At 69.4% G+C, this 54,153-nt stretch carries 61 protein-coding genes, 3 tRNA genes and 1 pseudogene; 54 read left to right on the top strand and 11 right to left on the bottom strand.

The features are described from left to right. Positions 1 to 325: 325 nt before the first annotated feature. Together ACIP9H_RS28285 and ACIP9H_RS28280 are read right to left on the bottom strand one after the other, a co-directional pair. Positions 326 to 1,315 carry an ABC transporter permease gene (locus tag ACIP9H_RS28285; RefSeq protein WP_401596824.1) on the bottom strand — a complete coding sequence of 330 codons (990 nt, stop codon included), beginning with the start codon at positions 1,313 to 1,315 and terminating at the stop codon, positions 326 to 328. A 151-nt stretch (positions 1,316 to 1,466) separates the two neighbouring features. Further along, a complete protein-coding gene (locus ACIP9H_RS28280) occupies positions 1,467 to 2,363 on the bottom strand; it encodes a helix-turn-helix transcriptional regulator (protein WP_401596827.1) in 897 nt (298 codons plus the stop codon). Between the two features lie 146 nt (positions 2,364 to 2,509). Here ACIP9H_RS28280 and ACIP9H_RS28275 point away from each other — a divergent pair, with 146 nt between their 5' ends. Beyond that, complete coding sequence (locus ACIP9H_RS28275) at positions 2,510 to 3,418, top strand: aldo/keto reductase (protein WP_401596830.1); 909 nt, start codon at positions 2,510 to 2,512, stop codon at positions 3,416 to 3,418. 467 nt (positions 3,419 to 3,885) lie between these two features. Here ACIP9H_RS28275 and ACIP9H_RS28270 read toward each other — a convergent pair. The 5 genes and pseudogenes from ACIP9H_RS28270 to ACIP9H_RS28250 all read right to left on the bottom strand — a co-directional run. Further along, positions 3,886 to 4,311, bottom strand: a pseudogene (locus tag ACIP9H_RS28270) (MarR family winged helix-turn-helix transcriptional regulator); the annotation flags it as partial. A gap of 122 nt (positions 4,312 to 4,433) precedes the next feature. Then, positions 4,434 to 5,828, bottom strand: a complete 1,395-nt coding sequence (locus ACIP9H_RS28265) for a Kelch repeat-containing protein (protein ID WP_401596833.1) — start codon at positions 5,826 to 5,828, stop codon at positions 4,434 to 4,436. Positions 5,829 to 5,943: 115 nt separating this feature from the next. Then, complete coding sequence (locus ACIP9H_RS28260; protein WP_401596836.1) at positions 5,944 to 7,152, bottom strand: Kelch repeat-containing protein; 1,209 nt, start codon at positions 7,150 to 7,152, stop codon at positions 5,944 to 5,946. 122 nt (positions 7,153 to 7,274) lie between these two features. Beyond that, a complete protein-coding gene (locus tag ACIP9H_RS28255; RefSeq protein WP_401596839.1) occupies positions 7,275 to 7,937 on the bottom strand; it encodes an NAD(P)H-binding protein in 663 nt (220 codons plus the stop codon). A 28-nt stretch (positions 7,938 to 7,965) separates the two neighbouring features. Then, the gene (locus ACIP9H_RS28250; protein ID WP_401596842.1) at positions 7,966 to 9,219 is read right to left on the bottom strand and encodes an amidohydrolase family protein; all 1,254 of its coding nucleotides are present in this window, start codon (positions 9,217 to 9,219) and stop codon (positions 7,966 to 7,968) included. A gap of 215 nt (positions 9,220 to 9,434) precedes the next feature. Here ACIP9H_RS28250 and ACIP9H_RS28245 point away from each other — a divergent pair. The 7 genes from ACIP9H_RS28245 to ACIP9H_RS28215 all read left to right on the top strand — a co-directional run bounded on the left by ACIP9H_RS28245 (position 9,435) and on the right by ACIP9H_RS28215 (position 13,111). Beyond that, a tRNA-Thr gene (locus tag ACIP9H_RS28245) sits at positions 9,435 to 9,507 on the top strand. A 46-nt stretch (positions 9,508 to 9,553) separates the two neighbouring features. Next, positions 9,554 to 9,626: transfer RNA gene (locus ACIP9H_RS28240), tRNA-Met, on the top strand. An 89-nt stretch (positions 9,627 to 9,715) separates the two neighbouring features. Then, positions 9,716 to 9,880 (top strand): 50S ribosomal protein L33, encoded by a 165-nt coding sequence (rpmG, locus tag ACIP9H_RS28235; protein ID WP_004571794.1) that lies wholly within the window; start codon positions 9,716 to 9,718, stop codon positions 9,878 to 9,880. 98 nt (positions 9,881 to 9,978) lie between these two features. Further along, positions 9,979 to 10,431 (top strand): MaoC family dehydratase N-terminal domain-containing protein, encoded by a 453-nt coding sequence (locus ACIP9H_RS28230; RefSeq protein WP_360902584.1) that lies wholly within the window; start codon positions 9,979 to 9,981, stop codon positions 10,429 to 10,431. 4 nt (positions 10,432 to 10,435) lie between these two features. Beyond that, positions 10,436 to 10,870 carry a MaoC family dehydratase gene (locus ACIP9H_RS28225; protein WP_401596846.1) on the top strand — a complete coding sequence of 145 codons (435 nt, stop codon included), beginning with the start codon at positions 10,436 to 10,438 and terminating at the stop codon, positions 10,868 to 10,870. A 90-nt stretch (positions 10,871 to 10,960) separates the two neighbouring features. Next, positions 10,961 to 11,539: a TetR/AcrR family transcriptional regulator gene (locus ACIP9H_RS28220; protein WP_401596849.1), complete on the top strand. Its 579-nt coding sequence runs from the start codon at positions 10,961 to 10,963 to the stop codon at positions 11,537 to 11,539. 102 nt (positions 11,540 to 11,641) lie between these two features. Further along, positions 11,642 to 13,111: a DHA2 family efflux MFS transporter permease subunit gene (locus ACIP9H_RS28215; RefSeq protein WP_401596852.1), complete on the top strand. Its 1,470-nt coding sequence runs from the start codon at positions 11,642 to 11,644 to the stop codon at positions 13,109 to 13,111. Positions 13,112 to 13,184: 73 nt separating this feature from the next. Here the strand turns inward: ACIP9H_RS28215 and ACIP9H_RS28210 are convergent, their stop codons facing one another. Continuing rightward, positions 13,185 to 13,658: a winged helix-turn-helix transcriptional regulator gene (locus tag ACIP9H_RS28210; RefSeq protein WP_401596855.1), complete on the bottom strand. Its 474-nt coding sequence runs from the start codon at positions 13,656 to 13,658 to the stop codon at positions 13,185 to 13,187. A 122-nt stretch (positions 13,659 to 13,780) separates the two neighbouring features. On the opposite strand from ACIP9H_RS28210, the gene ACIP9H_RS28205 reads away from it, so the two are divergent. Together ACIP9H_RS28205 and ACIP9H_RS28200 are read left to right on the top strand one after the other, a co-directional pair. Then, on the top strand, positions 13,781 to 14,950 hold the full coding sequence (locus tag ACIP9H_RS28205) for a thiolase family protein (RefSeq protein ID WP_401596858.1): 1,170 nt from the start codon (positions 13,781 to 13,783) through the stop codon (positions 14,948 to 14,950). Between the two features lie 68 nt (positions 14,951 to 15,018). Further along, positions 15,019 to 16,074 (top strand): UDP-N-acetylmuramate dehydrogenase, encoded by a 1,056-nt coding sequence (locus tag ACIP9H_RS28200; protein WP_401596861.1) that lies wholly within the window; start codon positions 15,019 to 15,021, stop codon positions 16,072 to 16,074. Between the two features lie 21 nt (positions 16,075 to 16,095). Here the strand turns inward: ACIP9H_RS28200 and ACIP9H_RS28195 are convergent, their stop codons facing one another. The 3 genes from ACIP9H_RS28195 to ACIP9H_RS28185 form a co-directional block, all read right to left on the bottom strand. After that, complete coding sequence (locus ACIP9H_RS28195; protein WP_401596864.1) at positions 16,096 to 16,569, bottom strand: GNAT family N-acetyltransferase; 474 nt, start codon at positions 16,567 to 16,569, stop codon at positions 16,096 to 16,098. A gap of 135 nt (positions 16,570 to 16,704) precedes the next feature. Then, positions 16,705 to 17,718, bottom strand: coding sequence for an adenosine deaminase (locus tag ACIP9H_RS28190; protein WP_401596867.1), 1,014 nt, complete (start codon positions 17,716 to 17,718; stop codon positions 16,705 to 16,707). 155 nt (positions 17,719 to 17,873) lie between these two features. After that, positions 17,874 to 19,091 (bottom strand): pyridoxal phosphate-dependent aminotransferase, encoded by a 1,218-nt coding sequence (locus ACIP9H_RS28185; protein WP_401596870.1) that lies wholly within the window; start codon positions 19,089 to 19,091, stop codon positions 17,874 to 17,876. A gap of 203 nt (positions 19,092 to 19,294) precedes the next feature. On the opposite strand from ACIP9H_RS28185, the gene ACIP9H_RS28180 reads away from it, so the two are divergent. The 44 genes from ACIP9H_RS28180 (at position 19,295) to rpsK (ending at position 54,002) form a co-directional block, all read left to right on the top strand. Next, positions 19,295 to 19,367, top strand: a tRNA-Trp gene (locus tag ACIP9H_RS28180). Positions 19,368 to 19,445: 78 nt separating this feature from the next. Continuing rightward, on the top strand, positions 19,446 to 19,745 hold the full coding sequence (secE, locus tag ACIP9H_RS28175; protein WP_319658468.1) for a preprotein translocase subunit SecE: 300 nt from the start codon (positions 19,446 to 19,448) through the stop codon (positions 19,743 to 19,745). Positions 19,746 to 19,814: 69 nt separating this feature from the next. After that, positions 19,815 to 20,651, top strand: a complete 837-nt coding sequence (nusG, locus tag ACIP9H_RS28170) for a transcription termination/antitermination protein NusG (protein WP_401596874.1) — start codon at positions 19,815 to 19,817, stop codon at positions 20,649 to 20,651. 236 nt (positions 20,652 to 20,887) lie between these two features. After that, positions 20,888 to 21,322 carry a 50S ribosomal protein L11 gene (gene rplK / locus ACIP9H_RS28165; RefSeq protein ID WP_360902549.1) on the top strand — a complete coding sequence of 145 codons (435 nt, stop codon included), beginning with the start codon at positions 20,888 to 20,890 and terminating at the stop codon, positions 21,320 to 21,322. 92 nt (positions 21,323 to 21,414) lie between these two features. After that, positions 21,415 to 22,140 (top strand): 50S ribosomal protein L1, encoded by a 726-nt coding sequence (gene rplA, locus ACIP9H_RS28160; protein ID WP_401596879.1) that lies wholly within the window; start codon positions 21,415 to 21,417, stop codon positions 22,138 to 22,140. Between the two features lie 149 nt (positions 22,141 to 22,289). Next, positions 22,290 to 23,204: a hypothetical protein gene (locus ACIP9H_RS28155; protein WP_401961448.1), complete on the top strand. Its 915-nt coding sequence runs from the start codon at positions 22,290 to 22,292 to the stop codon at positions 23,202 to 23,204. A 276-nt stretch (positions 23,205 to 23,480) separates the two neighbouring features. After that, a complete protein-coding gene (rplJ, locus tag ACIP9H_RS28150; protein WP_401596885.1) occupies positions 23,481 to 24,038 on the top strand; it encodes a 50S ribosomal protein L10 in 558 nt (185 codons plus the stop codon). An 84-nt stretch (positions 24,039 to 24,122) separates the two neighbouring features. Next, complete coding sequence (gene rplL / locus ACIP9H_RS28145; protein ID WP_401596888.1) at positions 24,123 to 24,506, top strand: 50S ribosomal protein L7/L12; 384 nt, start codon at positions 24,123 to 24,125, stop codon at positions 24,504 to 24,506. 575 nt (positions 24,507 to 25,081) lie between these two features. Further along, positions 25,082 to 28,570, top strand: a complete 3,489-nt coding sequence (gene rpoB, locus ACIP9H_RS28140) for a DNA-directed RNA polymerase subunit beta (protein WP_401961444.1) — start codon at positions 25,082 to 25,084, stop codon at positions 28,568 to 28,570. Positions 28,571 to 28,668: 98 nt separating this feature from the next. Beyond that, positions 28,669 to 32,568: a DNA-directed RNA polymerase subunit beta' gene (locus ACIP9H_RS28135; protein ID WP_401596894.1), complete on the top strand. Its 3,900-nt coding sequence runs from the start codon at positions 28,669 to 28,671 to the stop codon at positions 32,566 to 32,568. 118 nt (positions 32,569 to 32,686) lie between these two features. After that, on the top strand, positions 32,687 to 33,130 hold the full coding sequence (locus ACIP9H_RS28130; protein ID WP_401961441.1) for a DUF1707 and DUF4190 domain-containing protein: 444 nt from the start codon (positions 32,687 to 32,689) through the stop codon (positions 33,128 to 33,130). 279 nt (positions 33,131 to 33,409) lie between these two features. Next, positions 33,410 to 33,781, top strand: a complete 372-nt coding sequence (rpsL, locus tag ACIP9H_RS28125; protein WP_014144289.1) for a 30S ribosomal protein S12 — start codon at positions 33,410 to 33,412, stop codon at positions 33,779 to 33,781. Between the two features lie 2 nt (positions 33,782 to 33,783). After that, positions 33,784 to 34,254 (top strand): 30S ribosomal protein S7, encoded by a 471-nt coding sequence (gene rpsG, locus ACIP9H_RS28120; protein WP_018558864.1) that lies wholly within the window; start codon positions 33,784 to 33,786, stop codon positions 34,252 to 34,254. 39 nt (positions 34,255 to 34,293) lie between these two features. Further along, on the top strand, positions 34,294 to 36,420 hold the full coding sequence (fusA, locus tag ACIP9H_RS28115; protein ID WP_401596898.1) for an elongation factor G: 2,127 nt from the start codon (positions 34,294 to 34,296) through the stop codon (positions 36,418 to 36,420). A 171-nt stretch (positions 36,421 to 36,591) separates the two neighbouring features. Continuing rightward, positions 36,592 to 37,785, top strand: coding sequence for an elongation factor Tu (gene tuf / locus ACIP9H_RS28110; protein ID WP_319658478.1), 1,194 nt, complete (start codon positions 36,592 to 36,594; stop codon positions 37,783 to 37,785). A gap of 210 nt (positions 37,786 to 37,995) precedes the next feature. Beyond that, entirely contained in the window at positions 37,996 to 39,180 is a 1,185-nt protein-coding gene (locus tag ACIP9H_RS28105; RefSeq protein ID WP_401961438.1) for a S8 family peptidase, read from the top strand. Between the two features lie 402 nt (positions 39,181 to 39,582). Beyond that, on the top strand, positions 39,583 to 39,891 hold the full coding sequence (gene rpsJ / locus ACIP9H_RS28100) for a 30S ribosomal protein S10 (RefSeq protein ID WP_014144312.1): 309 nt from the start codon (positions 39,583 to 39,585) through the stop codon (positions 39,889 to 39,891). Between the two features lie 14 nt (positions 39,892 to 39,905). Next, the gene (gene rplC, locus ACIP9H_RS28095; RefSeq protein ID WP_401596904.1) at positions 39,906 to 40,550 is read left to right on the top strand and encodes a 50S ribosomal protein L3; all 645 of its coding nucleotides are present in this window, start codon (positions 39,906 to 39,908) and stop codon (positions 40,548 to 40,550) included. A 4-nt stretch (positions 40,551 to 40,554) separates the two neighbouring features. Beyond that, positions 40,555 to 41,205 carry a 50S ribosomal protein L4 gene (rplD, locus tag ACIP9H_RS28090; protein ID WP_401596906.1) on the top strand — a complete coding sequence of 217 codons (651 nt, stop codon included), beginning with the start codon at positions 40,555 to 40,557 and terminating at the stop codon, positions 41,203 to 41,205. After that, positions 41,205 to 41,531, top strand: a complete 327-nt coding sequence (rplW, locus tag ACIP9H_RS28085; protein WP_319139009.1) for a 50S ribosomal protein L23 — start codon at positions 41,205 to 41,207, stop codon at positions 41,529 to 41,531. Before rplD ends, rplW begins: the two co-directional genes overlap by 1 nt. A 47-nt stretch (positions 41,532 to 41,578) precedes the next feature. Continuing rightward, on the top strand, positions 41,579 to 42,415 hold the full coding sequence (rplB, locus tag ACIP9H_RS28080; protein WP_360902510.1) for a 50S ribosomal protein L2: 837 nt from the start codon (positions 41,579 to 41,581) through the stop codon (positions 42,413 to 42,415). A 12-nt stretch (positions 42,416 to 42,427) separates the two neighbouring features. Beyond that, positions 42,428 to 42,709 (top strand): 30S ribosomal protein S19, encoded by a 282-nt coding sequence (gene rpsS, locus ACIP9H_RS28075; RefSeq protein WP_018558873.1) that lies wholly within the window; start codon positions 42,428 to 42,430, stop codon positions 42,707 to 42,709. Positions 42,710 to 42,758: 49 nt separating this feature from the next. Further along, positions 42,759 to 43,106: a 50S ribosomal protein L22 gene (rplV, locus tag ACIP9H_RS28070; protein WP_018558874.1), complete on the top strand. Its 348-nt coding sequence runs from the start codon at positions 42,759 to 42,761 to the stop codon at positions 43,104 to 43,106. Continuing rightward, a complete protein-coding gene (rpsC, locus tag ACIP9H_RS28065; RefSeq protein ID WP_401596912.1) occupies positions 43,106 to 43,945 on the top strand; it encodes a 30S ribosomal protein S3 in 840 nt (279 codons plus the stop codon). The genes rplV and rpsC overlap by 1 nt, the downstream gene beginning before the upstream one ends. 5 nt (positions 43,946 to 43,950) lie before the next feature. Next, positions 43,951 to 44,370, top strand: a complete 420-nt coding sequence (gene rplP, locus ACIP9H_RS28060) for a 50S ribosomal protein L16 (protein ID WP_360902502.1) — start codon at positions 43,951 to 43,953, stop codon at positions 44,368 to 44,370. Then, positions 44,370 to 44,594, top strand: coding sequence for a 50S ribosomal protein L29 (gene rpmC, locus ACIP9H_RS28055; RefSeq protein ID WP_319658486.1), 225 nt, complete (start codon positions 44,370 to 44,372; stop codon positions 44,592 to 44,594). Before rplP ends, rpmC begins: the two co-directional genes overlap by 1 nt. After that, entirely contained in the window at positions 44,594 to 44,878 is a 285-nt protein-coding gene (rpsQ, locus tag ACIP9H_RS28050; RefSeq protein WP_401596917.1) for a 30S ribosomal protein S17, read from the top strand. The genes rpmC and rpsQ overlap by 1 nt, the downstream gene beginning before the upstream one ends. Positions 44,879 to 45,035: 157 nt before the next feature. Then, on the top strand, positions 45,036 to 45,404 hold the full coding sequence (rplN, locus tag ACIP9H_RS28045) for a 50S ribosomal protein L14 (protein WP_360902498.1): 369 nt from the start codon (positions 45,036 to 45,038) through the stop codon (positions 45,402 to 45,404). 3 nt (positions 45,405 to 45,407) lie between these two features. After that, on the top strand, positions 45,408 to 45,731 hold the full coding sequence (rplX, locus tag ACIP9H_RS28040) for a 50S ribosomal protein L24 (protein WP_360902495.1): 324 nt from the start codon (positions 45,408 to 45,410) through the stop codon (positions 45,729 to 45,731). Further along, positions 45,731 to 46,300: a 50S ribosomal protein L5 gene (rplE, locus tag ACIP9H_RS28035; protein ID WP_360902492.1), complete on the top strand. Its 570-nt coding sequence runs from the start codon at positions 45,731 to 45,733 to the stop codon at positions 46,298 to 46,300. Before rplX ends, rplE begins: the two co-directional genes overlap by 1 nt. A 3-nt stretch (positions 46,301 to 46,303) precedes the next feature. Continuing rightward, positions 46,304 to 46,489, top strand: a complete 186-nt coding sequence (locus ACIP9H_RS28030; RefSeq protein WP_003948630.1) for a type Z 30S ribosomal protein S14 — start codon at positions 46,304 to 46,306, stop codon at positions 46,487 to 46,489. Positions 46,490 to 46,701: 212 nt separating this feature from the next. Next, the gene (gene rpsH, locus ACIP9H_RS28025; RefSeq protein ID WP_401596922.1) at positions 46,702 to 47,100 is read left to right on the top strand and encodes a 30S ribosomal protein S8; all 399 of its coding nucleotides are present in this window, start codon (positions 46,702 to 46,704) and stop codon (positions 47,098 to 47,100) included. Between the two features lie 21 nt (positions 47,101 to 47,121). Then, positions 47,122 to 47,661, top strand: a complete 540-nt coding sequence (gene rplF, locus ACIP9H_RS28020; protein WP_401596924.1) for a 50S ribosomal protein L6 — start codon at positions 47,122 to 47,124, stop codon at positions 47,659 to 47,661. Between the two features lie 3 nt (positions 47,662 to 47,664). Continuing rightward, positions 47,665 to 48,048 carry a 50S ribosomal protein L18 gene (gene rplR, locus ACIP9H_RS28015; protein ID WP_401596926.1) on the top strand — a complete coding sequence of 128 codons (384 nt, stop codon included), beginning with the start codon at positions 47,665 to 47,667 and terminating at the stop codon, positions 48,046 to 48,048. Positions 48,049 to 48,088: 40 nt separating this feature from the next. Then, on the top strand, positions 48,089 to 48,694 hold the full coding sequence (gene rpsE, locus ACIP9H_RS28010; RefSeq protein ID WP_319658494.1) for a 30S ribosomal protein S5: 606 nt from the start codon (positions 48,089 to 48,091) through the stop codon (positions 48,692 to 48,694). Next, the gene (rpmD, locus tag ACIP9H_RS28005) at positions 48,694 to 48,876 is read left to right on the top strand and encodes a 50S ribosomal protein L30 (protein ID WP_018558884.1); all 183 of its coding nucleotides are present in this window, start codon (positions 48,694 to 48,696) and stop codon (positions 48,874 to 48,876) included. Before rpsE ends, rpmD begins: the two co-directional genes overlap by 1 nt. Before the next feature lies 1 nt (position 48,877). After that, positions 48,878 to 49,342, top strand: a complete 465-nt coding sequence (rplO, locus tag ACIP9H_RS28000; RefSeq protein WP_401596931.1) for a 50S ribosomal protein L15 — start codon at positions 48,878 to 48,880, stop codon at positions 49,340 to 49,342. Positions 49,343 to 49,552: 210 nt separating this feature from the next. Next, positions 49,553 to 50,866 (top strand): preprotein translocase subunit SecY, encoded by a 1,314-nt coding sequence (secY, locus tag ACIP9H_RS27995; RefSeq protein WP_360902476.1) that lies wholly within the window; start codon positions 49,553 to 49,555, stop codon positions 50,864 to 50,866. Next, complete coding sequence (locus tag ACIP9H_RS27990) at positions 50,866 to 51,540, top strand: adenylate kinase (RefSeq protein ID WP_401596933.1); 675 nt, start codon at positions 50,866 to 50,868, stop codon at positions 51,538 to 51,540. The genes secY and ACIP9H_RS27990 overlap by 1 nt, the downstream gene beginning before the upstream one ends. A gap of 91 nt (positions 51,541 to 51,631) precedes the next feature. After that, positions 51,632 to 52,471 carry a type I methionyl aminopeptidase gene (map, locus tag ACIP9H_RS27985; protein WP_401596936.1) on the top strand — a complete coding sequence of 280 codons (840 nt, stop codon included), beginning with the start codon at positions 51,632 to 51,634 and terminating at the stop codon, positions 52,469 to 52,471. A gap of 131 nt (positions 52,472 to 52,602) precedes the next feature. After that, a complete protein-coding gene (infA, locus tag ACIP9H_RS27980; RefSeq protein ID WP_003956442.1) occupies positions 52,603 to 52,824 on the top strand; it encodes a translation initiation factor IF-1 in 222 nt (73 codons plus the stop codon). Between the two features lie 29 nt (positions 52,825 to 52,853). Then, positions 52,854 to 52,967 (top strand): 50S ribosomal protein L36, encoded by a 114-nt coding sequence (gene rpmJ / locus ACIP9H_RS27975; RefSeq protein ID WP_003956441.1) that lies wholly within the window; start codon positions 52,854 to 52,856, stop codon positions 52,965 to 52,967. A gap of 184 nt (positions 52,968 to 53,151) precedes the next feature. After that, complete coding sequence (gene rpsM / locus ACIP9H_RS27970) at positions 53,152 to 53,532, top strand: 30S ribosomal protein S13 (protein WP_089226450.1); 381 nt, start codon at positions 53,152 to 53,154, stop codon at positions 53,530 to 53,532. Positions 53,533 to 53,597: 65 nt separating this feature from the next. Next, complete coding sequence (gene rpsK / locus ACIP9H_RS27965; protein WP_003956432.1) at positions 53,598 to 54,002, top strand: 30S ribosomal protein S11; 405 nt, start codon at positions 53,598 to 53,600, stop codon at positions 54,000 to 54,002. Positions 54,003 to 54,153 lie beyond the last annotated feature (151 nt).

Raw genomic sequence — 54,153 nt, 5'->3', positions numbered from 1 at the left:
CCGGAGGTGCCGACAGGACGTGGCTCACAGCCGCTCCTCGCCTCGCGCGGGCGGGGCGGCCGGGCCCGGACCCCGCATTCCCCTGCCGGTGCGGCATTCCGGGCATGTCGCCCGTACGGGAACCGCGTCCCGGGGCGTGCGTGGCGTGGCGAAGGTCACCGTGGCGGCACGTCCGCGCGCACGGCCCCACTGCCCCGGAACGGTGCCGGAATTCCGCGGGGCAGGACGTGGAAAGGCGCCTCGGCGAATGCGCGGGAGGGGATTTCCCGGTGGGGAGGAAATGCGCCGAAGGCAGGTCCCGGAATTCCGGGACGCGGCCTCGGCCTCAGGACGACGTCCTCGGGCGGCTGCGGTAGCGCCAGGTCCAGAAGACCACCACGGCCAGCAGCGCCCAGCCGATGAGCACCAGGAACGGGAAGGCGTACTGGTGGCCGTAGAAGTAGATCGCGTTGTGCTGGGCGTTGACCGACGCCCCCGGCGGCAGCCAGCGCCCGATGGCCCCCAGCGGCTGCGGCAGCAGCGGCCAGGACACCGCGCCGCCGGAGGAGGGATTGCCCAGCAGGACCATCAGCGCCCAGGTCGGCAGGATCGCCCAGCGGCCGCAGAGGATGTGGAACATCGTGAAGACCAGGGCCGAGGTCACCATCGTCAGCGTCAGGATGCCCCAGGACTCCCAGAAGGGCAGGCGCAGCACGTGCAGGCCCCAGTCCACGACGGCGCAGATCGCGAACCCGCCGAGCACCGAGAAGGCCACGATCGCGGCGATACGCTCCAGCGGCCTCAGCGCCGGTGCGTGCAGGCTGAGTTGGCCGGACCCGACGAAGCCGATGATGATGGCGGCCAGCGTGATGTAGAAGATCGCGAGGCCCTGCGGGTCGCCGGGCTGCAGCGGCTTGAGGCTGGTGACGGTGAGCGGTACGCCGGCCTGTGCGGCGGCGCCGGGTGCCGCGGCCGCCAGGACCCGGGCCACCGAGGCACCGGCGGCCGGTACGAGTTCGAGCGTGACGCCCCTGCCACCGGGCCCCGCCTGCAGCACGGCGAAGATGTGCTGCCGCTCCACGGCCGCGACGGCCGCGTCGCGCGTGGCGAAGCGGTGCTCCTCCAGTTGGGTGCTGAGCCCGGCGTCCAGGCGGGTCAGGAAGGTGTCCACGGCGGCCGCCTCGTCGACGACGCCGATCGGCACGCGGTGCGGTGTCGGATGCGCCATGGCGAAGCTGTACGAGCCGGCGAAGAGCCCGGCCATGGCGGCCAGGATCGGGATGAGGACGAACGCCGGCAGAAAACGCGAACGGGCCGGCTCGCGTTCCGCGTTCATACGCGCATCGCACCCTCCGCGATTCCGGCCGCTCCTTTTACGCCGCCCGGTCCGGGATGCCCTTCCCGTGAAAAGGGTGCGAAAGGCTGTCGTGAGTCAAATTACTGCCCGGGTTCCGCGGTCGCCACCGCGGCCGCGGGCCCCCGAATCCCTATGCCTGGCGTCTGGGGCCGCCCTGCGGGGACCGTTCCCCGGCGCGCCCGGACCACTGGAGGAGGAAGCGCAGCGCCTCGTACGACGGCGAGTCGGGCTGGGCGGTGTAGGCCACCAGGAGCTGGTCCGGGGCGGTCGCGACGGACAGCTGCTGGACGTCCAGGGTGAGCGGGCCGACCACCGGGTGGCGGTAGGTCTTGGTGAGCTGCCGGGGCCCGCGCACGCGGTGCGTGTCCCACCAGGTGCGGAAGTCCGGGTCGCGGGCGGTGAGTTCGCCCACCAGCGCGGCCAGGGCCGGGTCGTCGGGGTGCCGGCCGGCCTCCATGCGCAGGACCGCGACGCAGTCCCGGGCCGCGGCCGGCCAGTCGGTGTACAGGGCGCGGTAGGCCTCGTCGAGGAAGGTCATCCGGATCAGGTTGCGCTCGCCCGCCGGGATCGCGGCGAAGTCGGTGAGCAGGGCGGTCGCGGCGGCGTTCCAGGCCAGTACGTCCTGGCGGCGCCCGAGGACCAGCGCGGGCACGTCGCGCATGCCGTCGAGCACCTGGAGCAGTTGCGGGTCGACCGTCTGCGCGGCGGGCTGCCGTGCCGCGGCGGCCGGCGCGACGTCGGCGACGGCGAACAGGTACGCGCGCTCGTCGGGGGCGAGCCGGAGGGCGTCCGCGAGCGCGTCGAGGACGGGGCGGGACACCCGCCGGGTGCGGCCCTGCTCCAGCCGTACGACGTAGTCGATGCTCACGTGCGCGAGCTGGGCCAGCTCCTCCCGGCGCAGTCCCGGCACGCGGCGCAGCCGTCCGTCGTCCGGCAGTCCCGCCCGGCGCGGGTCGAGGGCGGCGCGCCGGGCGCGCAGGAAGTCGCCCAGTTCGTTCCCGCCGGAGGTGTCACCACGGTGCTCCATGGATCCAGTGTCCGGCTCCGCCCGGCCGCGTGCCTGGTACCGGTCTGCACAGGCACGGTCCTCCCTGGCACCGCGCCGCCGGCGGCACGACGGTGGGTTCCCGGAGGCCCCGCGACCGGCGCGGGGCCCGGCGGAAGGCGGACACCATGAGCACCACGGCACAGCGATCGACGCTCCTGCTCGGCGGCGACCTGCCCGTCGGCCGGATCGGCTACGGCGCGATGCGGCTGACCGGCCCTGAGCTGTGGGGGCCGTACCCCGACCACGAGGGCGGGGTCGCGCTGCTGCGGCAGGCCGTCGAGGCGGGCGTGACCCTGATCGACACGGCCGACGTCTACGGACCCCACACCAACGAGGAGCTGATCCGCGAGGCGCTGCACCCGTACCGCGACGGGCCGGCGATCGCCACCAAGGGCGGCTTCGTCCGCGGCGGACCCGACCTGTCGACGATCGGCGCGGTCGGCAACGCCAGTTATCTGCGGCAGTGCGTGCACACCAGCGCCCGGCGGCTCGGGGTGGAGCGGATCGACCTGTACTACCTGCACAGCGGCTGGGCGCGGGACGCGTCCTTCGAGGAGCAGGTCGGCACCCTCGCCGCGCTGCGCCAGGAGGGCCTGATCCGCCACATCGGGCTGTCGAACGTGACCCCCGCCCAGCTGGCCGCGGCGCGTGCGATCGCCCCGATCGCCGCTGTCACGGCGCACTTCAACGTGGCCGCCCGCGGCGAGGCCGCCCTGCTGGAGGCGACCGAGGCCGCCGGCGCGGTGTTCGTGCCGTGGCAGCCGGTCTCGCTCACGCCGCCCGGCGCGGCCACCGACACCGGCGGCCCGCAGGCGCTGCGCGCGGTGCTCGGGCCCGTCGCGGCCCGGCACGGGGCGACCGTCCCGCAGGTCGCCCTCGCCTGGCTGCTCGCCCGCTCGCCGGCGATGCTGCCGATTCCCGCCACCACGAGCATCGGCCACCTGCGGGAGAACCTGGCCGCGCGGGACCTCGTGCTGACGCCCGAGGAGATCCGGGCCGTCACCGCCCTGGTTCCCGAGGCCGCGGCGGGTTAGAGCGCGTCGTGGAGCTCGCGGGCCCGGGTCGAGATCCGGGCGAGGGTGCGCTGGGTGGTGGCCAGGTCGACGGGGTCCAGGTCGCCGTAGATGCGGTCGGTGATGTCGGCGAGTGCCTCGGTGATCGCGGTGTGGAGGGACTCGCCCTCGGGGGTGGGGGCGAGGGTGCCGGAGGCGTCGGCGGTGGCGAGCCCGGCGCCGGTGAGGCGGTTGGCGAGGGTGCCCAGGGCGTCGGGGGCGAAGGCGAGGCTGTCGGCCAGCACCCGTTCCAGCTCGGGGCGGCCGAGGGGCTCGCCGCGGGTGACGAGGGTGCGCAGCGCGACCCACTGGCCGAAGTCGAGCCCGTTCCGCTGGAGGAGGACGTCGAGCACGGCGCGGGTGGAGTAGTGGGCGCTGCCGATGTCCTGGCCGGTCAGCGGGGAGGGGGTACGGGTCATGGGAGTGCTCCTGTTCCGGTCGTCGGTGCCGAGAAGGGCGTGCAGGGCGTCCGTGAGTTCGGCGGTGGACGCGGAGCCCAGTCCGCCGAGGGGTGCGGTGAGCTCCTCGTGGAGCTCGCGGACGACGTCGACGGCCCGGACGGCCGCGTCGGCGCCCTCGTCGGTGAGGGCGAGCCGGACCGCGCGCGCGTCGTCGGGGTGGGGTTCGCGGCGTACGAGGCCGGCGGCCTCCAGGGTGCGGACGAGCTTCGACACGAAGATCGGCTCCAGCCCGGTGTGGTCGGCGAGCTCGCGCTGACTGGGCCGCAGTCCGCCGCGGGTCATGCCGTACAGCGACGCGAGCAGCGAGTACTGCGCGTGGGTGAGGCCGAGCGGGCCGACCGCGCGGTCGACGGCGGCACGCCACTTCATGGACAGGCGCCAGACCAGGTAGCCGGGCGTGTAGTCGGGCTTCATGGCAAATACTGTACACGGACATTGTTTCCATGGCTACTAATTCGCGGAGGCCGTGACCGCACGGACTTCGGGCCGGCACCGAGGGAGGGTGCCGGCCCGAAGGATGTCTCTTCCCGTTCCCGTCAGCCCGCGAGCGGCCCGGAGCGGCCGGTGCCGGCGTCGTCCAGATCGTTCACGCCCGCGTCCGCACGGCCGTTGTCCGGGCGGCTGTCCGACCGCTGGTCACGCGAGCCCTGCTGGGGACCGCCCGGGCGGCCGCCCTGCTCCCATCCGCCCTGCGCGGCGCCGGGCTTCCCGCCGCCACCGCCGTACGGACGCTCGCCCAAGGCCGGTCGGGCCGGCGCGAGTTCGTGCTTGATGTCGAGTGCCTCCGCAGAGTCCGTGAGGAGAAAGGGAGGACCGGCGGTGGTGAACCCGCCGAGGGGATAGAGGCAGACGCCCTTCGACGTCTTGGGGCACGCCGCGGACGCGACCGCGAGGAGATCGCGAGCGGTCCGCAGCGGAGGCAGGATCGACCAGGTGTCGGCATTGGGGCTGTACTCCTCGACGGAGTTGAGGAGGGTCACCGCCGTGTCCCTTCGTTCGCCGCCGAAGACGTAGAGGCACCGTCCACGCAGTCCGTCCGAGCAGGGCGCCGGCGCGACGGCGAAGCTGTCGCGGGCGACGGACATCGGCCGCAGGCTGATCCAGGCATTGGTGACGGGGCTGTAGACCTCGACCGTCGGCAGGCTGAACCCGGCGGCGTTCCGCCCGCCGAACGCGTACACGCACAGTCCGCGCAGCCCCGGCGCTTCAGGACACGGCGCGGAGGCGACGGCGAGCCGGGTGCGCGCCGTGCGCAGGTGGGGCAGTCTTGCCCAGGTGCCGGTTGCCGGACTGTAGGCCTCCACCGTGTCCACTGCCGGGTCCGCGTCCGTGCTTCCGCCGACGGCGTACACGCAGGCGCCGCGCAGACCGTACCCCTTGGGGCACTGCGCCGGGGCCGCGCCCAGATCCCTGCGGGGGGTGGGCATCGGGCGGACGGTGATCCAGGTGTTGGCGGCCGGGTTGTAGGCCTCCACGGTGGCTTGGGCAACGCGATCGACGGAGCCACCGATGGCGTACACGCAGGTCTTCTTCTTCACGGACTCCGGGCACGGAGCCGCCTTGCCCGCCAGCCCGGTGCGTGCGGTGGGCAGCGGGGCGAGGGAGACCCAGGCGTTGGTGGCGGGGCTGTACGCCTCGACGGTGTGGGTCAGCCCGTCCGGGGTGACGCCTCCGAAGGCGTACACGCAGGTCTGCCGCAGGCCCGGCGGGCAGGGAGCGGGTGCGGCGGCAAGACCCGCGCGCGGGGTCTGCAGCGGGGGAGTGTCGAGCCACACGCCGTCCGCGGTGGCGCCCGTGGGCGCCAGCGCGAGGAGCGGAGCCAGTACAAGGCCGGCGAGCCCGGCGAGCCGCCGGCGGCGCCTGGAATGGCCGGCCGGGGCGGTCGTGAACCGGGGTCCCGACCCGGACCCGGACCGTCGGATGCGCCTCATCGATTACCTCTTCCATGGCGGGGCGCGGCTACTGCCTTGCCCCCAAGGGGAGTTGTGGGGAGCGTGCTCAAAGAGAGGGAGTCAAAGGACGACGGGACGGGGGCGGTCGGCCCGCTCATCCGCGAGGTCCGCCGGGACCGCCAGGACCACCGGGCCCCCCGGGCCCGCCGGGCCCGCCCGGACGCTGCGGGTCGCGTTCGACGGCGAAGGCCTCGGCAGCCGTGCCGTCCGGGACCGCGATCGGAATGCCTCCGTCGGACGACCCGCCGACGACGTACACGCAGGGGCTCGTGGATTCCTTGGGGCAGGGCGCCACCGTGCCGGCCGTGCGCCGGTGGCCGGTGGGCGTCACGGGCAGGGTGATCCAGCCACCGGTGACGGGGCTGTAGGCGTGGACGGCCCGCGCTGCGGTACCCGCGCCGCCGACGACGTACACGCAGCCGCCGGGCAGTCCGCCCGGGCAGGGCGCCGCGACCACGGCCGGCCGGTCGGCGTGCGCGAGAGGAAGCGAGCGGAGCGTCATCCACGCGTTCGTGACCGGGCTGTAGAGCAGCAGCGAACCGGTGCTGTCGACGGCGTACACGCAGCCGCCGCGCAGGCCCATTCCGGGGGGACAGGGGGCGCCCACGGCGCCGATGTCGGTGCGGAGGCCGGGCAGCGGCGTCAGCGTGGCCCAGGTCTCGGTGGCCGGGCTGTACGCCTCCACCGTCGCGACGGGGCCGGTCGCGCCCTGGCCGCCGATCGCGTACACGCAGGTGCCGCGCAGGCCGAGCCCGGTGGGGCAGGGTGCCTTTGCCGCGGCGAGGTCGGCGCGCGGGGTGGGCAGCGGGGTGAGGGTGGCCCAGGCGCCGGTGGCCGGGCTGTACGCCTCCACCGTGGAGACCAGGCCGCTCGCGTTCCGGCCGCCGATCGCGTAAACGCATCCGTCCTGGGGCCGACCGGGGCAGGGTGCTCCGCGTCCCGCGAGTCCTTCGCGCGGCGTGGGCAGCGGAGTCAGGGTCGCCCAGGCATTGGTCGCCGGGCTGTAGGCCTCGAGCTCGGAACGGAAGGGGCCGCCGCCAGGAGGCTGCTGCCCACCGAACACGTACACGCACGCCTGCTGCAGCCCGCCCGGGCACGGTGCCGTCGCCGCCGCGTGGCCCGAACGGGCGGTGGGGATGGAGGGGAGGGTCAGCCACACGCCCTGGGCGGTCGCGCCGGTGGCGGACAGGGCCAGCAGGGGGGCGAGCGCCAGAACAGCGAGCCGCCGCCAGCGGTGGCGGCGGCGGGGGCGGGATATGCCGGGCGGAGTGTCGTCCTGGCCCGATCGTTCAATACGCCTCATCGGACACCTCTTTCGTGGCATGCCGCAGCGATGCGCTGCGACCGAAATGAGACTGATGAGGCCATTCAAGGGGCCGTCACGGATGGTCGCTCACTGTGACGGCCAAATGAATGAAGTGACCGTCAGTTGCCGGCGACGTCCTTGACCGCGACCGGCACCGGGGTGTGACCACCGATCAGTTCCAGCGTCAGACCGGCCGTCGAGGGGGTGTCGAGCAGTTCGGCCAGGACCGCGGCGACGTCGTCGCGGGTCACCGAGCCGTACCCGGTGGACGCGGCGAGCCGCACCCGGCCGGTGCCGGGGTCGTTGGTGAGCTGGCCGGGCCGCAGGACGGTCCAGTCGAGGGCGGTGCGGTGCCGCAGGGACGCGTCGGCGGCGCCCTTGGCCTTCAGGTAGGCGGCGAAGGTGTCGTCGGTGCCCGGCCGGGGATCGGAGTCGGCGCCCATCGACGAGACCATCAGATAGCGGCGTACGCCCGCGCGTTCGGCCGCGTCGGCGAGCAGCACGGCGGCGTCCCGGTCGACCGTCTCCTTGCGTGCGACGCCGCTGCCGGGTCCCGCGCCCGCGGCGAAGACCACCGCGCCGGCGTCCCGCAGGACGTCCGCGACCTCGGCGACCGAGGCCGACTCCAGGTCCAGGACGACCGGCTCCGCGCCGGCCTCTCTCAGCGCCGCGGCCTGTTCGGGCTTGCGGATGATGCCCGCCACCTCGTCACCGCGCCCGGCGAGCAGCCGCTCCAGCCGCAGCGCGATCTGTCCATGTCCACCAGCGATCACAGTGCGCATGCCACCGACCGTACGCCCGCCGGACGCCTCATGCCGGATCACGGCGGCTCCGGGACTGACGCGGCAGGTCGAGGGCGAGCGTGTCGGTGAACTCGCGGACAGCACTGGTGCGCGAGACCACCCTGCCCCGGTGGATCACGACCCGGCTGTACGCGAGCGACAACGCGTTCTCCAGGCGCTCGGCCCGCACCGCCAGCAGCTCCGCGGGGAAGCCCGCCTCGACCCGCACTTCGGGCAGCCCCATGACGGCCCGGGCCTCGCGGCTGATCGCGTCGTAGGCCTCCGCGGGGGAGCACTCGCCGTGCGACGCGAGCAGGAACGCGGCCTCCAGGGGGTCGCCCCGGCCCACCGGATTGGTCAGGTCGCGCAGCGCCCCGCTGCCCGCGGCGACGCGCACCCCGGCCGCGCGCAGTGTCCGCACCGGGGCGGTGGCGCCCCGGCGCACGGACTCCATGGCGCCGCAGCCGCCCTGCGGCAGGGCGGTCAGCGAGACCCCGGCGGCCGCGAGCTGCCCGGCGAGCCGGGTGACGGTGTCGGCGCCCTGCAGGGCCAGGCCCCCGCACGGCCCCAGGGTGACCCCGGGGCGCAGGCCGCCGGCCATGGCGGCGAGCCGGGAGAGCCGGGCGGGGTCGGCCGCGTCGGTGTGAAGGTCGACGGGGAGGCCGTACTCCGCGGCGACGCCGAGCACCGCCTCCGCGTACCCGGAGGGGTCGGGGTCCAGGTCGGGGCAGCCGCCCACGACGCCTGCCCCCATCTTCAGCGCGTCGTGGAGCATCGCGAGGCTGTCCGCGCCCGCCGCGCCGGTGAGCACCCGCGGTACGGCGACGGCCTGCACCTCGATCAGCCCGCGCAGGGCGCGCCGGGCCTGCAGCACGGCCTCGACGGCGCGCAGCCCCTGCACGTCGCCGATGCGCGCGTGGGCCCGCACCGCGGTCGCGCCGTGGCCGAGCTGGAGCAGGGCGGCCTCGGTGACCCGGCGCTGGACCTCCTCGCCGTCGTACGAGGGCGGACCGGCGCAGTCGGCGGTCAGGGCGGTGTCGAGGTGGGCGTGCGGCTCGGCGGGGGCGGGCAGCAGCAGGTAGCCGGCGAGGTCGACCCGGGGTGTCTGCCCGTCGCCGGCGAGGCTGCCCGCGGTGCCGACGGCCTCGATCCGCGGCCCGGCCAGGCGCACGTCGACCGTCCGGCCGTCGGCGAGGCGGCCCCCGCAGAGCAGGAGGGCGGGCGCCGGGGCGGATTCGCCGCGGAGCGGGTCGGCGGGCGGTTGCGGCTGGCTGTCGGTCATCGCGCTCCTCGGGGCCGGAGGCAAGATCACGCGGATCCGAGCCTAGGGGCCGGTGCCCGATCCGTCCGGGAAGAGCGAATAGTCGTACTGGTGCCGTCAAGTGTCGTACGGGACCGGGTGGGTGGCGCGCGGCCACCTCCTGGGTGACCCGCGCCGGCGCCCACTGGATACGGATTTCACCTTCGGCGGCGGACCGTGTAATGTCTTCCTCGCTCGCCCCAATAGCTCAGTCGGCAGAGCGTCTCCATGGTAAGGAGAAGGTCTACGGTTCGATTCCGTATTGGGGCTCTGATGATCAGGTGACCCGCCTCCGGGCGGGTGATCTCCTCATCGAAGCGGCGTAGCTCAGTCGGTAGAGCAAGCGGCTCATAATCGCTGTGTCACCGGTTCAAGTCCGGTCGCCGCTACCTTGCGTAGCCGATTGTGGGATCGGTCCTTCAATCGGCTACTCTTTCCATGTTCGAAACCTTATTACCGTTCGTCAAGGAGCACTCACGTGGCCGCCACCGACGTCCGCCCGAAGATCACGCTGGCCTGCGTGGAGTGCAAGGAGCGGAACTACATCACCAAGAAGAACCGGCGCAACGACCCGGACCGTCTTGAGATGAAGAAGCACTGTCCGCGCTGCAACGCGCACACCGCGCACCGCGAGACGCGCTGACACAGGCCGTAGTAAGTCCGACGAGGCCGTCCCTGTACTTCAGGGGCGGCCTTGCGGCGTTGTTGGACCAGGAATCACCACAGCTCCAGGAGGTGCCGATGGCGCTGGATCAGTCGTTCGTGGGACGGACGTATCCCCCCACCGCCCCGTACGAGGTCGGCCGGGAGAAGATCCGCGAGTTCGCCGAGGCGATCGGCGACCCGAACCCGGTCTACATCGATCCCGAGGCGGCCAAGGCGCTCGGGCACCCCGATGTGATCGCCCCGCCGACCTTCGCCTTCGTGATGACGTTCAAGGCTTCGATGCAGGTCATCCTCGACCCGGAGCTGGGACTGGACTACGACCGGGTCGTCCACGGCGACCAGCGGTTCGCCTACACCCGCCCGGTGCGGGCCGGCGACCGGTTGTCGGTGCGGGTCGCGATCGACGCGATCAAGTCGCTCGCGGGCAACGATGTCATCGACGTCCGCGGCGAGGCGTACGACGAGAGCGGCGAGCACGTGGTGACGGCGCTGACCAAGCTGGTGGCGCGCGCGCCGGAGGGTGAGTGAGCTGATGACGGCGAAGATCTCCTACGACGAGGTCGAGGTCGGCACCGAACTGCCGGCGCGGTCCTTCCCCGTGGACCGCGCGACGCTCGTGCGGTACGCGGGTGCCTCGGGTGACTTCAACCCGATCCACTGGAACGAGCGGTTCGCCAAGGAGGTGGGCCTGCCGGACGTCATCGCGCATGGCATGTTCACCATGGCCTCGGCGATCCGCGTGGTGACGGACTGGGCGGGCGACCCGGGAGCGGTCGTCGACTACGGGGTGCGCTTCACCAAGCCGGTCGTGGTGCCCGACGGCGACGAGGGCGCGCTCATCGAAGTGAGCGCCAAGGTCGCGGCCAAGCTCGACGACGACGACCGCACGGTGCGGGTCGATCTGACCGCCGTCAGCGCCGGGCAGAAGGTGCTGGGCATGTCCCGCGCGGTGGTCCGGCTGGCGTAGCCCGGTCGCGGACGCACAAGGGGGAGGCGGCGGGACATCCCGCCGCCTCCCCCTTGTGCAGCCTTGTTAGTGACTGATAACTTACTGAGCATGGCGAGCGACGGAATGCGGATGAGTGCGGACGAACGCCGCGAGGCGGCCGTGCGCGCCGCGATGACGGAGTTCGGCATGGGCGGCTACCACGGCACGTCCACCGCCGCCATCGCCACACGGATGGGAGTGTCGCAGCCCTACCTCTTCCGGCTCTTCCCGAACAAGAAGGCACTGTTCCTGGCCGTGGCCGAGCGGTGCGTCCGCACCATAGAGGCGCACTTCGAGAAGGCGGCGCAGGGACTGGCGGGGGCGGATGCCTTCCAGGCGATGTGCGGCTCGTACCAGGAGCTCATCTCGGGCGGCGACGTCCTGCGGATGCAACTCCAGATGTACGTGGCCGCCGTCGACGACGAGGAGATCCGCGACGCCTGCCGCGGCGGCTGGCTGGGGCTGTGGGAGTACGTCGCGGCGCGCACGGGAGTCAGCGAGCAGGAGGTCGCCGAGTTCTTCGGCACCGGGATGCTGGTGAACGTCCTGGTCGCGCTGGGTGTCCCGCCGAGCGCGCGCTGCTGGACGGGCATCGACGAGCTGTACGCCGACCGGTTCCCGGGGAAACCCCCGGCCGGTACGCACTGAGCACGCAGGGGAGGGCCGGCGGACCGCGCCGGCCGGACCCGGGCAGACGTCTGCCCGCAAAAGTAATTGATCGATTACTAATCAGCTTGGGGGAACGAGATCATGGAACCGGCACAGCAAGAACAGCGGAAGGACGCCGCCGCGGGACGCGGTGGCTTCGGATGGGCCCTGCTCATCACCAGCGTCGCCGGCTTCATGGCCGCGCTGGACAACCTCGTCGTCACCACCGCGCTGCCCTCCATCCGCAAGGACCTGGGCGGCGCCCTGGAGGAACTGGAGTGGACGGTGAGCGCCTACACACTCACCTTCGCCGTCCTCCTGATGTTCGGCGCGGCCCTCGGCGACCGCTTCGGGCGCCGCCGTATGTTCCTGGTCGGCCTCGGCGTCTTCTCCACCGCCTCCGCCGGCGCCGCGCTCGCGCCGGGCATGGGCGAGCTGATCGCGGCCCGCGCGGTCCAGGGCGTCGGCGCCGCCATCCTCATGCCGCTCACGCTCACCCTGCTGTCGGCCGCGGTGCCGCCGCAGCGGCGCGGCATGGTCTTCGGCATCTGGGGCGCGGTCAACGGCCTCGCGGTCGCGGCCGGACCGCTGATCGGCGGGTCCCTGACCGAGCACATCTCCTGGCAGTGGATCTTCTGGGTCAACGTCCCGATCGGCCTGCTGCTCATCCCGCTCGCCCGGCTGCGCCTGGCGGAGAGCCGCGGCCCCAACCCGCGGCTGGACCTGCCCGGCACGCTGCTCGCCAGCGCCGGCCTCTTCGGGATCGTCTACGCCCTGGTCCGCGGCAACGCCGACGGCTGGACCAGCGGACCGGTGCTCGGCGGCCTGATCGGTGGCGGCGTCCTGCTCGCCCTCTTCGTGCGGCACGGCATGCGGGCCCGCAACCCGATCCTGCCGATGCGGCTGTTCCGCAGCCGCGCCTTCGCCGCGATCAACGCGGCCAGCCTGCTGATGTTCCTCGGGATGTTCGGGTCGATCTTCCTGCTCAGCCAGTTCCTGCAGAACGCGGCGGGCTACTCCCCGACGGAGGCCGGGCTGCGGATGCTGCCCTGGACCGGCATGCCGATGATCGTGGCGCCGATCGCGGGCATCCTCTCCGACCGGATCGGCGGCCGCCCGGTCGTCGCGGCGGGACTCGCCCTCCAGGCGGTCGGCCTCGGGCTCTTCGCCCTGGTCGTCGAACCGGGCATGTCGTACGCGGCGCAGCTCCCGGCGCTCATCGTGAGCGGTGTCGGCATGGCGCTGTACTTCGCGCCCAGCGCCAACATCGTCATGAGCAGCGTCCGCCCGGAGGAGCAGGGCATCGCCTCCGGCGCCAACAACGCCCTGCGGGAGGTCGGCGGCGCGCTCGGCGTGGCCACGTTGGCGGCGGTCTTCTCCGCACAGGGCGGCTACGAGTCCGCCGCCCGCTTCGTGGACGGACTCACCCCCGCCCTCTGGGTGGGAGCGGCGGCGGTCGGCGCCGGCGCGGTCGCGGCACTCCTCGTACCGGGGCGGCGGTCCGCCGCGGCGGCCGCGGAGAAGACCGCTGCGGCCGGGGACGCGCGGCTCCTGGTGGGCGCCGAGCAGTGACACCGGCGCCGGTGCGGCCCCACCCCGTCGCGGGTGGGGCCGCACCGGCGCTTCCGGGCGTGCCCGGGGGCGCTCAGCCGACGGGGCCGCTGTGGTCCCAGTCCGGGGTGTTGAGGCGGAGCGAGAGGCTGCCCTCGCCCACCGTCTCGCCGCAGGTGCGGCACGTCTCGACGGGGTCGAACGGGTGGTCGTGGTGGTGGAAGGCGACCGGCGGCTCGTCGAGGATCCACGTGTCGCCCCACCGGACCAGGGCGCGCAGGACCTCGGCGAGGTCCCGGCCGGCGGCGGTGGGGTGGTACTCGTAGCGCGGCGGGCGCTCGCTGTACGCGCGGCGCTCGATGACGCCGGCCTCCTCCAGCGCGCGCAGCCGTGCCGTGAGCCGGTCGCGGGGGGCGCCGGTGTTGCGGGCGATGGCGTCGAAGCGGTGGTTGCCGTAGAGGATCTCGCGCATCGCGAGCAGCGCCCACTTCTCTCCGACGACCTGGAGCGCGGCGGCGGCGGAGCAGGGGCGCCCGGGAAGGGCGGGGCGGGGTGTGGTCGGGCTCACCGGTCCAGTCTCACATGGCAGGTTGTGAATTCAAATCGACTGGTCCTACTCTGGAGTAGGGAGTTAGTTGGATATTCAAATCAACCCCCTGAACCCCACCCTCACCCCAGGAGGCGACCCTCATGCGCGACGCCGTCATCGTCGAAGCCGTCCGCACTCCCATCGGCAAGGGCAAGCCCGGCGGGGCGCTCGCCGGCACGCACCCGGTGGAACTGCTCGCCCACACGCTCGCCGAGCTCGTCACCCGCAGCGGCATCGACCCCGCGCTCGTCGACGACGTCGTCGGCGGCACCGTCGGCCAGGTCGGCGAGCAGGCGATGAACACCACCCGCTGGGCGTGGCTGTCCGCCGGCTTCCCCGACTCCGTCCCGGCCACCACCGTCGACCGCCAGTGCGGGTCCTCGCAGCAGGCCGTGCACTTCGCCGCGCAGGGCGTCATCGCGGGCGCCTACGACATCGTCGTGGCCTGCGGAGTGGAGTCGATGAGCCGGGTGCCCATGGGGTCGAGCGTGCTCCCCGGCTCCGACCCGTTCGGGCCCGGTATCGCCGAGCGCTTCCCCGGAGGACTCGTCCCGCAGGGCATCAGCGCCGAACTGATCGCGGCCAAGCACTCGCTCAGCCGCGAGGCCATGGACGTCTTCGCCACCGAGTCGCATCGCAAGGCGGCCGCGGCCTGGGCGGCGGGCGCCTTCGACGCGGAGGTCGCCCCGCTCGCCGGACTGACCGCCGACGAGTCGGTGCGCCCCACCACCACCCCGGAGGTCCTTGCCGGGCTGCGCCCCGCCTTCGCCCACCCCGGCTACGCCGAGCGCTTCCCGCAGATCGACTGGTCGGTCACCGCCGGCAACAGCAGCCCGATCAACGACGGCGCCTCCGCCGTGCTGATCATGAGCAGCGAGACCGCCGAACGCCTCGGCCTGCGCCCGCTCGCCCGGCTGCACAGCTTCGCCGTCACCGGCTCCGACCCGCTGCTGATGCTGACCGGTGTCATCCCGGCCACCGAGCGCGTGCTGCGCCGCGCCGGGCTGAACCTGTCGGACATCGACCTGTTCGAGGTCAACGAGGCCTTCGCCGGCGTCGTCCTCGCCTGGCAGCAGGAGACCGGCGCCGACCCGGCCAAGGTCAACGTCAACGGCGGCGCCATCGCACTGGGCCACCCGCTCGGCGCCAGCGGCACCCGGCTGATGACCACCCTCGTCCACGCCCTGCGGGCGCGCGGCGCGCGCTACGGACTGCAGACCATGTGCGAGGCGGGCGGCCTGGCCAACGCGACGATCGTCGAGGCCCTGTAAGCCACCCCCCGGGAGTACGGGGCGGCCGGGCCCCGGGACGACGCGGCCCGCCCCGTACCCTGAATGCCGTGCACGTACTCCACGACGCCCCGCTCGCGCCCCTGACCACCTTCCGCCTCGGCGGCCCCGCCACCCGCCTGGTGACCGCGACCACCGACGCCGAGGTCGTCGAGGCCGTCCGGGAGGCGGACGCGTCCGGGACCCCGCTGCTGGTCATCGGCGGCGGCAGCAACCTGGTCATCGGCGACGAGGGCTTCGCGGGCACCGCGCTGCGCATCGCCACCCAGGGCTTCGCACTGCGCGGCACCGCGCTGGAGCTGGCCGCGGGCGAGGTCTGGACGGACGCCGTCGCCCGCACCGTCGAAGCGGGCCTGGCGGGCGTGGAGTGCCTGGCGGGCATCCCGGGCTCCGCCGGTGCCACGCCGATCCAGAACGTGGGCGCGTACGGCCAGGAAGTGGCGAGCACGATCACCGAGGTGACCGCCTACGACCGCGTCGCGGGGGAGACCGTCACCCTCTCCAACGCCGCCTGCGCCTTCTCGTACCGCCACAGCCGCTTCAAGGCGGACCCCGCGCGCTATGTCGTGCTGCGCGTCCGCTTCGAGCTGGAGGACGCGGGCGGCATGTCCGCCCCCGTCAAGTACGCCGAAGTGGCCCGCGCCCTGGGAGTCGGCGCCGGTGACCGGGTGGCGCTGGCCACGGCCCGCGAGACGGTGCTGAAGCTGCGCTCCGGCAAGGGCATGGTGCTGGACCCGGAGGACCACGACACCTGGTCGGCCGGCTCCTTCTTCACCAACCCGGTTCTCACCGAGGCCGGCTACGCGGACTTCCTCGCCCGCGTCCACGACCGCCTCGGCCCGGACGCCGAACCGCCCGCCTACCCCTCGGGCGACGGCCGCATCAAGACCTCCGCGGCCTGGCTGATCGACAAGGCGGGCTTCACCAAGGGCTACGGCACGGGCCCCGCCCGCATCTCCAGCAAGCACACCCTCGCCCTGACCAACCGCGGCTCCGCCACCACCGCCGACCTGCTCGCGCTCGCCCGCGAGGTCGTCGCCGGCGTCCACGAGGCCTTCGGCGTCACCCTGGTCAACGAGCCGGTGACGGTCGGCGTCAGCGTCTGACGGGGCCGGGCCGGGGCCCGGTCAGACGCCGAGTTCCAGCTCGCCCACCACCTGGTCCCCGCTGGTCTCCCCGGTCGGGCGGAAGCCGAGGCCCTCGTAGAACCGCTCGGGGCCGCCCGGGCCCGGCACCCATGTGCTGGTCATCCGGGTGCCGCCGCGACGGCGGATCTCGGCGGCGACCTCCGCGACGGCGAAGCGGCCGTAACCGCGGCCCTGCTCGTCCGCGTCCACGAGCAGCCGCCACAGGCCGGACCGCACGTCCCGGCCCGTGCCGTCGCCGGTCCAGTCGATGTCCAGGAACGCCATCACGAAGCCGACCGCCCGGCCGCCGTCGGTGATCAGCCGCGGCCAGGCGGTGTCCTGATGGACGTACGCCTCGGCGAGGGACTTCACGACCGGCGCGACCAGGTGCTCCTGTCCGGGCCGGACCCGCAGGCCGAGCGCGGCGTCGAGGTTGCCGGCGGTGATCGTTTCCAGGCGTGGTGCGCGTGTCATGCAGGGAACGATGCCGCAGTGCCCGGCGGGCGGGAAGTGACTTTCGGGGGCCCGCGCCGACGCCGACACGGACACGGCCGCCGCGCTGCCGGCCGCCGGCATCGCGCGGACCGTGCCGGCCGGGATCGCCCTGGATCAGTGAGCGAGCCAGTCGTCGACGCCGGCCAGCAGCTTGTTGCGGACCCCCTGCGGCGCCGCCGAGCCGCGTACGGACTGGCGGGCCAGTTCGGCGAGTTCGGCGTCGCCGAAGCCGTGGGCCTCCCGTGCCAGTTCGTACTGGGCGGCCAGCCGCGAGCCGAACAGCAGCGGGTCGTCGGCGCCCAGGGCCATCGGCACCCCGGCGTCGTAGAGGGTGCGCAGCGGCACCTGTCCGGGCTCCTCGTAGACGCCGAGGGCGACATTGGAGGAGGGGCAGACCTCGCAGGTCACGCCGCGCTCGGCGAGCTTCGCCATGAGCCGGGGGTCCTCCGCGGCCCGCACGCCGTGCCCGATCCGGCTCGCGTGCAGGTCGTCCAGGCAGTCGCGGACGCTGCTCGCCCCCGAGAGCTCGCCCCCGTGCGGGGCCGCCAGCAGGCCGCCCTCCCGGGCGATGGCGAAGGCGCGGTCGAAGTCCCTTGCCAGGCCGCGCCGTTCGTCGTTGGAGAGCCCGAAGCCGACGACGCCGTGGTCGGCGTAGCGGACCGCGAGGCGGGCCAGGGTGCGGGCATCGAGGGGGTGCTTGGTGCGGTTGGCGGCGACGACCACCGCCATGCCCACGCCGGTGTCGCGGGAGGCGCTCTCCACCGCGTCCAGGATGATCTCCATGGCCGGGATCAGCCCGCCCAGCCGGGGCGCGTACGAGGTCGGGTCGACCTGTATCTCCAGCCACCCCGAACCGTCCCTGGCGTCCTCCTCCGCGGCTTCCCGCACCAGCCGCCGGATGTCGTCGGGGGAGCGGAGCACCGAACGCGCGATGTCGTACAGGCGCTGGAAGCGGAACCAGCCGCGTTCGTCGGTCGCGCGGAGCCTCGGCGGCTCGCCGGAGGTCAGGGCCTCGGGGAGGTGCACCCCGTACTTGTCGGCCAGTTCCAGCAGGGTCGCCGGCCGCATCGAGCCGGTGAAGTGCAGGTGGAGGTGCGCCTTGGGGAGAAGGGAAACATCACGTGCCATTCAGAGATCCTGCCGCACCGCCCCGGGTTGTTGGTAGCGCTTTCCCCGAACGAGGGCTTGCCCGTACACGCGCGCGGGCCCCGGCCGAACCGGCCGGGGCCCGCGACAGCACCGATGCGTCAGGGCAGTCAGGGCAGTGAGGGCAGTCAGGCCAGTCAGGCCTTGGCCTCGCCCAGCAGCTTCTGGATCCGGGAGACGCCCTCGACGAGGTCCTCGTCGCCGAGCGCGTACGACAGCCGCAGATAGCCCGGGGTGCCGAAGGCCTCCCCCGGGACGACCGCGACCTCGGCGTCCTCCAGGATGAGCTCGGCGAGCTCCACGGAGCTCTGCGGCCGCTTGCCGCGGATGTCCTTGCCGAGCACGTCCTTGACCGACGGGTACACGTAGAACGCGCCCTCCGGCTCGGGGCACACCACGCCCGGGATCTCGTTGAGCATCCGCACGATGGTCTGCCGGCGCCGGTCGAAGGCCTCGCGCATCCGCGCCACGGCCTCCAGGTCGCCGGAGACGGCGGCCAGGGCGGCGGCCTGTGCGACGTTGCTCACATTCGAGGTGGCGTGCGACTGGAGGTTGGTCGCGGCCTTGACCACGTCCTTCGGCCCGATGACCCACCCGACGCGCCAGCCGGTCATGGCGTACGTCTTGGCGACGCCGTTGACCACGATGCACTTGTCGCGCAGCTCGGGCAGGAGCGCGGGCAGCGAGACCGAGGAGGCGCCGCCGTAGACCAGGTGCTCGTAGATCTCGTCGGTCAGCACCCACAGGCCGTGCTCGTGGGCCCAGCGGCCGATCGCCTCGGTCTCGGCCTCGCTGTAGACGGCGCCGGTCGGGTTGGACGGCGACACGAAGAGCACGACCTTGGTGTTCTCGGTGCGCGCGGCCTCCAACTGCTCCACGGAGACCCGGTAGCCGGTCGTCTCGTCGGCCACGACCGCGACCGGGACACCGCCGGCCAGCCGGATCGACTCGGGGTAGGTCGTCCAGTACGGGGCCGGGACGATCACCTCGTCGCCCGGGTCGAGGATGGCCGCGAAGGCCTCGTAGATGGCCTGCTTGCCGCCGTTGGTGACCAGCACCTGGGAGGCGTCGACCTCGTAGCCGGAGTCGCGCAGCGTCTTGGCGGCGATCGCGGCCTTCAGCTCCGGGAGGCCGCCGGCGGGGGTGTAGCGGTGGAACTTCGGATTGCGGCACGCCTCCACGGCCGCCTCGACGATGTAGTCGGGCGTGGGGAAGTCGGGCTCGCCGGCACCGAAGCCGATGACCGGTCGCCCGGCGGCCTTGAGCGCTTTGGCCTTGGCGTCCACGGCGAGCGTCGCGGACTCGGAGATCGACCCGATGCGGGCCGACACGCGTCGTTCATTTGCTGCGGTCATGTCTGCATCGTCGCAGACCGCGGGGGGCCCGGGCACACGAGTTCACGTTCCGGGCAGAACCGAGCCCAACCGCGCCGAACACGCAACGCATTCGACGGCCGGGCCAGGAACACGTACACTCATCCGTCGATGGCCCCCACGAGCCGATCAAGCCTGTGCACATCGTGCACTCGGCCGGATGCGGTACGTTGGGGGACACTCGAAGGGTCGTAGCTCAATTGGTAGAGCACTGGTCTCCAAAACCAGCGGTTGGGGGTTCGAGTCCCTCCGGCCCTGCTGTTCGCAGGCGCAAAGCTTCTTCAGTGTTTCGATGTATCGATGTATCGGCAATCAATCGGATTCAGGTGAGGACGAGTGACGGAAGCCCTGGGCTCGACCGCAACACCTGAAAGCGGTCGTCCTGACGACGGTTCCGCGGACGACGGCTCCAAGAAGGCCCGTCGCGGCGGCAAGCGCGGGAAGAAGGGCCCTCTGGCCCGCCTCGCGCTCTTCTACCGCCAGATCGTGGCGGAGCTCCGCAAGGTCGTCTGGCCGACGCGCAGTGAGCTCAGCACGTACACCAGCGTGGTGATTGTCTTCGTTGTGGTCATCATCGCGCTCGTGACCGTGATTGACTGGGGACTCAACAAGGGCGTCTCGTACATCTTCGGGTGATTCCCCTCGCGGAGGGCACCCGTGGTGCCCGACCGCCTGTTCCACATCTTGAAGGAAGAAGCAGCGACCGTGTCTGACCCGAACCTGTACGACGCCGACGAGACCGTCGAGGGCGACGACACCGCGCTCGACATCGTCGAGGCCGCCGACGGCGACATCGACCAGGCCGAGGCTGCTGACCAGGCCGCCGGCGAGCCGGCCGAGCAGGATGCCGTGCAGGTCGTCGACGAGGACGTGGACGAGGCGGCGGCCGGCGAGGGCGAGCACGAGGAGAGCGCGGAGGAGCAGGCCCCGGTGGACCCGGTGGCGGCCTTCCGTGACGAGCTGAAGGCCCTGCCCGGCGAGTGGTACGTCATCCACACCTACGCCGGCTACGAGAACCGCGTGAAGTCCAACCTGGAGCAGCGCGCCGTCTCCCTGAACGTCGAGGACTACATCTACCAGGCCGAAGTGCCCCAGGAAGAGGTCGTCCAGATCAAGAACGGCGACCGCCGCACCGTCCGCCAGAACAAGCTCCCCGGCTACGTGCTGGTGCGCATGGACCTGACGAACGAGTCCTGGGGCGTCGTCCGCAACACGCCGGGCGTCACCGGCTTCGTCGGCAACGCCTACGACCCGTACCCGCTGACGCTGGACGAGGTCACCAAGATGCTCGCTCCCGAGGTCGAGGAGCAGGCCGCCGCCGCCGAGGGCGGCGAGGGCGGCGCCACGAAGCGCAAGGTCGAGGTCCAGGTGCTGGACTTCGAGGTCGGCGACTCGGTCACGGTCACCGACGGCCCCTTCGCGACCCTCCAGGCCACGATCAACGAGATCAACCCGGACTCCAAGAAGGTCAAGGGACTCGTGGAGATCTTCGGCCGCGAGACCCCGGTCGAGCTCAGCTTCGACCAGATCCAGAAGAACTGACCGGACGGTCTTCGGACAGGGCCCCTGCCTCCAGCGTTCACCCGCTGGACAGGGGCCCTTCCGCGTGTCGGGGTTGTCGCGGGGCCGTCGGCCCAATGCCGCCCCCACGCCGCGCCAGGCGTCCTCGCCGGATGGTCTGACCTGCCGGTTTCAGGGTTTCGGCAGGCCACCGCTAAAATCGTGCGGTATGCCTGTTCGCAGGCAGGAACACTCTCACTAGGACCCGGAGAGAGCACATGCCTCCCAAGAAGAAGAAGGTCACGGGGCTTATCAAGCTCCAGATCAACGCAGGTGCGGCCAACCCGGCCCCGCCCGTCGGCCCGGCGCTCGGCCAGCATGGCGTCAACATCATGGAGTTCTGCAAGGCCTACAACGCGGCGACCGAGTCGCAGCGTGGCTGGGTGATCCCGGTGGAGATCACGGTCTACGAGGACCGTTCCTTCACCTTCATCACCAAGACGCCGCCGGCCTCCCGCATGATCCTCAAGGCCGCGGGTGTGGACAAGGGCTCCGGCGAGCCGCACAAGACCAAGGTCGCGAAGCTGACGCGCGACCAGGTCCGCGAGATCGCCACGACCAAGCTGCCCGACCTGAACGCGAACGACCTGGACGCCGCCGAGAAGATCATCGCCGGCACCGCGCGTTCCATGGGCATCACGGTCGAGGGCTGACACAGCCCCCGAGCACCTCTTCCCCACCCGCAAGAACGTGGCAGGGCCGGCTCGGCCCGCACCACGACTCCTCAGGACACACAGGAGCAGCAGTGAGCAAGCGCAGCAAGTCTCTCCGCGCTGCGGACAGCAAGATCGACCGGGAGCGTGTGTACGCCCCCCTCGAGGCGGTCCGTCTCGCCAAGGAGACCTCCACCACCAAGTTCGACAGCACCGTCGAGGTGGCCTTCCGTCTGGGCGTCGACCCGCGCAAGGCCGACCAGATGGTCCGTGGCACCGTGAACCTCCCGCACGGCACCGGCAAGACCGCCCGGGTCCTGGTCTTCGCGACCGGTGACCGTGCCGAGGCCGCGCGTGCCGCGGGCGCCGACATCGTCGGCGCCGACGAACTGATCGACGAGGTGGCGAAGGGCCGTCTGGACTTCGACGCCGTCGTCGCCACCCCGGACCTCATGGGCAAGGTCGGCCGCCTCGGCCGCGTCCTCGGCCCCCGTGGTCTGATGCCGAACCCGAAGACCGGCACCGTCACCCCCGACGTCGCCAAGGCCGTCACGGACATCAAGGGCGGCAAGATCGAGTTCCGCGTCGACAAGCACTCGAACCTGCACTTCATCATCGGCAAGACCTCGTTCGGTGAGCAGCAGCTGGTCGAGAACTACGGCGCCGCGCTGGACGAGATCATGCGTCTGAAGCCGTCCGCCGCCAAGGGCCGCTACATCAAGAAGGCCGCCATCAGCACCACGATGGGCCCCGGCATCCCGCTGGACTCCAACCGCACCCGCAACCTCCTCACCGAGGAGGACCCGGCCGCTCTCTGACCGGGTCGTGTGCTGTGAACCGGCCCCCGCGCCTCAAGGCGCGGGGGCCGGTTTTTTTCGTACGACGGTGTCCGCGCGGTGCGCTAGCGTGCCACCGGCCGCCGGGGAGGCCTCCGGGGCCGGCCGACGAGACACAGGGGTGGGAACTGATGAGCATGTCCGCAGGGAAGCGCGCGAGCGCCGGTCTGGCGGCCGCGGCCGTCGTGGTGGGCCTCGCCGGCTGCCAGAGCGGCGACACGGGCACCGGGGGGAAGGCAGGGGCCCTCCAGACGCGGAGCGAGGCGGTCCAGTTCATCCGTGCCGCCTTCACCAAGACCTCCGGGGCCAAGTCGGCCAAGGTCCGGATGACGGTCACGACGCCGCCCGGCATGCCGGGCGGCGGCACCGCGCAGCTCTCCGGCGTCCAGGGCTGGGACCCCGCGGTGATGGACATGGTGGCCAAGGGCTCCGCCCTCACGGGCGATGCCGCCGACGTCCCCTCCCAGGTGCACATGATGCTCGTGGACGGCGCCCTGTACACGAACCTGGGCCCCGGGCAGGCCGCCACCATGGGCGGCAAGCACTGGATGAAGCTGGACTTCAAGGCAGCCGCCGCGAGCGGCAACGCGGAGATGCAGAAGCAGATGGCGGCCGGCCTGGAGAACATGAACCAGGACCCGTCCGAGCAGCTGGCCCTGCTGCTGGAGTCGCCGAACCTCAAGCACCTCGGCTCGGAGAAGATCGGCGGCGTCCAGGCCGAGCACTACAAGGGCACGCTCACCTTCGAGGAGATGCTGGACGCCGGCAAGTCCGCCTCCGCCCTGTCCGGGAAGCAGCGCGCGGACGTGCTTGCAAGCACCAAGAAGATGGGGATCAAGGGCTACGACACCGAGTTCTGGGTCAACTCCGACCACTACCCGGTGCGGATGACCGTCGGGATGCGGATGGCCGGGGGCACGGTGAAGGTGCGCGCCGACTACTCCGACTACGGTGCCGCGGCCACCGTCAAGGCGCCGCCCGCCAAGGACACCGTGGACCTGTTCGGGATGCTGGGGAGCATGAAGCCCTCCGACGCGAACGGCTGACGCGAGGCCCCTGACGCCCGATTTGCTTGCCGCCGATCGGTTCGCGTACCCTTCCACGGAAGCCAAAGACCGCTGGTCGTTGCCGTGCCCCTACGGGGTGCGGCGGCCGAAGGATCCGTTTACTGCGGACGACCCGCGCAGGTGACTGTGGATGCACTCCTGGGAACGCTCACGCGCTCCCGGTCGAGTCACGCCCCGTGCGCCTGCGCCGGGGCGTTCGTTTTTCCCGGCCCCTTCCCGTGCGGTCCGAATCACCCGGAAGGAGGCCGAGGCTCTATGGCGAAGCCCGAGAAGGGCGCCGCGGTTGCCGAGCTGACGGACAAGTTCCGCAGCTCCAACGCCGCTGTGCTGACCGAGTACCGCGGTCTCACCGTGGCGCAGCTCAAGACGCTGCGCCGTTCGCTCGGTGAGAACGCCACGTACGCCGTGGTGAAGAACACGCTGACCAAGATCGCGGCCAACGAGGCCGGGATCAGCCAGCTGGACGACCTGTTCGCGGGTCCGACGGCTGTCGCCTTCGTCACCGGTGACCCGGTGGAGTCGGCGAAGGGTCTTCGTGACTTCGCCAAGGACAACCCGAACCTCATCATCAAGGGCGGTGTCCTTGACGGCAAGGCGCTGACCGCCGATGAGATCAAGAAGCTCGCGGACCTCGAGTCCCGCGAGGTGCTGCTCGCCAAGCTGGCGGGTGCCATGAAGGCCAAGCCCTCCCAGGCTGCCGCGGTCTTCCAGGCGCTGCCCTCGAAGCTCGTCCGCACCGTGGACGCGCTCCGTGCCAAGCAGGCCGAGCAGGGCGGTGCCGGCGAGCCGGCTCCCGCCGAGGACGCGGAGTAACCACTCCCGCTGTTCTCTAGCGGGCCCGTACGCCCGCCGCAATGTACATACGGCACCAGCCGAATTAGTGGAAGGACCGCCATCATGGCGAAGCTCAGCCAGGACGACCTGCTCGCCCAGTTCGAGGAGATGACCCTCATCGAGCTCTCCGAGTTCGTGAAGGCCTTCGAGGAGAAGTTCGACGTCACCGCCGCCGCCCCGGTCGCCGTGGCCGGCGTCGCGGGCCCGGGTGTCCCCGCCGAGGCCGAGGAGGAGAAGGACGAGTTCGACGTCATCCTCACCGGTGCCGGCGACAAGAAGATCCAGGTCATCAAGGTCGTGCGCGAGCTCACCTCCCTGGGCCTCAAGGAGGCCAAGGACCTCGTGGACGGCGCTCCGAAGCCGGTCCTCGAGAAGGTCAACAAGGAGGCCGCGGAGAAGGCCGCCGAGTCCCTCAAGGGCGCGGGCGCGTCTGTCGAGGTCAAGTGATCCATGCCCCTACCGGGGCTGATCAGCCGCAGGGCGGCCACCCTTTCGGGTGGCCGCCCTCGGTCGTTTGCGTGGGCCTTCACCCGGGCTGTCGGCATCCCCGGGTAAGGTGATCATCGTCGTTCCGCTGACGTCGCCGCTCGTCGCGTACCACCCCCTGTGACGATCTCCGCGGGGCGGGGGCCTTGACGAACCGCACGCAGCGCGCGATTCTCAGGACGCGTCGCCACATCGGCCATGTACCGAGGCATGGATCGAGGGCGATGCGGGAATGCCTAGCGTGGCAAGCGTGAACGAGGGGCATGACGGCTCACAACAAGGGGCTCCTACCGACCCCTACGGAGGACGAGATTGGTGCAGCACCGGTCTCCGAAACTCTGCACTGGACATCAGTGTGCCAAGTGGCTACACTGACCCTTTGCGCTGCCTGTTAGCTGTCGCCTGGCCCGTCACCAGGGACCAGCCCAAGCCTGAGCACACATGAGGAACCGTCCTGACCAGGACATCCTTGTCTGCGCCCGGGGGCGGAAGCCGGTACGCGCGTAGTGAGTCCGAGCCCTCGGAAGGACCCCCTCTTGGCCGCCTCGCGCAACGCCTCGACTGCCAATTCGAACAACGGCGCAAGCACCGCCCCGCTGCGCATTTCTTTCGCGAAGATCAAGGAGCCCCTCGAGGTCCCGAACCTCCTCGCGCTGCAGACCGAGAGCTTTGACTGGCTCCTCGGCAACGCCGCGTGGAAGGCTCGCGTCGAGGCGGCCCTGGACAGTGGTCAGGACGTCCCCACCAAGTCCGGTCTGGAGGAGATCTTCGAGGAGATCTCGCCGATCGAGGACTTCTCCGGGTCGATGTCGCTGACCTTCCGCGACCACCGTTTCGAACCGCCGAAGAACTCGATCGACGAGTGCAAGGAGCGCGACTTCACGTACGCGGCCCCGCTCTTCGTCACGGCCGAGTTCACCAACAACGAGACCGGTGAGATCAAGTCCCAGACCGTCTTCATGGGCGACTTCCCGCTCATGACGAACAAGGGCACCTTCGTCATCAACGGCACCGAGCGTGTCGTGGTGTCCCAGCTGGTCCGCTCGCCGGGTGTCTACTTCGACAGCCAGATCGACAAGACGTCCGACAAGGACATCTACTCCGCCAAGGTCATCCCCTCCCGCGGTGCCTGGCTGGAGATGGAGATCGACAAGCGCGACATGGTCGGTGTCCGCATCGACCGCAAGCGCAAGCAGTCCGTCACCGTCCTCCTGAAGGCGCTCGGCTGGACCACCGAGCAGATCCTCGAGGAGTTCGGCGAGTACGAGTCCATGCGCGCCACCCTGGAGAAGGACCACACCCAGGGCCAGGACGACGCGCTGCTCGACATCTACCGCAAGCTGCGCCCGGGCGAGCCGCCGACCCGTGAGGCCGCGCAGACGCTGCTGGAGAACCTCTACTTCAACCCCAAGCGCTACGACCTGGCCAAGGTCGGCCGCTACAAGATCAACAAGAAGCTGGGTGCCGACGCGCCGCTCGACGCCGGCGTGCTGACCGTCGAGGACGTCATCTCGGCGATCAAGTACCTGGTCAAGCTGCACGCGGGCGAGACCGAGACCACCGGCGACAACGGTTCCTCCGTGGTCGTCGAGGTCGACGACATCGACCACTTCGGCAACCGTCGTCTGCGCAACGTCGGCGAGCTCATCCAGAACCAGGTCCGCACGGGTCTGGCCCGTATGGAGCGCGTCGTCCGCGAGCGGATGACCACCCAGGACGTCGAGGCGATCACGCCGCAGACCCTGATCAACATCCGGCCGGTCGTCGCCTCCATCAAGGAGTTCTTCGGCACCAGCCAGCTGTCCCAGTTCATGGACCAGACGAACCCGCTGTCGGGCCTGACCCACAAGCGCCGTCTGTCCGCGCTGGGCCCCGGTGGTCTGTCCCGTGAGCGGGCCGGCTTCGAGGTCCGTGACGTGCACCCGTCCCACTACGGACGCATGTGCCCGATCGAGACCCCCGAAGGCCCGAACATCGGTCTGATCGGCTCGCTGGCCTCCTACGGCCGGGTCAACGCCTTCGGCTTCGTCGAGACCCCGTACCGCAAGGTCGACGAGACCGGTGTCGTGACCGACGAGGTCAACTTCCTCACCGCCGACGAGGAGGACCGCTTCGTCATCGCCCAGGCGAACGCGCCGCTGACGGAGGACAACCGCTTCGCGGAGTCCCGCGTCCTGGTGCGCCGCCGCGGCGGCGAGATCGACTACGTCCCCGGTGAGGACGTGGACTACATGGACGTCTCGCCGCGCCAGATGGTGTCGGTCGCGACCGCCATGATCCCGTTCCTCGAGCACGACGACGCCAACCGCGCGCTCATGGGCTCCAACATGATGCGCCAGGCCGTGCCGCTGCTGAAGGCGCAGGCCCCGCTGGTCGGCACCGGCATGGAGTACCGCTGCGCGGTCGACGCCGGTGACGTCATCAAGGCCGACAAGGACGGCGTGGTCCAGGAGGTCTCCGCGGACTACGTCACCGTCGCCAACGACGACGGCACGTACAACACCTACCGTGTCGCCAAGTTCTCCCGCTCGAACCAGGGCACGTCCTTCAACCAGAAGGTCGTCGTCGACGAGGGCGCCCGCGTGATCGCCGGCCAGGTGCTCGCGGACGGTCCGTCCACCGAGCAGGGCGAGATGGCGCTCGGCAAGAACCTGCTGGTCGCGTTCATGCCGTGGGAGGGCCACAACTACGAGGACGCGATCATCCTGTCGCAGCGCCTCGTGCAGGACGACGTCCTGTCCTCGATCCACATCGAGGAGCACGAGGTCGACGCCCGTGACACCAAGCTCGGCCCCGAGGAGATCACCCGGGACATCCCGAACGTCTCCGAGGAGGTCCTGGCGGACCTGGACGAGCGCGGCATCATCCGCATCGGTGCCGAGGTCGTCGCCGGCGACATCCTGGTCGGCAAGGTCACCCCGAAGGGCGAGACCGAGCTGACCCCGGAGGAGCGCCTGCTGCGCGCGATCTTCGGCGAGAAGGCCCGTGAGGTCCGCGACACCTCGCTGAAGGTGCCGCACGGCGAGACCGGCAAGGTCATCGGCGTGCGCGTCTTCGACCGCGAGGAGGGCGACGAGCTTCCCCCCGGTGTGAACCAGCTGGTGCGCGTCTACGTCGCGCAGAAGCGCAAGATCACCGACGGTGACAAGCTCGCCGGCCGCCACGGCAACAAGGGCGTCATCTCCAAGATCCTGCCGATCGAGGACATGCCGTTCCTGGAGGACGGCTCCCCGGTCGACATCATCCTCAACCCGCTGGGTGTCCCGTCCCGAATGAACCCGGGACAGGTCCTGGAGATCCACCTGGGCTGGCTCGCAGCACAGGGCTGGGACGTCTCCGGCCTCAGCGACGAATGGGCGCGCCGCCTCACGGCGATCGGCGCCGACCAGGTCGCCGCCGGCACCAACGTCGCCACCCCGGTGTTCGACGGTGCCCGCGAGGACGAGATCACCGGCCTCTTCGAGGCCACGATCCCGAACCGCGACGGCCAGCGCCTGGTGCTGCCCTCGGGTAAGGCCCGGCTCTTCGACGGCCGCTCCGGCGAGCCGTTCCCGGACCCGATCTCGATCGGCTACATGTACATCCTCAAGCTGCACCACCTGGTGGACGACAAGCTGCACGCCCGCTCCACCGGCCCGTACTCGATGATCACCCAGCAGCCGCTGGGTGGTAAGGCTCAGTTCGGTGGTCAGCGCTTCGGTGAGATGGAGGTGTGGGCCCTTGAGGCATACGGTGCGGCCTACGCGCTGCAGGAGCTCCTCACCATCAAGTCCGACGACGTCCTCGGCCGCGTGAAGGTCTACGAGGCCATCGTCAAGGGCGAGAACATCCCCGAGCCGGGCATTCCCGAGTCCTTCAAGGTGCTCATCAAGGAAATGCAGTCGCTCTGCCTCAACGTGGAGGTGCTGTCCTCGGACGGCATGTCGATCGAGATGCGCGACACCGACGAGGACGTCTTCCGCGCTGCGGAGGAGCTCGGAATCGACCTGTCCCGGCGCGAGCCGAGCAGCGTCGAAGAGGTCTGACGGGCCGGTAGGGGAGCCGCCCCGAGGCGGCTCCCCACCTCCCCCGGACCGTTCAGACATGTTTGACTTTCGACCCCGAAAGAGGGATTGACGACAAAGTGCTCGACGTCAACTTCTTCGACGAGCTGCGGATCGGCCTTGCGACCGCGGACGACATCAGGCAGTGGTCTCACGGCGAGGTCAAGAAGCCGGAGACCATCAACTACCGCACCCTGAAGCCGGAAAAGGACGGGCTCTTCTGCGAGAAGATCTTCGGCCCCACCCGGGACTGGGAGTGCTACTGCGGCAAGTACAAGCGTGTCCGCTTCAAGGGCATCATCTGCGAGCGCTGCGGCGTCGAGGTCACTCGCGCCAAGGTGCGTCGTGAGCGGATGGGCCACATCGAGCTGGCCGCTCCCGTGACCCACATCTGGTACTTCAAGGGCGTTCCGTCGCGGCTGGGCTACCTGCTCGACCTCGCCCCGAAGGACCTGGAGAAGGTCATCTACTTCGCCGCCTACATGATCACGTGGGTGGACGAGGAGCGGCGCACCCGCGACCTGCCCTCGCTGGAGGCCCAGGTCTCCGTCGAGCGCCAGCAGGTCGAGCAGCGCCGTGACGCGGACATCGAGTCCCGGCAGAAGAAGCTCGAGGCCGACCTCGGCGAGCTGGAGGCCGAGGGCGCCAAGTCCGACGTGCGCCGCAAGGTGCGCGAGGGCGCCGAGCGTGAGATGAAGCAGCTGCGCGACCGCGCCCAGCGCGAGCTGGACCGGCTCGACGAGGTGTGGTCCCGCTTCAAGAACCTCAAGGTCCAGGACCTGGAGGGTGACGAGCTGCTCTACCGCGAGCTGCGGGAGCGCTTCGGCACCTACTTCCAGGGTTCGATGGGTGCCGCGGCGCTGCAGAAGCGCCTGGAGTCCTTCGACCTGGACGAGGAGGCCGCCAAGCTCCGCGAGATCATCCGTACCGGCAAGGGCCAGAAGAAGACCCGTGCGCTCAAGCGTCTCAAGGTCGTCTCCGCCTTCCTGCAGACCACCAACAAGCCGCAGGGCATGGTGCTGGACTGCGTCCCGGTGATCCCGCCGGACCTGCGTCCGATGGTGCAGCTGGACGGTGGCCGCTTCGCGACCTCCGACCTGAACGACCTGTACCGCCGCGTCATCAACCGCAACAACCGCCTCAAGCGCCTCCTCGACCTCGGTGCCCCCGAGATCATCGTGAACAACGAGAAGCGCATGCTCCAGGAGGCCGTCGACGCGCTCTTCGACAACGGCCGCCGCGGCCGCCCGGTCACGGGCCCCGGCAACCGTCCGCTGAAGTCGCTGTCCGACATGCTCAAGGGCAAGCAGGGCCGGTTCCGTCAGAACCTGCTCGGCAAGCGCGTCGACTACTCGGCCCGTTCGGTCATCGTCGTCGGCCCGCAGCTCAAGCTGCACCAGTGCGGTCTGCCGAAGGCCATGGCGCTGGAGCTCTTCAAGCCGTTCGTGATGAAGCGCCTGGTGGACCTCAACCACGCGCAGAACATCAAGTCGGCCAAGCGCATGGTCGAGCGCGGCCGCACGGTCGTGTACGACGTGCTCGAAGAGGTCATCGCCGAGCACCCGGTGCTGCTGAACCGTGCGCCGACCCTGCACCGCCTGGGCATCCAGGCCTTCGAGCCGCAGCTGGTCGAGGGCAAGGCCATCCAGATCCACCCGCTCGTCTGCACCGCGTTCAACGCGGACTTCGACGGCGACCAGATGGCCGTGCACCTGCCGCTGTCCGCGGAGGCGCAGGCCGAGGCCCGCATCCTGATGCTGTCCTCGAACAACATCCTCAAGCCCGCCGACGGCCGTCCGGTGACGATGCCGACGCAGGACATGGTCCTGGGTCTGTTCTTCCTCACCACGGACGCGGAGGAGCGCGAGCTCAAGGGTGAGGGCCGGGCGTTCGGCTCGTCCGCCGAGGCGATCATGGCCTTCGACGCCCGCGAGCTGTCGCTGCAGTCGCGGATCGACATCCGCTTCCCGATCGGCACCGTCCCGCCGCGTGGCTGGACCCCGCCGGCGGACGTGGAGGGCGAGGAGCCCTGGCAGATCGGCGACTCCTTCCGGCTGAACACGACCCTGGGGCGTGCGCTCTTCAACGAGCTGCTGCCCGAGGACTACCCGTTCGTGGACTACCCGGTGGGCAAGAAGCAGCTCTCCGAGATCGTCAACGATCTCGCCGAGCGCTACCCGAAGGTCATCGTGGCGGCGACGCTCGACAACCTGAAGGCGGCGGGCTTCCACTGGGCGACCCGTTCCGGCGTCACCGTGGCCATCTCCGACATCGTCGTTCCCGAGGCGAAGAAGGGGATCATCGCCGGCTTCGAGGCGCAGGACGAGAAGGTCCAGAAGCAGTACGAGCGTGGTCTGATCACCAAGGACGAGCGCACGCAGGAGCTCATCGCGATCTGGACGAAGGCGACCAACGACGTCGCCGAGGCCATGCGCGAGAACTTCCCGAAGACCAACCCGATCTTCATGATGGTCGACTCGGGTGCCCGTGGAAACATGATGCAGATGCGTCAGATCGCGGGTATGCGTGGCCTGGTGTCCAACGCCAAGAACGAGACCATCCCGCGTCCCATCAAGGCCTCGTTCCGTGAGGGCCTGACCGTGCTGGAGTACTTCATCTCCACCCACGGTGCCCGTAAGGGTCTGGCCGACACCGCTCTGCGCACCGCCGACTCGGGTTACCTGACTCGTCGTCTGGTGGACGTCTCCCAGGACGTCATCATCCGCGAGGAGGACTGCGGCACCGACCGCGGCCTCAAGCTGGCGATCGCCGAGCGCTCCGAGGACGGCTCGCTGCGCAAGACGGACGACGTCGAGACCAGCGTGTACGCGCGCTGCCTCGCCGAGGACGTCGTGGTGGACGGGCGTGTCCTGGCCACCGCCGGCACCGACCTGGGCGACGTGCTCATCGAGCAGCTCATCCACAACGGTGTCTCCGAGGTCAAGACCCGCTCGGTCCTGACCTGCGAGTCCGCGGTGGGCACCTGCGCGATGTGCTACGGCCGTTCGCTCGCGACCGGCAAGCTGGTGGACATCGGCGAGGCGGTCGGCATCATCGCCGCCCAGTCCATCGGTGAGCCCGGCACCCAGCTGACGATGCGTACCTTCCACACCGGTGGTGTGGCCGGTGACGACATCACCCAGGGTCTGCCGCGTGTCGTCGAGCTCTTCGAGGCCCGTACGCCCAAGGGTGTCGCCCCGATCTCGGAGGCGGCCGGCCGCATCCGCATCGAGGAGACCGAGAAGACCAAGAAGATCGTCATCACCCCGGACGACGGCTCCGAGGAGATCGCCTACCCGATCTCCAAGCGTGCCCGTCTGATGGTCGGCGAGGGCGACCACGTCGAGGTCGGCGAGAAGCTGACCGTGGGTGCCACCAACCCGCACGACGTGCTGCGCATCCTGGGTCAGCGGGCCGTGCAGGTCCACCTGGTCGGGGAAGTCCAGAAGGTCTACAACTCGCAGGGTGTGTCGATCCACGACAAGCACATCGAGATCATCATCCGGCAGATGCTCCGCCGGGTGACGATCATCGAGTCCGGCGACGCGGAGCTGCTGCCGGGCGAGCTGGTCGAGCGCGGCCGCTTCGAGACCGAGAACCGTCGGGTCGTGGCGGAGGGTGGCCACCCGGCCTCCGGCCGTCCGCAGCTGATGGGTATCACCAAGGCCTCGCTGGCGACCGAGTCCTGGCTGTCGGCCGCCTCCTTCCAGGAGACGACCAGGGTTCTGACGGACGCGGCGATCCACGCCAAGTCCGACTCCCTGCTCGGCCTGAAGGAGAACGTCATCATCGGCAAGCTCATCCCGGCCGGTACGGGTCTGTCCCGTTACCGCAACATCCGGGTCGAGCCGACCGAGGAGGCCAAGGCCGCGATGTACTCGGCCGTCGGCTACGACGACATCGACTACAGCCCGTTCGGCACCGGCTCCGGCCAGGCCGTTCCGCTGGAGGACTACGACTACGGCCCGTACAACGGCTGACGTCCACGTCATCACGCCGAAGGGCGGTCACCCTCACGGGGGTGGCCGCCCTTCGGCCGTCCGCGCCCGTCTTCGGGCACTATGGGAGGACGGAGCGGATCGGGGAGGTGGTGCGACGGTGCTTGCCGGTGATGCCGCTCGCGAGCGGACGGTGGAAGTGCTCAAGGACGCGTACACCGAGGGACGGCTGACGCTCCAGGAGTACGAGGAGCGCATCGGGCGCGCGTACGAGTCGCGTACTTACGGTGAACTGGACGTCCTGGTGCTGGACATCCCGCGGCCGCGGCCGGTGCCGCCGCCCGGCGTCAACGCCAAGGCCCTCGCCGCGCTGATCTGCGGCATAGGCGGAGTGTTCCTGGGGCTCACCGCCCTGCCGGCGATCGTGCTGGGTCACCTGGCGCGCCGGGAGATCCGCCGTACGGGTGAGCAGGGAGACGGGCTGGCGCTGGGCGGCCTGGTGCTGGGCTATGTCGTGACGGCGCTGCTGCTGCTCGTGACGGTGCTCGTGGTGGTGCTCGTGTCCGTGGTGGCCAACGAGGTCACGTCACCCGGCGGCCCTTGACAGACGGGGACATACCGGGCGCGACGGAGCGAAATCCCATTTGTTTTGACCGGAGCGGGTGCGCTGGGTACGCTCTGACCTTGTGCCTGGGGTGTGCCCGGGTTCCTGCGCGTGCACTTGTCCGTGCGGGATTCCGAGGCCGAACGCCGCGACACGCCGACAATACGCACTTTCCGTTTCGGTGGGAAGCGTATGGGGCTCGCGACACACCCGACCGCGTGGGTCGGGGAAACCCCAGGTTAGAAGTATCGAGATCGGCACACAGAAACCGGAGAAACGGTGCCTACGATCCAGCAGCTGGTCCGAAAGGGCCGGCAGGACAAGGTCGAGAAGAACAAGACGCCCGCGCTGAAGGGTTCCCCGCAGCGCCGCGGCGTCTGCACGCGCGTCTACACGACCACCCCGAAGAAGCCGAACTCTGCCCTGCGCAAGGTCGCCCGTGTGCGACTGACCAGCGGCATCGAGGTCACCGCTTACATCCCGGGTGAGGGTCACAACCTGCAGGAGCACTCCATCGTGCTCGTGCGTGGTGGCCGTGTGAAGGACCTGCCGGGTGTTCGCTACAAGATCATCCGCGGTTCGCTTGACACCCAGGGTGTCAAGAACCGCAAGCAGGCCCGCAGCCGCTACGGCGCCAAGAAGGAGAAGTAAGAATGCCTCGTAAGGGCCCCGCCCCGAAGCGCCCGGTCATCATCGACCCGGTCTACGGTTCTCCTCTGGTGACGTCGCTCGTCAACAAGATCCTCCTGCACGGGAAGCGCTCCACCGCCGAGCGCATCGTGTACGGCGCCCTCGAGGGCCTGCGCGAGAAGACCGGCCAGGACCCGGTCATCACGCTCAAGCGCGCCCTGGAGAACGTCAAGCCCTCCCTGGAGGTCAAGTCCCGCCGTGTCGGTGGTGCGACCTACCAGGTCCCGATCGAGGTCCGCCCCGGTCGTGCCAACACCCTGGCGCTGCGCTGGCTCGTGGGTTACTCCCGCGCGCGCCGCGAGAAGACCATGACCGAGCGTCTGATGAACGAGCTGATGGACGCCAGCAACGGTCTGGGTGCCGCGGTCAAGCGCCGCGAGGACACCCACAAGATGGCCGAGTCCAACAAGGCCTTCGCGCACTACCGCTGGTAGTCGCTACCCCATCGAGAACCGAGAGAAGACTGAAGCCTTATGGCTACCACTTCACTTGACCTGGCCAGGGTCCGCAATATCGGGATCATGGCCCACATCGACGCGGGCAAGACGACGACCACCGAGCGGATCCTGTTCTACACCGGTGTCTCGTACAAGATCGGTGAGGTCCACGACGGCGCTGCCACGATGGACTGGATGGAGCAGGAGCAGGAGCGCGGCATCACGATCACGTCTGCCGCGACCACCTGTCACTGGCCGATGGACAACGTCGACCACACGATCAACATCATCGACACGCCGGGCCACGTCGACTTCACCGTCGAGGTGGAGCGTTCGCTGCGCGTGCTCGACGGTGCCGTGACGGTGTTCGACGGTGTCGCCGGTGTCGAGCCGCAGTCCGAGACCGTGTGGCGTCAGGCGGACCGCTACGGCGTGCCGCGTATCTGCTTCGTCAACAAGCTTGACCGTACCGGCGCGGAGTTCCACCGCTGCGTCGACATGATCAAGGACCGGCTGGGCGCGACGGCGATCGTCATGCAGCTGCCGATCGGTGCCGAGGCCGACTTCAAGGGCGTTGTGGACCTGGTCCGCATGAAGGCCCTGGTCTGGTCCGCGGAAGCGACCAAGGGCGAGATGTACGACGTCGTCGACATCCCGGCCACGCACACCGAGGCGGCCGACGAGTGGCGCGGCAAGATGCTCGAGGCCGTCGCCGAGAACGACGAAGAGATGATGGAGCTGTACCTGGAGGGCACTGAGCCCACCGAGGAGCAGCTGTACGCGGCCATCCGCCGCGTCACCATCAACTCCGGCAAGGGCGACGGCGTCACCGTCACCCCGGTCTTCTGCGGCACCGCCTTCAAGAACAAGGGCGTGCAGCCCCTGCTCGACGCGGTCGTGCGCTACCTCCCCTCCCCGCTGGACGTCGAGGCCATCGAGGGCCACGCGGTCGGCAACGCGGAGGAGGTCGTCAAGCGCAAGCCGTCCGACGAGGAGCCGCTGTCGGCGCTGGCGTTCAAGATCATGAGCGACCCGCACCTCGGCAAGCTCACCTTCGTCCGCGTGTACTCCGGCCGTCTGGAGTCCGGCACCGCCGTGCTGAACTCCGTGAAGGGCCGCAAGGAGCGCATCGGCAAGATCTACCGCATGCACGCGAACAAGCGTGAGGAGATCGAGTCGGTGGGCGCCGGCGACATCGTCGCCGTCATGGGCCTGAAGCAGACCACCACCGGTGAGACGCTGAGCGACGAGAAGCACCCGGTGATCCTGGAGTCCATGGACTTCCCGGCGCCGGTCATCCAGGTCGCGATCGAGCCCAAGTCCAAGGGCGACCAGGAGAAGCTGGGTGTCGCCATCCAGCGTCTCGCGGAGGAGGACCCCTCCTTCCAGGTCCACTCGGACGAGGAGACCGGCCAGACCATCATCGGCGGTATGGGCGAACTGCACCTCGAGGTGCTGGTCGACCGCATGCGCCGTGAGTTCAAGGTCGAGGCCAACGTCGGCAAGCCGCAGGTGGCGTACCGCGAGACCATTCGCAAGAAGGTCGAGCGGATCGACTACACCCACAAGAAGCAGACCGGTGGTACGGGCCAGTTCGCGAAGGTCCAGATCGCCATCGAGCCTCTCGAGGGTGGCGACGCCAACTACGAGTTCGTCAACCAGGTCACCGGTGGCCGCATCCCCCGCGAGTACATCCCGTCGGTGGACGCGGGTGCGCAGGAGGCCATGAAGTTCGGCATCCTGGCCGGCTACGAAATGGTGGGCGTCCGCATCATCCTTCTCGACGGTGCCTACCACGAGGTCGACTCCTCCGAGCTGGCGTTCAAGATCGCCGGTTCGCAGGCCTTCAAGGAGGGCGCGCGCAAGGCGAGCCCCGTGCTGCTCGAGCCGATGATGGCCGTCGAGGTCACCACGCCCGAGGAGTCCATGGGCGACGTCATCGGCGACATCAACTCCCGCCGTGGCCAGATCCAGGCCATGGAGGAGCGCGCCGGCGCCCGCGTCGTCAAGGCCCTGGTCCCGCTGTCGGAGATGTTCGGCTACGTCGGCGACCTCCGCAGCAAGACGTCGGGTCGCGCAAGCTACTCGATGCAGTTCGACTCCTACGCCGAGGTTCCCAAGAACGTCGCCGAGGAGATCATCGCGAAGGCCAAGGGCGAGTAACCGCAGTTCTTCACGCTGCGCACACGCCGTAGGCTTGACCGGGAGGCTTCGGGGTATTCCGCCGCAAACCGCAAGGGGAGCGTCGGGTACCCCGGCCGCCCGCAACCCAGCAAAGATCACCTGGCGCCGATGAAGTAAGGCGTACCAGAACCACTTCACAGGAGGACCCCAGTGGCGAAGGCGAAGTTCGAGCGGACTAAGCCGCACGTCAACATCGGCACCATCGGTCACATCGACCACGGTAAGACGACCCTCACGGCCGCCATTACCAAGGTGCTGCACGACGCGTACCCGGACCTGAACGAGGCCTCGGCCTTCGACCAGATCGACAAGGCTCCCGAGGAGCGCCAGCGCGGTATCACCATCTCCATCGCGCACGTCGAGTACCAGACCGAGGCGCGTCACTACGCCCACGTCGACTGCCCGGGTCACGCGGACTACATCAAGAACATGATCACCGGTGCCGCGCAGATGGACGGCGCCATCCTCGTGGTCGCCGCCACCGACGGCCCGATGCCGCAGACCAAGGAGCACGTGCTCCTGGCCCGCCAGGTCGGCGTTCCCTACATCGTCGTCGCCCTGAACAAGGCCGACATGGTGGACGACGAGGAGATCCTGGAGCTCGTCGAGCTCGAGGTCCGCGAGCTGCTCTCCGAGTACGAGTTCCCGGGCGACGACCTGCCGGTCGTGCGCGTCTCCGCGCTCAAGGCCCTCGAGGGCGACAAGGAGTGGGGCGAGAAGCTCCTCGGCCTCATGTCCGCCGTGGACGAGGCCATCCCCACCCCCGAGCGCGACGTCGACAAGCCGTTCCTGATGCCGATCGAGGACGTCTTCACGATCACCGGTCGTGGCACCGTCGTCACCGGCCGCATCGAGCGTGGTGTCCTCAAGGTCAACGAGACCGTCGACATCATCGGCATCAAGACCGAGAAGACCACCACCACGGTCACCGGCATCGAGATGTTCCGCAAGCTGCTCGACGAGGGCCAGGCCGGTGAGAACGTCGGTCTGCTGCTCCGCGGCATCAAGCGCGAGGACGTCGAGCGCGGCCAGGTCATCATCAAGCCGGGTTCGGTCACGCCGCACACCGACTTCGAGGCCCAGGCCTACATCCTGTCGAAGGACGAGGGTGGCCGTCACACCCCGTTCTTCAACAACTACCGCCCGCAGTTCTACTTCCGTACCACGGACGTGACCGGCGTCGTGACCCTCCCCGAGGGCACCGAGATGGTCATGCCGGGCGACAACACCGCCATGACGGTCGCGCTGATCCAGCCGATCGCCATGGAGGAGGGCCTGAAGTTCGCCATCCGCGAGGGTGGCCGGACCGTCGGCGCCGGCCAGGTCACCAAGATCCTGAAGTAAGGATCCCGGCGATCTGCCGCTTGCCGTAGGCGAGCTGTACGAGGGCCCCGGCCCACCGCGTGAGCGGTGGGCCGGGGCCCTCGGTGTTGTGCCGGCGGCAGGCGGCGGCCGGGTACCACCAATGGCGCTCCGGGCGGGCGGGGTCCGGTGACCGGGTGTTACGAATGATTGCGTTCGGTGCACACCCGTACGAGTCCTGGAGCCCCCCGCATGCGCATATCCCCGCGCCGGCTCGCGGCCGTCGCCGCAGCCCTCACGGCCTCTCTCGCCGTCCCGGCAGGCACCTCCGGGGCGGTGGCGCCGCCCCCGGCCCCGGCGCCGCTCAGGATGGCCGCTGAGGGCGGTATCGCGGGGCAGTACCTGGTGACCCTGGCGGCCGGCACGGACCCGCGGTCGGTTGTGCGGGAGGTGGGCGCGGCGCCCATGTTCACGTACACCAGCGCCCTGTTGGGCTTCGCGGCCAGGCTGACCGACCGGCAGGTCACGGAGCTGCGCACGGTGCCCGGTGTGCGGGCGGTGGAGCAGGACGCGGTGGTGACGGTGCCCCGGCCGCGGGCGGTGACGACCTTCGCCGACGACGTCTCGTGGGGCCTGGCCCGGATCAACCACCGGGAGGCGGGCGCGACCGGCTTCTCGGTGCGCGCGACCGGCGCCAAGGTCACCTCGTACATCATCGACACCGGTATCGACTTCGGGCACGAGGAGTTCGGCGGGCGGGCGGTGTCCGGCTACGACGTCGTGGGGGACGGCCGGGACGGCGTGGACTGCAACGGCCACGGCACCCATGTCGCCGGGACGGTCGGCGGCGCGCACTCGGGCGTGGCCCGCGGCACCCGCCTGGTGTCGGTGCGGGTGCTGGGCTGCGACGGGAGCGGTTCGATCGCCTCGGTCGTGGCGGGCGTCAACTGGGTGGCGGAGCACGCCGTGAAGCCGGCCGTCGCCAACCTGTCCGTCGGCGGGCCGCACACGGAGGCCTCGGAGCGGGCGGTCGAGGGGCTGGCCGCGGCCGGGGTCTTCCCGGTCGTCGCGGCGGGCAACGGCGACACCGACGCCTGCGGTACCTCGCCGGCGGGGGCCCCGGACGCGTACACCGTCGCCGCCGTCGACGAGTCCGACCGCAAGGCGGAGTTCAGCAACTGGGGCCCGTGCGTGGACATCAACGCGCCGGGCACGAACATCACCTCGGCCGCCCGGGGCGGCGGTTTCACGAGGATGAGCGGCACGTCCATGGCGGCGCCCCATGTCACCGGCGTCGCCGCGCTCTACAAGGACACCCACGGCGACGTGCCGACGGCCGCCCTGGCAGCCTGGCTGACCGCGAACGCCACGCCGGACGTGCCCGCGCAGCTGCCCGCCGGGACACCGCGGCTGCTGCTGTACACCGGGGGCCTGTGACCCGGGCCCGGGGGCGGGTTTGGAGTCCGGCGCGGGCGGGGTAAGCTACCCGGCCCGATTGGCGTCCGGCACGTCCGGTATGGCAGACTAGCCGGGTTGCTCGGTCGAGCGCCGATGTTGCGCGCCTCCCGTCGGGAGGACCGGAAGCGAGTCCCACAGTACTCGTCGTCACTCTCCGCCCCAGGCGGGGTGGCGGACGTACGGGAATCTTCCGGGAAGTGTCAGCGGGGTGCTCACCAGGCGCTCGGTGGGTGTCTTCTCCCACGTATCCCCTCCCTGAGGGTCTCCGCCATGCGGAGATTTACAAGAAGGGGCGCGACACGCCCGACCGCGTGGGTCGGAGAAGACGGTCGAACCACCGAGTTCCAGAGCGTTACTACTAGACAGGACTACGAAGTAGCCATGGCGGGACAGAAGATCCGCATCCGGCTCAAGGCCTACGACCACGAGGTCATCGACTCTTCGGCGAAGAAGATCGTCGAGACGGTGACGCGTACTGGTGCGCAGGTCGCGGGCCCGGTGCCGCTGCCCACTGAGAAGAACGTGTACTGCGTCATCAAGTCGCCGCACAAGTACAAGGACTCGCGCGAGCACTTCGAGATGCGCACGCACAAGCGCCTGATCGACATCCTCGACCCGACGCCCAAGACCGTTGACTCGCTGATGCGCCTGGACCTTCCGGCCGGCGTTGACATCGAGATCAAGCTCTGAGAGGCGCGGAACAGATGGCTAAGCAGATCAAGGGCATCCTGGGCGAGAAGCTCGGCATGACCCAGGTCTGGGACGAGAACAACCGTGTCGTCCCGGTGACCGTGGTCAAGGCCGGTCCGAACGTCGTGACCCAGGTCCGTACGAACGAGGTCGACGGTTACGAGTCGGTCCAGATCGCCTTCGGCGAGATCGACCCGCGCAAGGTGAACAAGCCCCTCAAGGGCCACTTCGCCAAGGCCGACGTGACCCCCCGCCGCCACCTGGTGGAGCTCCGCACCTCCGACGCCGCCGAGTACAGCCTCGGCCAGGAGATCACCGCCGAGCTCTTCGAGGCCGGCGTGAAGGTGGACGTCACCGGCAAGAGCAAGGGCAAGGGCTTCGCCGGTGTCATGAAGCGTCACAACTTCAAGGGCCTCGGCGCCGGTCACGGCACCCAGCGCAAGCACCGCTCTCCCGGTTCCATCGGTGGCTGCGCCACCCCGGGCCGTGTGTTCAAGGGGATGCGCATGGCGGGCCGCATGGGCAACGAGCGGGTCACCACCCAGAACCTGACCATTCACGCCGTTGACGCGGAGAAGGGCCTGCTGCTCATCAAGGGCGCGGTTCCCGGCCCGAACGGCGGCCTCGTCCTGGTCCGCACCGCGGCCAAGGGGGCCTGAGGACATGAGCACCATTGACATTCTGTCGCCCGCCGGCGACAAGACCGGGACCCTTGAGCTCCCGGGCGAGATCTTCGACGCGAAGGTCAGCATCCCGCTGATCCACCAGGTCGTCGTGGCGCAGCTGGCCGCCGCCCGTCAGGGCACGCACAAGGTCAAGACGCGTGGCGAGGTCCGCGGTGGCGGCAAGAAGCCGTACCGCCAGAAGGGCACCGGCCGCGCCCGTCAGGGTTCGACCCGCGCCCCGCAGTTCGCCGGTGGTGGCGTCGTGCACGGTCCCGTGCCGCGTGACTACTCGCAGCGGACCCCGAAGAAGATGAAGGCCGCCGCCCTGCGCGGTGCCCTCACCGACCGGGCGCGTCACAACCGCATCCACGTCGTGACCGGCGTCATCGAGGGCGAGTCCCCGTCGACGAAGGCCGCCAAGGTGCTGCTGGGCAAGATCAGCGACCGCAAGAACGTGCTGCTCGTCGCCGACCGCGCCGAAGAGGCCGCGTGGCTGTCCGCGCGCAACCTGCCCCAGGTGCACATCCTGGAGGCCGGCCAGCTGAACACGTACGACGTGCTCGTCTCCGACGACGTGGTCTTCACCAAGGCCGCCTTCGACCGCTTCATCGGTAACGGCGCCGCCGAGACCGAAGGGAGCGACGCCTGATGGCCGAGCAGACCGCGATCACCAGCCGGACCTTCACGGACCACCGTGACATCCTGGTCAAGCCGGTGGTCTCCGAGAAGAGCTACGCGCTGCTGGACGAGAACAAGTACACGTTCGTCGTCGACCCGCGCGCGAACAAGACCCAGATCAAGCAGGCCGTCGAGGCGGTCTTCTCGGTCAAGGTCACCGGGGTCAACACGATCAACCGTCAGGGCAAGCGCAAGCGCACCAAGACCGGTTTCGGCAAGCGCAAGGACACCAAGCGCGCCATCGTGACCCTCGCCGAGGGCGACCGCATCGACATCTTCGGCGGCCCGGTCTCCTAACGGGGACCGGTACGTGTCGAAGTCCGGAATATTCCGAGGACTGAGAAATGGGTATCCGCAAGTACAAGCCGACGACCCCGGGCCGTCGTGGCTCCAGCGTCGCCGACTTTGTCGAGGTCACGCGGTCCACGCCGGAGAAGTCGCTGGTCCGCCCCCTGCACAGCAAGGGCGGCCGTAACAACGCCGGTCGTGTGACCGTTCGCCACCAGGGTGGTGGCCACAAGCGCGCCTACCGCGTGATCGACTTCCGTCGTCACGACAAGGACGGCGTGCCGGCCAAGGTCGCGCACATCGAGTACGACCCCAACCGCACCGCGCGCATCGCGCTCCTGCACTACGCGGACGGCGAGAAGCGCTACATCCTGGCCCCGGCCAAGCTGAGCCAGGGTGACCGGATCGAGAACGGCCCCGGGGCCGACATCAAGCCGGGCAACAACCTGCCGCTGCGCTACATCCCGGTCGGTACGACGGTGCACGCCATCGAGCTGCGTCCCGGCGGCGGCGCGAAGATCTCCCGTTCCGCGGGCTCTTCGGTGCAGCTGCTGGCGAAGGAGGGCTCCATGGCCACCCTTCGCATGCCGTCCGGTGAAGTCCGCCTGGTCGACGTCCGCTGCCGCGCCACCATCGGTGAGGTCGGCAACGCCGAGCAGTCGAACATCAACTGGGGCAAGGCCGGCCGTATGCGCTGGAAGGGCGTCCGCCCGACCGTCCGCGGTGTGGCCATGAACCCCGTCGACCACCCGCACGGTGGTGGTGAGGGCAAGACCTCCGGTGGTCGCCACCCGGTCAGCCCGTGGGGTCAGAAGGAAGGTCGTACTCGCTCGCCGAAGAAGGCCAGCAGCAAGTACATCGTCCGCCGCCGCAAGACGAACAAGAAGCGCTAGGAGCGGGTTTAGATGCCGCGCAGTCTCAAGAAGGGGCCCTTCGTCGACGACCACCTGATCAAGAAGGTGGACGTTCAGAACGAGGCCGGTACCCACAACGTCATCAAGACCTGGTCCCGCCGCTCGATGATCATCCCGGCGATGCTGGGCCACACGATCGCGGTGCACGACGGCCGTAAGCACGTCCCGGTGTTTGTCACCGAGTCGATGGTCGGCCACAAGCTCGGCGAGTTCGCGCCGACCCGCACCTTCCGCGGCCACGAGAAGGACGACCGCAAGTCGCGTCGTCGCTGACCTGCGGAGCGGAAAAGTGACGACAAAGACAGACACCGAAGGGACAACCATGGAAGCCAGGGCCCAGGCGCGGTACATCCGCGTCACGCCCATGAAGGCCCGCCGCGTGGTGGACCTCATCCGTGGCATGAGTGCCACGGAGGCTCAGGCGGTCCTGCGTTTCGCCCCGCAGGCCGCGAGCGTGCCGGTGGGCAAGGTGCTCGACAGCGCCATTGCCAACGCCGCGCACAACTACGACCACACCGACGCCCAGTCGCTGTACATCAGCGAGGCGTTCGTGGACGAGGGCCCGACCCTGAAGCGGTTCCGTCCGCGTGCGCAGGGTCGTGCCTACCGGATCCGTAAGCGGACCAGCCACATCACCGTGGTCGTCAGCAGCAAGGAAGGAACCCGGTAATGGGCCAGAAGGTTAACCCGTACGGGTTCCGCCTCGGCATCACCACGGACTTCAAGTCCCGGTGGTACGCCGACAAGCTGTACAAGGACTACGTCAAGGAAGACGTCGCCATCCGCCGGATGATGACGCAGGGCATGGAGCGGGCCGGCATCTCCAAGGTGGAGATCGAGCGCACCCGTGACCGCGTCCGCGTCGACATCCACACCGCCCGGCCGGGCATCGTCATCGGCCGTCGCGGCGCGGAGGCCGACCGCATCCGCGGCGACCTGGAGAAGCTGACCGGCAAGCAGGTCCAGCTGAACATCCTCGAGGTCAAGAACCCGGAGACGGACGCTCAGCTGGTGGCCCAGGCCGTCGCCGAGCAGCTGTCCTCCCGCGTCTCCTTCCGTCGTGCCATGCGCAAGAGCATGCAGAGCACGATGAAGGCCGGCGCCAAGGGCATCAAGATCCAGTGCGGTGGCCGTCTCGGCGGCGCCGAGATGTCCCGCTCGGAGTTCTACCGCGAGGGTCGCGTTCCGCTGCACACGCTGCGCGCCAACGTCGACTACGGCTTCTTCGAGGCCAAGACGACCTTCGGCCGTATCGGCGTGAAGGTCTGGATCTACAAGGGCAATGTCAAGAACATCGCCGAGGTCCGCGCGGACAACGCCGCTGCCCGTGCCGGCAACCGCCCGGCCCGCGGCGGCGCCGGCGGCGGTGGCGGCAACGAGCGCCCGCAGCGCCGCGGTGGCGAGCGCGGCGGCCGCGGCCGTCGTCCTCAGGGTGACGCCCAGGCCCCCAAGGCCGAGGCGACCACCGCTGAGGCTCCGGCCGCGGAGACCACTGGAACGGAGGCCTGACCCCCATGCTGATCCCCCGTCGGGTCAAGCACCGTAAGCAGCACCACCCCAACCGCGATGGCATGGCCAAGGGTGGCACCGAGCTGGCGTTCGGTGAGTACGGCATCCAGGCCCTGACCCCGGCCTACGTGACGAACCGGCAGATCGAGTCCGCTCGTATCGCCATCACCCGTCACATCCGCCGTGGCGGCAAGGTCTGGATCAACATCTACCCGGACCGTCCCCTCACGAAGAAGCCGGCCGAAACCCGCATGGGTTCCGGTAAGGGCTCCCCTGAGTGGTGGATCGCGAACGTCAAGCCCGGTCGGGTGATGTTCGAGCTGTCCTTCCCGAACGAGAAGGTTGCGCGTGAGGCGCTCACCCGAGCTGCCCACAAGCTTCCGATGAAGTGCCGGATCGTCCGGCGCGAGGCAGGTGAGCTGTGATGGCGGCCGGTACCAAGGCGACCGAGCTGCGTCAGCTGGGCGACGAGGAACTCGTCGGCAAGCTGCGTGAGGCCAAGGAGGAGCTGTTCAACCTCCGCTTCCAGGCGGCCACCGGACAGCTCGAGAACAACTCCCGGCTGAAGATCGTCCGCAAGGACATCGCCCGGATCTACACCCTCATGCGTGAGCGTGAGCTCGGCATCGAGACGGTGGAGAACGCCTGATGAGCGAGAAGAATGTGACTGAGAGCAGCGAGCAGCGCGGCGACCGCAAGACCCGTGAGGGTCTCGTGGTGAGCGACAAGATGGACAAGACCGTCGTGGTCGCCGTCGAGGACCGTGTCAAGCACGCCCTCTACGGCAAGGTCATCCGCCGCACCAACAAGCTCAAGGCGCACGACGAGCAGAACGCCGCGGGCATCGGCGACCGTGTCCTCCTCATGGAGACCCGGCCGCTGTCCGCGAGCAAGCGCTGGCGCGTCGTCGAGATCCTCGAGAAGGCCAAGTAACACCCGCCGGCAGCCGGATCGGCCGCGTGTTCGCACGCGGCCGGTCCGGAGCCGGTCAGCAATTCCTGCGGGGAACATCCCGCAGGACGGTTCCGCCAGGCTCGCAGAGTGATCCGCAAGGATCCTGCGGGAACCGGCAGACGATCAGGAGATAGACGTGATCCAGCAGGAGTCGCGACTCCGCATCGCCGACAACACTGGTGCGAAGGAAATCCTTTGCATCCGTGTGCTCGGCGGCTCAGGTCGCCGCTACGCGGGAATCGGTGATGTCATCGTCGCCACCGTCAAGGACGCGATCCCCGGTGGCAACGTGAAGAAGGGCGACGTCGTCAAGGCGGTCGTCGTGCGCACCGTCAAGGAGCGCCGCCGTGCCGACGGCTCGTACATCCGCTTCGACGAGAACGCGGCCGTCATCCTCAAGAACGACGGTGACCCCCGCGGCACCCGCATCTTCGGCCCCGTGGGCCGGGAGCTGCGCGAGAAGAAGTTCATGAAGATCATCTCGCTCGCGCCGGAGGTGCTGTAACCGATGAAGATCAAGAAGGGCGACCTGGTCCAGGTCATCACCGGCAAGGACAAGGGCAAGCAGGGCAAGGTCATCGCGGCCTACCCCACTGAGGACCGTGTCCTGGTCGAAGGTGTCAACCGGGTCAAGAAGCACACGAAGGCCGGCCAGACGGACCGCGGTTCGAAGACCGGCGGCATCATCACGACCGAGGCCCCCGTCCACGTCTCCAACGTCCAGCTGGTCGTGGAGAAGGACGGCAACAAGGTCGTCACTCGCGTCGGCTACCGCTTCGACGACGAGGGCAACAAGATCCGCGTTGCGAAGCGGACCGGTGAGGACATCTGATGACTACCACCGACACGACGCACGTGAAGCCGCGTCTGAAGGCGCGCTACCGCGAGGAGATCGCGGGCAAGATGCGTGACGAGTTCCAGTACGAGAACGTCATGCAGATCCCCGGTCTCACCAAGATCGTGGTCAACATGGGTGTGGGCGACGCCGCCCGCGACTCCAAGCTGATCGAGGGCGCGATCCGCGACCTCACCACGATCACCGGCCAGAAGCCGGCCGTCACCAAGGCCCGGAAGTCCATCGCGCAGTTCAAGCTGCGTGAGGGTCAGCCGATCGGCGCCCACGTCACCCTCCGCGGTGACCGCATGTGGGAGTTCCTGGACCGGCTGCTGTCGCTCGCGCTTCCGCGCATCCGCGACTTCCGCGGCCTGTCGCCGAAGCAGTTCGACGGCCGTGGCAACTACACCTTCGGTCTCACGGAGCAGGTCATGTTCCACGAGATCGACCAGGACAAGATCGACCGCACCCGGGGTATGGACATCACCGTGGTGACCACGGCGACCAACGACGCTGAGGGCCGCGCGCTCCTTCGTCACCTCGGCTTCCCGTTCAAGGAGGCGTGAGCCGTGGCGAAGAAGGCTCTTATCGCGAAGGCCGCCCGCAAGCCCAAGTTCGGCGTGCGTGGCTACACGCGCTGCCAGCGCTGCGGCCGTCCGCACTCCGTGTACCGCAAGTTCGGCCTGTGCCGTGTGTGCCTTCGTGAGATGGCGCACCGCGGCGAGCTGCCGGGCGTGACCAAGAGCTCCTGGTAACAACCCTTCTGGGTTGTGCCGGGACTCTCGGTGAGCATCAAGGACGGCGGGAGCCCAGCCCCGCATACCGTAAGGTAGAAGGGTTGGGCGCTCGTCGCCCATGACCGTCTTACTACGCCGTAGGTCCCCGCGCCGCACCCGTCCCCAGTCTGAGTGGGGGAGAGGGATGGCGCAGATAGGAAACCCCGGCGAGAGAGGCCTAAGGCCATCACATGACCATGACTGACCCGATCGCAGACATGCTGACACGTCTGCGGAACGCGAACTCCGCGTACCACGATGACGTCACCATGCCGTTCAGCAAGATCAAGTCGCACATCGCGGAGATCCTCCAGCAGGAGGGTTACATCACCGGCTGGAAGGTCGAGGACGCCGAGGTCGGCAAGGCCCTCGTTCTCGAGCTGAAGTTCGGTCCGAACCGCGAGCGCTCGATCGCCGGCATCAAGCGCATCAGCAAGCCCGGTCTGCGGGTCTATGCAAAGTCCACCAACCTGCCGAAGGTGCTCGGCGGCCTGGGCGTGGCGATCATCTCCACCTCCCACGGGCTCCTCACCGACAAGCAGGCGAACAAGAAGGGCGTGGGTGGGGAAGTCCTCGCCTACGTCTGGTAGTCGGGAAACGGAGGTAAAGCCATGTCGCGAATTGGACGGCTGCCCATCCCGGTTCCCGCCGGCGTGGACGTCACCATCGATGGCCGGACGGTCTCGGTGAAGGGCCCCAAGGGTTCCCTGACCCACACCGTTGCCGCGCCGATCGACATCGCCAAGGGCGAGGACGGCACCCTGCAGGTGTCGCGCCCGAACGACGAGCGTCAGAACAAGGCCCTGCACGGCCTGTCCCGCACGCTGGTGGCGAACATGATCACCGGCGTGACCGCGGGCTACGTGAAGAAGCTCGAGATCAGCGGTGTCGGCTACCGCGTCCAGGCGAAGGGCTCCAACCTGGAGTTCGCCCTGGGCTACAGCCACCCGATCCTTGTCGAGGCCCCCGAGGGCATCTCCTTCAAGGTCGAGAACCCCACCCGGTTCTCGGTCGAGGGCATCGACAAGCAGAAGGTCGGCGAGGTCGCCGCGAACATCCGCAAGCTGCGGAAGCCCGACCCGTACAAGGCCAAGGGCGTCAAGTACGAGGGCGAAGTCATCCGCCGCAAGGTCGGAAAGGCGGGTAAGTAAGCCATGGCATACGGTGTGAAGATCGCCAAGGGCGATGCTTACAAGGGCGCGGCCAAGAAGCGCCGCCACATCCGGGTCCGCAAGCGTGTCTCGGGCACCGAGGCGCGTCCGCGCCTGGTCGTGACCCGGTCCAACCGCGGTATCACGGCGCAGGTCATCGACGACCTCAAGGGCCACACGCTGGCCTCGGCGTCGCACCTGGACACCTCGATCCGTGGTGTCGAGGGCGACAAGACCGAGCAGGCGAAGAAGGTCGGCCAGCTGGTCGCCGAGCGCGCCAAGGCGGCCGGTGTCGAGACCGTCGTGTTCGACCGTGGTGGCAACCGGTACGCCGGGCGCATTGCCGCCCTTGCCGACGCCGCCCGCGAAGCCGGGCTCGGTTTCTGAGCCGGTTCCGTAGCTAGCGGAAACAGAGAGAGGTAATCCAATGGCTGGACCCCAGCGCCGCGGTGGCGGTGCCGGTGGCGGCGAGCGGCGGGACCGGAAGGGCCGTGACGGCGGCGCAGCTGCTGCCGAGAAGACCGCGTACGTTGAGCGCGTTGTCGCGATCAACCGCGTCGCCAAGGTTGTGAAGGGTGGTCGTCGCTTCAGCTTCACCGCGCTGGTCGTGGTGGGCGACGGTGACGGCACCGTGGGTGTCGGTTACGGCAAGGCCAAGGAGGTGCCGGCCGCCATCGCCAAGGGCGTTGAGGAGGCCAAGAAGCACTTCTTCAAGGTCCCCCGCATCCAGGGCACCATCCCCCACCCCATCCAGGGCGAGAAGGCCGCGGGCGTTGTCCTGCTCAAGCCTGCTTCTCCCGGTACGGGTGTGATCGCCGGTGGTCCGGTGCGCGCCGTTCTGGAGTGCGCCGGCATCCACGACGTTCTGTCGAAGTCGCTCGGCTCCGACAACGCGATCAACATCGTGCACGCCACGGTGGCCGCTCTTCAGGGCCTGCAGCGCCCCGAGGAGATCGCCGCCCGCCGTGGCCTGCCCCTGGAGGACGTGGCTCCCGCGGCTCTGCTCCGGGCGCGTGCTGGGGTGGGTGCGTAATGGCTCGCCTCAAGGTCACGCAGGTCAAGTCGTACATCGGCAGCAAGCAGAACCACCGTGACACCCTGCGTTCGCTCGGCCTGAAGCGGCTGAACGACGTCGTGGTCAAGGAGGACCGCCCGGAGATCCGCGGCATGGTCCACACCGTCCGCCACCTCGTCACGGTCGAGGAGGTCGACTGACATGGGAACCGACAACACGTCGAACCCGCTGAAGGTCCACAACCTCCGTCCGGCCCCCGGTGCCAAGACCGCCAAGACCCGTGTGGGTCGTGGTGAGGCGTCCAAGGGCAAGACGGCCGGTCGTGGTACCAAGGGCACCAAGGCCCGTTACCAGGTTCCGGCGCGCTTCGAGGGTGGGCAGATGCCCCTCCACATGCGTCTGCCGAAGCTGAAGGGCTTCAAGAACCCCTTCCGCACCGAGTTCCAGGTCGTGAACCTGGACAAGCTGACCGCGCTCTACCCCGAGGGTGGCGAGGTCACGGTGGCCGATCTGGTCGCCAAGGGCGCGGTGCGCAAGAACCAGCTCGTCAAGGTGCTCGGCACCGGCGAGGTCTCCGTCGCGCTGCAGGTTTCCGTTGACGCGGTCTCCGGCTCCGCCAAGGAGAAGATCACCGCTGCGGGCGGCTCGGTCACCGAGCTCGTCTGAGAGTGATGCAACACCCGACCGGGGATGTTCCGCACATTGTGCGGAGCATCCCCGGTTGTTCATTCCAAGCGATGGTCCTGCGCCGGTAAGGTGGCAGACGCTGCTAGTCTCGTGAAGCCTGTGTGCTGACGCGGGTCTGGGACCACACTCGTATTCGTTGCTGTTCAACCGTTACCTCCCGCCCAAGAAGCGGGGGGCGCAGGAGGCACCGTGCTCACCGCGTTCGCCCGGGCGTTCAGGACGCCCGACCTGCGCAAGAAGCTGCTGTTCACGCTGGGCATCATGGTGCTGTTCCGGCTGGGTGCGCACATCCCGATCCCGGGGATCGACTACCAGGTCGTGAACCAGTGCATCAAGGAGGTGCAGGGTAGCCAGGGTCTCTTCGGCCTGGTGAACCTCTTCAGCGGCGGCGCGCTCCTTCAGCTGACCATCTTCGCGCTCGGGATCATGCCGTACATCACGGCGAGCATCATCCTGCAGCTGCTGACCGTGGTCATCCCCCGGCTCGAGGCCCTCAAGAAGGAGGGTCAGGCCGGCCAGACCAAGATCACGCAGTACACCCGTTACCTGACGGTGGCCCTCGCGGTCCTGCAGGGCACCGGCCTGGTGGCGACCGCCCGCTCCGGCAGCCTGTTCCAGGGATGCACCGAGCGCTTCAGCATCGTCCCGAACCAGTCGATCTTCACGACGGTCACGATGGTCATCACGATGACCGCGGGTACCGCGTTCATCATGTGGCTGGGCGAGCTGATCACCGACCGCGGTATCGGCAACGGCATGTCGATCCTGATGTTCCTGTCCATCGCGGCCGGCTTCCCCGGCGCCCTCTGGGCGATCAAGAAGTCCGGCAAGATCGCGGACGGCTGGGTCGAGTTCGGCGCGGTCATCCTCGTCGGCCTGGCGATGGTGGCCCTGGTGGTCTTCGTGGAGCAGGCGCAGCGCCGGGTTCCCGTGCAGTACGCCAAGCGCATGATCGGCCGCCGTTCCTACGGCGGTACGTCCACCTACATCCCGCTGAAGGTGAACCAGGCGGGTGTGATTCCCGTCATCTTCGCGTCATCGCTCCTGTACATCCCGTCACTGGTCGTCCAGTTCAGCGGATCCACCTCAACGTGGGCAAACTGGGTCAGGGACAACCTGGTCAAGGGCGATCACCCGGTCTACATCGTCACGTACTTCCTGCTGATCGTCTTCTTCGCCTTCTTCTACGTGGCCATCTCGTTCAACCCCGAGGAAGTCGCGGACAACATGAAGAAGTATGGTGGGTTCATCCCGGGCATCCGGGCTGGTCGACCCACCGCGGAGTACCTCAGCTACGTGCTCAACCGCATCACGTGGCCGGGCGCGATGTACCTGGGTCTGATCGCCCTGGTGCCCACTGTGGCGCTGGTGCTGTTCAACGCGAACCAGAACTTCCCGTTCGGCGGGACGAGCATCCTGATCATCGTGGGTGTCGGCCTGGAAACCGTGAAGCAGATCGAGAGCCAGCTTCAGCAGCGTAACTACGAAGGGTTCCTCCGCTGATGCGCATTGTCCTCGTCGGGCCCCCCGGGGCCGGCAAGGGTACGCAGGCCGCGTACCTTGCCAGGAACCTGTCGATCCCGCACATCTCCACGGGCGACCTCTTCCGGGCGAACATCAGCCAGGGCACGGAGCTGGGCCGCAAGGCCCAGGAGTACATGGACGCCGGCCGGCTGGTTCCCGACGAGATCACCATCGGCATGGCCCAGGACCGCATGCTGCAGCCGGACGCCGGGAACGGCTTCCTGCTGGACGGCTTCCCGCGGAACGTGGGCCAGGCCCAGGCGCTCGACACGATCCTCGCCGAGAACGGGATAGCGCTGGACGCCGTCCTGGACCTCGAAGTGCCCGAGGAAGAGGTCGTCAAGCGGATCGCCGGTCGCCGGCTGTGCCGCAAGGACGGGAGCCACGTCTTCCACGTGGTCTACAACCCTCCGGCCGCCGATGGTGTCTGCGACGAGTGCGGTGGCGAGCTCTACCAGCGCTCGGACGACACCGAGGAGAAGGTCCGGGTACGGCTCGAGGAGTACCACAGCAAGACCGAGCCGATCATCGACTATTACAAGCAGCAGGGCCTGGTCCGCACGATCTCGGCCCTGGGCAAGGTCTCCGAGGTCACCCAGCGGGCGATGGAAGCCCTGGGGGTCAAGAAGACCACGGGCGACAGCGCCGCCTGAACCCGTAGAAGTCCGTTACGGCCGCGGTGTCCGGGAGGACGCCGCGGCCGTACCGTTGAGCTAATCGCTGCACTGAGGAAGGCCAGAGCCGATGGTGGAGATCAAGACCCCCGAGCAGATCGCGAAGATGCGCGCCGCGGGGCTGGTCGTCGCGGCGGCGCTCAAGGCGTGCCGCGACGCGGTCGCGCCCGGGGTGAGCACCGGCGATCTGGACGAGATCGCGGCCAAGGTGATCGCCGACCACGGTGCCACCTCCAACTTCAAGGCCGACCACGGCGGTCTGTGGTTCCCCGGGGTCATCTGCGCGTCGGTGAACGACGAGGTCGTGCACGGCATCCCCGGCGGGCGGGTGCTGCAGGAGGGCGATCTGATCTCCATCGACTGCGGCGCGATCGTCGACGGCTGGCACGGCGACGCCGCGATCACCGTCCCGGTCGGTGCGGTCGCCCCGGAACTGCTGCAGCTGAGCGCGACCACCGAGGGCTCGATGTGGTCCGGCATCGCCCAGGTGAAGAAGAACAACCGGCTCCAGGACATCAGCCGCGGAGTGGAGTCCTACATCCGCCGGCAGCCGCTGCCCCCCAAGGGCAAGTACGGGATCGTCGAGGGCTACGGCGGCCACGGCATCGGCTCTGCCATGCACATGGAGCCGCACGTGCTGAACTACGTCGAGCGCGGCCGGGGCCGCGGGCCGAAGCTGGTGCCGGGCATGTGCCTGGCCATCGAGCCGATGGTCAGCCTGGGCACCCCGCACACCCGGGTGCTCGAGGACCAGTGGACGGTGGTCACCACCGACGGCACCTGGGCCTCGCACTGGGAGCACTCGGTCGCCGTGACCGAGCAGGGTCCGCTGGTCCTGACCGCCGAGGACGGCGGCAAGGCCAGGCTGGCGGAGTTCGGGGTCACGGCGGCGCCCGACCCGCTTGCTTAATGATCTTCATTCGGGGGCATACACCCCGGATTCGTCTTTCGCGGATGCCTGGCGTAGACTGACACGTCGGCTCACGTATGTCTTCAGGCATGCCAAAAGCCGACCAAGGTAGCCGATCCCGAAAGCAGGACATGGCCAAGAAGCAAGGCGCCATTGAGATCGAAGGCACTGTGATCGAATCTCTGCCGAACGCTATGTTCAAGGTGGAGCTGCAGAACGGTCACAAGGTCCTCGCGCACATCAGCGGCAAGATGCGGATGCACTACATCCGTATCCTCCCGGATGACCGAGTCGTTGTGGAGCTGTCTCCCTACGACCTCACGCGCGGACGGATCGTCTACCGCTACAAGTAGATCTCACGACCCGGAGAACCTGACATCCCATGAAGGTCAAGCCGAGCGTCAAGAAGATCTGCGACAAGTGCAAGGTGATCCGCCGTCACGGTCGGGTCATGGTCATCTGCGACAACCTGCGCCACAAGCAGCGCCAGGGCTGACGCACACCGACCTGCACTTCGCAGTTCTTCGCGCGACGCAAGCAACTCGTACATACGCAGCGCCCGTCGAGCCCCTCGCGGCTGACGACACCTCCGGCCGGGGGCCGGGGACCTGATCCGTACCTCGTACGGCGGTCAGGAGTGGGGCTGCGGAAGACCCCCGAACACCAACAGGAGCCATTGAATGGCACGCGTTTCAGGTGTTGACATCCCGCGCGAAAAGCGCGTGGAGGTCGCCCTCACCTACGTCTTCGGCATTGGGCGCACTCTCGCCCAGGAGACCCTCGCCGCCACGGGCGTGAACCCGAACACCCGCGTTCGCGACCTGGACGAAGAGGACCTGGTCAAGATCCGCGAGTACGTGGACGCCAACATCAAGACCGAGGGTGACCTCCGTCGCGAGATCCAGGCGGACATCCGTCGCAAGGTCGAGATCGGCTGCTACCAGGGTCTGCGCCACCGTCGCGGCCTGCCGGTCCACGGCCAGCGCACCCACACCAACGCCCGCACCCGCAAGGGCCCGCGTCGCGCCATCGCCGGCAAGAAGAAGCCGGGCAAGAAGTAGTCCTCAGCGGACGCTCGTCAGCGGTCTTCGCTGTAGGACCGACCACCTCCCGTAGGAGTTAGTAGATGCCCCCCAAGGGTCGTCAGGGCGCTGCCAAGAAGGTGCGCCGCAAGGAAAAGAAGAACGTCGCTCACGGCCACGCGCACATCAAGAGCACGTTCAACAACACCATCGTTTCGATCACGGACCCGTCCGGCAACGTGATCTCCTGGGCCTCCGCCGGCCACGTCGGCTTCAAGGGCTCGCGCAAGTCGACTCCGTTCGCCGCGCAGATGGCCGCCGAGTCGGCCGCGCGTCGCGCGCAGGAGCACGGCATGCGCAAGGTCGATGTGTTCGTCAAGGGCCCGGGCTCCGGCCGCGAGACCGCGATCCGCTCGCTCCAGGCCACCGGCCTGGAGGTCGGCTCGATCCAGGACGTCACGCCGACCCCGCACAACGGATGCCGCCCGCCGAAGCGCCGGCGCGTCTGACCAGTGGTGTGCCGGTGCCTCGCGCCGGCTGATCACGAGGGTTCCGGGCGGGGGGGGGGGGGGGCCCCCCCCCCCCCCCCCCCCCCCCCCCCCAAACCCCCCCCCCCCCCCCCCCCCCCCCCCCCCCCCCCCCCCCCCCCCCCCCCCCCCC

It is taken from the genome of Streptomyces sp. NPDC088732, from assembly GCF_044751205.1.
In the GTDB taxonomy this organism is placed as follows: Bacteria; Actinomycetota; Actinomycetes; order Streptomycetales; family Streptomycetaceae; genus Actinacidiphila.
The sequence above is the reverse complement of the archived record's forward strand: the minus strand, read 5'-3'. Positions and strand labels throughout refer to the sequence as shown.

Coding starts and splice junctions, on each gene's coding strand:
- ACIP9H_RS28285 (WP_401596824.1), bottom strand. CDS start 1,315: ATGAACGCGGAACGCGAGCCGGCCCGTTCGCGTTTTCTGCCGGCGTTC.
- ACIP9H_RS28280 (WP_401596827.1), bottom strand. CDS start 2,363: ATGGAGCACCGTGGTGACACCTCCGGCGGGAACGAACTGGGCGACTTC.
- ACIP9H_RS28275 (WP_401596830.1), top strand. CDS start 2,510: ATGAGCACCACGGCACAGCGATCGACGCTCCTGCTCGGCGGCGACCTG.
- ACIP9H_RS28265 (WP_401596833.1), bottom strand. CDS start 5,828: ATGAGGCGCATCCGACGGTCCGGGTCCGGGTCGGGACCCCGGTTCACG.
- ACIP9H_RS28260 (WP_401596836.1), bottom strand. CDS start 7,152: ATGAGGCGTATTGAACGATCGGGCCAGGACGACACTCCGCCCGGCATA.
- ACIP9H_RS28255 (WP_401596839.1), bottom strand. CDS start 7,937: ATGCGCACTGTGATCGCTGGTGGACATGGACAGATCGCGCTGCGGCTG.
- ACIP9H_RS28250 (WP_401596842.1), bottom strand. CDS start 9,219: ATGACCGACAGCCAGCCGCAACCGCCCGCCGACCCGCTCCGCGGCGAA.
- ACIP9H_RS28230 (WP_360902584.1), top strand. CDS start 9,979: ATGGCGCTGGATCAGTCGTTCGTGGGACGGACGTATCCCCCCACCGCC.
- ACIP9H_RS28225 (WP_401596846.1), top strand. CDS start 10,436: ATGACGGCGAAGATCTCCTACGACGAGGTCGAGGTCGGCACCGAACTG.
- ACIP9H_RS28220 (WP_401596849.1), top strand. CDS start 10,961: ATGGCGAGCGACGGAATGCGGATGAGTGCGGACGAACGCCGCGAGGCG.
- ACIP9H_RS28215 (WP_401596852.1), top strand. CDS start 11,642: ATGGAACCGGCACAGCAAGAACAGCGGAAGGACGCCGCCGCGGGACGC.
- ACIP9H_RS28205 (WP_401596858.1), top strand. CDS start 13,781: ATGCGCGACGCCGTCATCGTCGAAGCCGTCCGCACTCCCATCGGCAAG.
- ACIP9H_RS28195 (WP_401596864.1), bottom strand. CDS start 16,569: ATGACACGCGCACCACGCCTGGAAACGATCACCGCCGGCAACCTCGAC.
- ACIP9H_RS28190 (WP_401596867.1), bottom strand. CDS start 17,718: ATGGCACGTGATGTTTCCCTTCTCCCCAAGGCGCACCTCCACCTGCAC.
- ACIP9H_RS28185 (WP_401596870.1), bottom strand. CDS start 19,091: ATGACCGCAGCAAATGAACGACGCGTGTCGGCCCGCATCGGGTCGATC.
- rplK (WP_360902549.1), top strand. CDS start 20,888: ATGCCTCCCAAGAAGAAGAAGGTCACGGGGCTTATCAAGCTCCAGATC.
- ACIP9H_RS28155 (WP_401961448.1), top strand. CDS start 22,290: ATGAGCATGTCCGCAGGGAAGCGCGCGAGCGCCGGTCTGGCGGCCGCG.
- rplJ (WP_401596885.1), top strand. CDS start 23,481: ATGGCGAAGCCCGAGAAGGGCGCCGCGGTTGCCGAGCTGACGGACAAG.
- rplL (WP_401596888.1), top strand. CDS start 24,123: ATGGCGAAGCTCAGCCAGGACGACCTGCTCGCCCAGTTCGAGGAGATG.
- rpsG (WP_018558864.1), top strand. CDS start 33,784: ATGCCTCGTAAGGGCCCCGCCCCGAAGCGCCCGGTCATCATCGACCCG.
- fusA (WP_401596898.1), top strand. CDS start 34,294: ATGGCTACCACTTCACTTGACCTGGCCAGGGTCCGCAATATCGGGATC.
- ACIP9H_RS28105 (WP_401961438.1), top strand. CDS start 37,996: ATGCGCATATCCCCGCGCCGGCTCGCGGCCGTCGCCGCAGCCCTCACG.
- rpsJ (WP_014144312.1), top strand. CDS start 39,583: ATGGCGGGACAGAAGATCCGCATCCGGCTCAAGGCCTACGACCACGAG.
- rplC (WP_401596904.1), top strand. CDS start 39,906: ATGGCTAAGCAGATCAAGGGCATCCTGGGCGAGAAGCTCGGCATGACC.
- rplD (WP_401596906.1), top strand. CDS start 40,555: ATGAGCACCATTGACATTCTGTCGCCCGCCGGCGACAAGACCGGGACC.
- rplW (WP_319139009.1), top strand. CDS start 41,205: ATGGCCGAGCAGACCGCGATCACCAGCCGGACCTTCACGGACCACCGT.
- rplB (WP_360902510.1), top strand. CDS start 41,579: ATGGGTATCCGCAAGTACAAGCCGACGACCCCGGGCCGTCGTGGCTCC.
- rpsS (WP_018558873.1), top strand. CDS start 42,428: ATGCCGCGCAGTCTCAAGAAGGGGCCCTTCGTCGACGACCACCTGATC.
- rplV (WP_018558874.1), top strand. CDS start 42,759: ATGGAAGCCAGGGCCCAGGCGCGGTACATCCGCGTCACGCCCATGAAG.
- rpsC (WP_401596912.1), top strand. CDS start 43,106: ATGGGCCAGAAGGTTAACCCGTACGGGTTCCGCCTCGGCATCACCACG.
- rplP (WP_360902502.1), top strand. CDS start 43,951: ATGCTGATCCCCCGTCGGGTCAAGCACCGTAAGCAGCACCACCCCAAC.
- rpmC (WP_319658486.1), top strand. CDS start 44,370: ATGGCGGCCGGTACCAAGGCGACCGAGCTGCGTCAGCTGGGCGACGAG.
- rpsQ (WP_401596917.1), top strand. CDS start 44,594: ATGAGCGAGAAGAATGTGACTGAGAGCAGCGAGCAGCGCGGCGACCGC.
- rplX (WP_360902495.1), top strand. CDS start 45,408: ATGAAGATCAAGAAGGGCGACCTGGTCCAGGTCATCACCGGCAAGGAC.
- rplE (WP_360902492.1), top strand. CDS start 45,731: ATGACTACCACCGACACGACGCACGTGAAGCCGCGTCTGAAGGCGCGC.
- rpsH (WP_401596922.1), top strand. CDS start 46,702: ATGACCATGACTGACCCGATCGCAGACATGCTGACACGTCTGCGGAAC.
- rplF (WP_401596924.1), top strand. CDS start 47,122: ATGTCGCGAATTGGACGGCTGCCCATCCCGGTTCCCGCCGGCGTGGAC.
- rplR (WP_401596926.1), top strand. CDS start 47,665: ATGGCATACGGTGTGAAGATCGCCAAGGGCGATGCTTACAAGGGCGCG.
- rpsE (WP_319658494.1), top strand. CDS start 48,089: ATGGCTGGACCCCAGCGCCGCGGTGGCGGTGCCGGTGGCGGCGAGCGG.
- rpmD (WP_018558884.1), top strand. CDS start 48,694: ATGGCTCGCCTCAAGGTCACGCAGGTCAAGTCGTACATCGGCAGCAAG.
- rplO (WP_401596931.1), top strand. CDS start 48,878: ATGGGAACCGACAACACGTCGAACCCGCTGAAGGTCCACAACCTCCGT.
- ACIP9H_RS27990 (WP_401596933.1), top strand. CDS start 50,866: ATGCGCATTGTCCTCGTCGGGCCCCCCGGGGCCGGCAAGGGTACGCAG.
- map (WP_401596936.1), top strand. CDS start 51,632: ATGGTGGAGATCAAGACCCCCGAGCAGATCGCGAAGATGCGCGCCGCG.
- infA (WP_003956442.1), top strand. CDS start 52,603: ATGGCCAAGAAGCAAGGCGCCATTGAGATCGAAGGCACTGTGATCGAA.
- rpmJ (WP_003956441.1), top strand. CDS start 52,854: ATGAAGGTCAAGCCGAGCGTCAAGAAGATCTGCGACAAGTGCAAGGTG.
- rpsM (WP_089226450.1), top strand. CDS start 53,152: ATGGCACGCGTTTCAGGTGTTGACATCCCGCGCGAAAAGCGCGTGGAG.
- rpsK (WP_003956432.1), top strand. CDS start 53,598: ATGCCCCCCAAGGGTCGTCAGGGCGCTGCCAAGAAGGTGCGCCGCAAG.